Origin of the sequence: Romboutsia lituseburensis DSM 797 (genome assembly GCF_900103615.1) — a bacterium.
Taxonomy (GTDB): domain Bacteria; phylum Bacillota; class Clostridia; order Peptostreptococcales; family Peptostreptococcaceae; genus Romboutsia_F; species Romboutsia_F lituseburensis.
The window spans coordinates 1-57,671 of the sequence record NZ_FNGW01000005.1; the positions used below are offsets into that span (position 1 = coordinate 1).

The following is a 57,671-nucleotide window of genomic DNA, read 5'->3' on the forward strand; positions in this document are numbered from 1 at the left end:
TCTACATCTGCGTCTGCGCTTGCATCTGCGCCAGCATTTGCATCTGCATTTGCATCTGCGTTAGATTTAGAATTTGATCCTAAAATAGCATTAGGGTCTTTAATAATTTCTTCATCTATATCTGTACATGGCTTTTTAATGCATTGATTGCTATCTAGTTCTATACCTGCTTCTTCCCTAGCAGCTAATTCATTATCCTTATCTACATTATCTTTTTTTCTTAATGATCTTTTTAGTTCTAATTCTTTTTCTCTTTGTAATCTCTTTTCTTCTAACTCTTTCTCTCTCCTTGCTTTTCTTTCTTGAATTTCTTTTTTCTTTAATGCTAATTTAGCATCTAAATTATCCTTTATATCTTTCTTTACTCTTCTAACTTCTATTTCAGGTCTGCCATTGTTCATATTTTGCCTCCTATATACAGTTAGATGATTAATTATCATCTAATATATATATATTTTATATTCTTAAATTTGTTACATATAAGTATATAAAAATACTTTTTTCAACAAAAAAAGATCTATGATTATAGATCTTTTTTATAAACTAATATTTAATTTTAATAATTAACTACTTCTTCTTCAATTTCTATGATAATGGCTTCTGAATTACATTCAATAAAATTTATTATTTTTTCTTTAACACTATCACATTGAGGTGAATTTAAGGTTATTCCACAGATTCCTATTGTTATTGTTTGGTGGATATCTTGATTTTCTACTTCTGATACAGATATATTAAATGTGTTTTGTAGCTTTTTTACTATACTTTTTACTATCATTCTTTTTTCCTTAAGAGAATGAACCCAATTCGCTCTAAGTTTAATCTTTAGTATGAATATTTTCAATATAAAATCTCCTTTATATAAATTGTATTTTCCACAATACTTATTATATCTTTTTTATATTTATTTATAATCTTTCTCTACTGCTTGGGCTAGTATCTTATTTATGTTATTCATCATTGTTGTAAATTTTTGTTCACTATTTAGATAATCACATAATTTTTTGTTGCTATATACCTTTTTTTGAATTATATCTATTTTTGACATAGTTCTTTTATCTAGTTGTTGATTTCTCATTGCGAAATTTTGTATTTGAACCTGAGCTTTTCTATAATCTGTTAGTAATTTTTCGCACTCTTTGTCATTTTTTATTTCTGCCATATTTTTTTTAAAGCTCTTATATTCTTTACTATTTTTTATTTCGTTAGCTAACTTTGTAGCAGTATCATTTACTCCCATAAATACCTCCTATTTATAATATTGCAATATGAAATAGTTTATATTTTTGCAATAAAAAAGATTGAATATAATAAATTATATTCAATCTTTTTAAATTATACCTCCATTATTATAGGAAGTATCATAGGATTTCTCTTAGTTCTTTGGTATAAATATTCTTTTAAATTTTCTTTGATGTTATTTTTTAAATATGCCCATTCTTTTATGTTTCTATCTTCACATTCTCTTAAAACATCTTTAATTACATTTTTAGCACCATCCATTAAATCCTCTGACTCTCTAACATATACGAATCCCCTAGATATTATATCTGGACCTGCTAATACTTTTCCATCTTCTTTAGATATAGTTACAACAACTATCATTAATCCATCTTCAGATAAATGTTTTCTATCTCTTAATACAATATTTCCTACATCTCCAACACCTAATCCATCAACTAATACATTCCCTGTAGGTACAGTTCCTACTACCTTAGCTGAATTTCTATCTATTTCTAAAACATCTCCTGTTTTATTTACAAATATATTTTGGCTAGGCATTCCTAATTCTTCAGCTAACTCTGCATGTTTCTTTAACATTCTATATTCACCATGAGCTGGCATAAAGAACTTAGGTCTAACTAATCTATGAAGTAACTTTAACTCTTCTTGCTTTGCATGTCCTGACACGTGTATATCACTATCATCATAAACTACTTCTGCACCTTTTTCAAATAAACAATTTACAACTTTTGATATTAATTTCTCATTCCCTGGTATTGGATGAGCTGATATGATTATTAAATCTCCATTTTTTATTTCCACTTTTTTATGCTCTGAACTTGCCATTCTTGCAAGTGCAGACATAGGTTCACCTTGTGATCCTGTTGTTATTAATACTACTTCGTTGTCTTCATATCTTCCTAAATCATTTAAATCTATCAACATGTTTTCTGGTATATCTAAATATCCTAATTCACTAGCTACATTCACTACATTTATCATTGATCTTCCTGACACAGCTACTTTTCTATTGAATTTTTCCGCTGTATTTATTATTTGTTGTAGTCTGTGTATGTTAGATGCAAATGTAGCAACTATAATTCTATTATTCATAGCTTTTCTAAATAAATCGTCTAATCCTGCTCCTACCGTCTTCTCTGATAACGTTGAACCGGGTCTTTCAGCATTAGTACTATCTGCTAACATAAGTAGTACACCTTTTTTGCTTAGCTCACATATTCTATGCATATCCATAACTTCACCGTCTATCGGAGTTAAATCTATTTTAAAGTCTCCTGTATGGAATATTATACCTTGATCTGTGTGTACCGCTATAGAGCAAGCATCCGGTATACTATGATTATTTTTTATAAACTCTACATCCATGTTCCCCATTTTTATGATTTGTCTTGGGGTAACCACGTTTAGTTTAACATTATTCATCTTATGTTCTTTTAACTTGACTTGTATAAGTCCTATGCTAAGTTTTGTTCCGTATACAGGTACATTTATCTTCTTAAGTATATATGGAAGCGCTCCTATATGATCTTCATGTCCGTGTGTAATAAATATACCTTTTATTTTATCCTTATTCTTTATTAAATAAGTTACATCCGGTATAACTATGTCTACCCCTAACATATCATCATCTGGAAAACTTAGCCCAGCGTCTATTACAATGATTTCATCCTTGTACTCAACAACTGTCATATTTTTACCGACTTCATTCAGTCCACCCAGTGCCATTATCTTTATTTTATTGGCGTTTTTCTTGAACAATTGCATCATCTCCTTCTGTCTATTAAGTTTTTCCTAAAAAATATTAAAATCTAAAACACGTTCTATAGTTTAAATAATATCAAATCACGCACTCTTTACCAGTTATTATCATTGTACCATAATTTCTACTATAATTTAAGTAATATTTATAATACATTTATTGTATTATTTTGACAAAGTAATCTAATTCTGTTATTCTCTGAATATAACAAGCTTATAAGGAGGTTCTATGCGTGGAAAAACACATTGTACCATAGGTGTTTTAAGTGTAATTCAAGCTTCTTTAATATTTAATATACCTATTACAATATTTAATCTTATAATGTCTGCTTTCTTTGCAATACTTCCAGATTTAGATGAATCACATTCTATAATTTCTGATATGTTATTAAAAAAGAATGTTTCTAAATTTTTATTGAAAGCAATTATATATATAATTAATATATTAATATTCTTTGTTTCGCTAAAATTAAACAATAATTTTTATATAAGCTCAATAATTACCTTTATTGCCATAATAATTATTGAATCTAAACTTACTCATACTTTCTTAAGAAAAGTATTTTTATCATTAATATTTATACTTCTGGCTGTTTGCCTCTATTTAGTAAAAGTAAAAATCTATTTTTCTATTTTTTGTTTGATGCTGTCTACATTTCCTTGGCTCAAACATAGAAGCTTTTCACACAGCATCTTCGCTACGGTAATAATTTATTTTTTATTAAAACAAATAGAACTAATAACTAATATATACAATTTAGCCTTTTTGGGAACTATTAGTTATGCAAGTCATATATTTTTAGGTGATTTATTTACTAAATCAGGAATACCTCTTCTTTACCCTATAAGTGAGAAAAAATTTTCACTTGGATTCTTTAAAGTAGGAAGTTTTATGAGTAATATTTTAGAGATTTTATTTATTATTATCTTATTATCTTCTATAATAATATACTTGATAAAATAAAAAAGGAGCATCTCAAAATTATTTTGAGATAACTCCTTTTTTATTTAGAACAATCTTCACATAATCCATAAAATTTAACATCATGATCAAGTATCTTAAATTTATATAATTCTTGGATTTCTTTTTCTATGCTATCTAGTAAATCTTCTTTTACTTCCATTATTTTCGAACAGTTTTTACAAATAAGATGATGATGGTTATGACTATCGTCTTTGTCTAAGCATATTTCATATCTTATACACCCATCATCTAAATTAAGTTTAGATATCACCCCTACTTCATCTAACAATTGCATTGTTCTATAAACAGTTGCAAGTCCTATTTCTGGGCATTCAACTCTAACTAAATCATATATTTCTTCACTACTTAAATGTTCTGTACTATTTTTTAAAAGTATATCTACTATTGCTCTTCTCTGAGGAGTAATTTTAAACCCTGTTTCTTTCAACTTCTCTTTTAATATTTCCATTGTATTCATTCTCATATCACCCTTATTTTTTTCAATTGATAATCTTTATTAATTATTCTAATTGATAATCAACTTTTTGTCAATCATTTAGTAACCTTATTTATTATTTTCCATATATAAATTGGTGTAAAACTTTTAGATTTTCTTCTTCTTTCCATTTTACAACATACATTCCATCTCCATTAATCTGTCCTTCTTCTCGATATTGTTCTAATGGAAATTGCATTTGTTTTATATCATAACTAGCTAATTCATGAGCAGAAAAAGCTAAGTTCATAAGTTTATCTAGAGAAATATTTACTTGCACGTGTCTTAACACATTTTTCATTATCTTTGGATAATTTGTAATAGAAGTATTAGATAACTCTCTTGCTAAACTTATTAAAATCTTTCTTTGTCTTTCATCTCTCTTATATATTGTATCTAATTTTCTAATTCTTGCATAAGCTAAAGCTTGATATCCATTTAGTTTTTGAATTCCTTCAGTGTCTATATATTCTATTTTACCCTTATTTTCACCTTTCAAACCATAGCAACACTTTATAGTTTTATTTAATGATTCTAATTCTTTGTCTTTGACGTCAACTTCTACTCCACCAAGTATATCAATTACGTCAATAAATGAATTAAAATCAACTACAGCATAATCTTTTATATTTAAATTAAAATTATTATTTATTGTTTGTAAAAGTAAGTCTTCTTTTCCATATGCATAAGCATGATTTAATTTTTCATATCCCTTATCTGGAATATTAACTAATGTATCTCTTGCTAACGATGTTAGCTTTAAAGATTTATTTAAATTATCTATTGTCAGTATTACCATAGTATCAGATCTAGATGCACCTTTTGATTGTCCTCCATCTTTACCAATTAAAAGTATATTATCCACTAGTTTTTCTCTTGATGTTTCTACAAACTTCTCATCATCTAAAGCATATATATTAGTTATCATTGTTAATGATATTACTAGAGATAAAAATACACTAGTTACCTTTTTCATTTTATCACAACCTTTGTATTTATTTAGTACATATTTTCCCCTGTATCCTTAATAAATACACATTATATGATATTCCTAATATTTGATAAATTAGATATATTTACAATTTTACTTTTTTGCTTTATTTAATGCATCTTTTACAGCATCCATAATCCCATTTGAAGTGTATGTTGCTCCAGATATAGCATCTACATCCAATGTTTGGTGCTTTATTATAGATTTAGGTATTTCTTTCATAGGTAATCCATAATATGATTCATTTCTTTCATTATGGCTTATTATTTCTATTTCTTTAATTTTATTATCTTTAACGGTTACATTTAAAACTAAGTTAGGACCAAATCCATTTGCTCTTCCTTCATATATTCCATCCTCTAAATTATAATTTTCAATATTATCTTTTAACTCATTTTTGTTTATTTGTGTTATACTCTCATCATCAGATTTTATTTTTTTATTATCTTTGTACAAAATTGAAACTATCTCATTTTTAAATTCTAATATCTCATTTTTTTTAACATCAATAATGTGAAAAATCATAGTCAACAAAAATAATATAGTTAATATTCTATGGTACTTAATCCACATAGATGGTTTATTAAGGTATTTCCTTAACATCCAATTCATACCTAATAATATTGATACTATCCAACATATTGTTCCTATGTTTATACTAAATAAATCTACCGAGGAAAATATGCCATGAATCATTCCAATAATTATAAGTAGTATACCAATTAAAACATGTGACTTTTTCATATATTTGTTAAGTGATATAAGTGATTCTTTGTGTTTTGGATATATTTTTATACTTTTTCTAACTATGTATTTAGAAGAAAGCACAATACCTAGGATAACAGATATCCAAGCCATTCCTTCATTTAAAATTTTGTTTATAAGCTCCATTTTTGCCTCCACAAAGTTGATATCCTATACTAAGTATATAAAAAAACTACCTATAAATAGGTAGTTTTGTTTTTATTGTTCGTCTTCGTCGAAGTTTAATCCTTCTTCTTCCATTAATGTATTGTATACATCAACAACTATTTGATATTCTTCATCATCTTCTAAAGGAACTAATATTTCTCCTTCTTCATCTTGGTCTATTCTAAATATTAAAGCTTCTTCTGCTTCTTCTTCCTCTACTGGAACTAATATAGCATATTCTTTTCCTTCTGCTTCTAGTGTTAATATTATTTCAAATGCGCTTTCCACACCATTTTCGTCTATTAAGTTGATTATATTTTCTTGCATGTGCGTCACCTCTATTTTTTTATTTATATATATTATATATCATAAATTAATAATTTTATAGTTTTTTTAAAAATTTCTTTGTCTATCTAAATAACCTTGTAAAATTATAACTGCTGCAACCATATCTATAACACTTTTTCTATTTTCTCTTCTTACATTACCTTGAATTAAAGTTCTTTCTGCTGCAACTGTTGATAATCTCTCATCCCAATATTCTATTTTTATTCCAGTTTCTTGCTCTAATAATTCACAGAACTTTATTACCTTTTCTCCTTGAGGTCCTAATGTTCCATTCATATTTTTAGGCAATCCTGAAACTATTTTGTTTACTTGTCTTTCTTTTATTATTTCTTTTAGTGCTTCTATATCTTTTTTCTTTCCTACTCTTTTTACAGTTGTTATTCCTTGAGCTGTAAGACCCATTAAGTCACTAACTGCAACTCCTATAGTTTTATCTCCAACATCAAGTCCCATTATTCTTCCATCTAACATAATTCTCTCCTTAATAATGTGTTGTCACATCTTATATATTATAATTAACTAAATTATCTAGTATATTCTTCTAATTAACTTTTTCATTTTATTCCTGTTTTTCGTTAAATATTATCATATTTATACTTATTATTAAAAGTGGTATAAGAATATATATTGAAGTAGTAGCTGCTGCAACTATACCAGAATCATTAACTAGTAACGTAATAAAACACCCTACTATACAAGCTATAAATCCTTTAAATATAAATGGATATTTTTTAGCTATGTTTCTAAAATGCTTTGATGGTTTAAATATGAATATTGCAATTATAGCTATTCCTGCAAGCAATATATTAACCCAAGCGCTACTTTGAGCTAATTTTATATTCATTTGTATTTTTCTGCTAAATGTTTGAATTATAGCATTTGGTCCATCTAGTAATATCTGGTTTACAAAGCCTGATAAATGAGACTCACTACCTGATATTATATCTATTGCTGCAAACGCAAATACTATTGCCACACCTGCTAATCCTATAAGTATTATTTTTTTGAAATCTAGTTTAACATCAAAAACTAGTAATACTAATAATAAAAATGCCATGCACTCTGATATTGCCGCTCCAACATTAGCTCCCATTATAGGAGATGCCGTAGTTATTAATATAACGAAGCACGAAATAGCTGCTAACCACTTAGAAATCTTATTATAGTGAAGTAATACCGCTATTCCAAATATAGAACTGCCTATAACAATACCTTGATATTCATTTCCCATTCCATAATATCTTGCACCTATTATAGCATCATAACTCATTATACTATTTTTCATTAAATATGATCCTAAAATAGAATCTATAACGATAGCTAATACACTAATAACAGCAAAGTATCCCATATGCTTCAAGTCATTTTTAAATAGTTTTCGCCCGATAATATACAATATTAATGTAGTTAATACTATACCTATAACTATAGTTTCTGGAGTTTTAAAATTAAATATAGGTGCTATGAAAAATGATATAGGTAGTATAAAACCTAACTTTATAAACTCTTTTAGTATTTTAAATACTTTCTCTTTATGATGTACTCGGTCTTTAAATAAAAGTATAACCATAGCTATTACCCATGACGCTGATACAACACTTACAAAAGTATTTACTACATTTGGTCTAATCTTAGATACAGATACTATTTTTTCATATTCATCTGATACAAATTTAATATTATCATTTTTACTTATTAAATTGTATTCTTTCCCTACCATAGCTTCATTTTTAAGTCCAAAAGTATTCAGTATGTCAGCACCAACATCTAAGTTTGCAACTACACCTTCTCTTCTTGTTGTTGCTGAGCTTAATACACCTTTGCCCTCTCCATTAAACTTAATTATTGGAGAAAGTCTTCTTTTATTTTTATAGTCTAGGTCACTAGGAAAAGCACTACTTATATAAACTGTATCCTTTTCATCTATCATATCAAATACTTCTTTTAAATATTTATCGATATTCTTACCTATTTTAGACTTCATATTAGAGTAAGTTTCTTCATTAAGATTTAATCTATAATTATCTAATCTATATGTATCTCCTAAGTCTACAAATAAAACATCATTTTTTTCATAATGTTTCTTAGTTTCTTTTATTAACTTATTATAATCTGTTCTTATACCATACGGCATAGTATCATCTTTTATATTTATGTTATCAATATTTCCAGAATCAATTCTACCATATTGATCCATTGCGACTAATCCGATATTTCTATTTTTTATAAGTTCTCCATTTTCTACAATATCACTATTCCCTAAAACAGCTGTCTTAAGTCCATTTTCAGATAAAGTTTGTCCTAAAGAACCTAATGTTGATCCATATTGTCCGTTTGCAATATTTTCATTTATCGACTTGTTTATTGTTAAGTCATTTATTGACTTAGATTTTTGACCTGTTGAAGTTTCAAACAACTTTGAGCTATGATCGTCTACAGATTGAAAGTTTATATTTTGCTCTGTTGAGACATTAGCTCTTCTACCTGCACCCATGCTTGCATAAGATCTTCTATCATCTGTACCTTTATCGCCTCTTATATTCATAAGGCCTATATAACCTCTATTTTGAACTTCTTCATCTAGAGATTTTATATGCAACATACTTGCTAAATTAGTTCTATTCATATTAATAAATATAACCTTACCATTTTGATCAGCAAAGCTATACCTTGGAATCGAAATCAGAACTATCATTAATGCTAATAATGATGATACAATCTTTCTTTTCATAACATTAGCCTACTTTCTTTTTAAATAGTGTATTAATACATCTCTTATATTATAATTAACTAAATTGGTCAGGATATTCTCCTGACCAATTTTTCATTTTTATTTTAATTTTTCTTGATTTATGTCTCCAAATATTATCATATTTATACTTATTATTATTACTGGAATAAGTATATATATAGATGCAGTTGATGCAGCTACTATACCAGAATCATTGACTAATAAAGTTACTATACATCCTACCATAGATGCTACAAATCCTTTAAATAGCGCTGGATATCTTTTTGCTATATCTCTAAAATGCTTAGATGGTCTAAATATAAATACAGCGATTATAGCTATCCCTGCAAGTAATATATTAACCCATACACTAGTTTGCGCTAATTTTATATTCATCTGTATCTTTCTAGTAAATGTTTGAATTATAGCCATAGGTCCATTTAATAGTATTTGTTGAACAAACATTCCTAAATGAGATTCGCTACCTGATACTATATCTAAAAATGCAAATATAGCTACAACAGCTACTGCTGCAAAACCTAATAATATTACCTTTTTAAAATCAAGCTTCACATCATATATAAGTAATATAAATAATAAATATGCTACACATTCAGATATAGCACCTCCAACATTTGCTCCCATAGAAGGGTATGCGCTTGTTACTAATATTACTATAGATAAAACTGCTACTAACCATTTTGGTATCTTCTTATAATTTAGTAAAACTGCCAGAGCAAATACAGCACAAGCTATAGTGACTCCTTCATACTCATTTCCTACACCATAATATCTAGCACCTATTATAGCATCATAACTCATTATGTTATTTTGCATTAAAAATGTTCCAAATGCAGAGTCTATAGTTATAACTACTATAGTTATAAACGCAAAAAATCCCATTTGTTTTATATCATCATTTTTAAATAATGCTCGACCTAATATATAGAGAATTAAAGTTGTAAGTAAAATACCTGCAGTTATAGTAATAGGTTCCTTAAAGTTAAATATAGGAGCTATTAAAAACGATAGTGGCATTATTATACCTAGCTTTATAAATTCTTTTAAAATTATAAATACTTTTTCTTTGTGAGGCAGATAGTTTCTAAGTAATATTAAAATCATAGCTATTACCCAAGATGCTGAAATTACGCCTACAAAACCATTTACCACTGTAGCTCTTATGTTTGATATTGAAACTATTTTTTCAAATTCATCTAATACGTACTTTACATTATCTTCTTTTTCTACAAGGTTATATGTTCTACCTACCATAGTTTCATTTTTTAATCCAAATTCATTTAGTATATCAACTCCAACATCTAAATTGGCAACTATACCTTCTCTTCTTGTTGTTGCTGAGCTTAATATACCTTTGCTATCTCCACTAAATTTAATTATTGGAGAAAGTCTTCTTTTGTTTTTATAGTCTAAATCACTAGGGAATGCACTACTTATATAAACAGTATCATTTTCGCCTACCATATTAAATACTTCTTTTAAGTACTTATCTATATTTTTACCTATTGCATGTTTCATATTAGAATAAGTTTTTTCGTTAAGATTTAATCTATAATTATCTAATCTATATGTATCTCCTAAATCTACAAATAAAACATCATTTTCTGTATAGTATTTTTTAGTTTCATTTATTAATTTATCATAATCAGTTCTTATTCCATATGGCATAGTTGAGTCTTTTATGTTTATATCATCAACATTTCCAGCATCAATTCTACCATTATGGTCCATTGCAACTAATCCTATATTTCTATTTTTTACAATTTCTCCATTTTCTACAATATCACTGTTTCCTAAAACTGCAGTCTTAAATCCATTTTCTGATAAAGTTTGTCCTAGAGATCCTAATATTGAACCATATTGACCATTTTCAATATTTTCATTTATTGATTTATTTACTGTTAGATCATTTATTGCTTTAGCTTTTTTGCCAGTTGCAGATTCAAATATTTTGGCACTATCTTTGTCAGTAGCCTTAAAGTTTATATTTTGCTCAGTTGAGACATTTGCTCTTCCACCTGCACCCATACTAGCATATGATCTTCTATCATCAGTACCTTTATCGCCTCTTATATTCATAAGACCTACATATCCACGTTCTTGAACTTCTTTATCAAGGGATTGTATATGCAACATGCTTACTAAATTAGTTCTATTCATATTAATAAATATAACTTTGCCTTTTTCATCGGCAAAGCTATATTTAGGAACAGAAACTAGGACTACCATTAGTACTAATAATAATGATACAATCTTTTTTTTCATAAGATTGACCTACTTTCTTTTTAAATAATGTGTTATTACTTCTTCTAGTATTTCATCTCTTTCAAATTTCTTTATTACATTTCTAGCGTTTTTGTATCCAGTTATATAACTAGAATCTCCTGAAAGAAGGTATCCAATAATTTGATTTATTGGATTATACCCTTTTTCAAGTAATGCCTCATATACAAAATCAATGCTTTCTGAAACGCTCATTTTATCAGCTAATGCGCCTTCAAATTTCATTGTATAGTCTAAATCTTTATCCATGTTAAAACCCCCTTAAGTAATTAATTATTTTACTTGTGATTTAACAACCTCTTTTGCATGATTTAATGCATCATCAAGTTTTGTTACTTCTGGTGCTCCAGCTTGAGCCATATTAGGTCTTCCTCCGCCTTTTCCACCAGCTATCATTGCAACTTCCTTAACTATGTTACCTGAGTGTATTCCTTTAGCTAAAACATCTTGTGAAGCTGTAACTACAAAGTTTAATTTATCATCAGCTGCATTACCTAAAACTACTACTCCTGAAGCTAATTTATCTCTTAACTTATCTGCTACTTCTTTTAATGTGTTCATATCCATGCCTTCAAATTTAGCACAAACAACATTAACTCCATTTACATCTTCTTTAGAGTCTAAAACAGATTCTATTGATTGTAAACTCATTTGAGTTTTTAATTCATGTAGTTCCTTGCCTAAGTTTTTATTTTCTTCTAATAAAGATACTACTCTTTGAACTAAACTATCTTCTTTTGTTTTTAAACTTGAAGATACATTAGATATTAGGGCTTCTCTTTCATTTAAGTAGTTATATACAGCTTTTCCTGTTATTGCTTCTATTCTTCTTACTCCAGCTGCTACTCCACCTTCAGATAATATTTTAAACATACCTATTTGAGAAGTATTAGTTAAGTGAGTTCCACCACAAAGTTCTATAGAGAAGTCTCCCATAGAAACAACTCTTACTTCATTACCATACTTTTCGCCAAATAGAGCCATAGCTCCTTTTTCTCTAGCATCATTTATATTCATATTTTCAGAGTTTATTTCTAAAGATGCAAGTATTGCGTCATTTACCTTTTCCTCTATAAGCTTTAATTCATCTTTTGTTATAGCTTCAAAGTGTGTAACGTCAAATCTTAATCTTTCTGGAGTAACAAGCGAACCTGCTTGGTTAACATGATCTCCTAATACATCTTTTAATACTCTATGAAGTATATGAGTTGCACTATGATTTCTAGCTGATGCCATTCTTATTTCTTTATTAACTAAAGTATTTAATTTTTCTCCAGTGTTAACTTTTCCACTCTTTATAACACCTACGTGCTTTATAGTATTATTTGCACCTTTTTTAGTATCTATTACTTCTATTTCTATATCTTCTGCTTCATTTGTAAGAAGTCCGCAATCTCCTGCTTGACCTCCTCCTTCTGGATAGAAAGTTGTTTTATCTAAAACTATAACAACTTTTTCTCCTGCCTCTGCAGATTCAACTATTTCATTATCTTTAACAATAGCTTTTACTATCCCTGATGCATTTAACTCTTTATATCCATCAAATTCACTAGCTACTGATTCGTCTAACTTTGATAATGGATCTTCTTTCCAACTTTCACCATCCATATTTCCTCTGGCACTTCTTGCTCTTTCTCTTTGCTTATCCATTTCTTCATTAAAAGATTCTTCATTTAAAGATAAGTTTTCTTCTTCTAAAATTTCCTTAGTTAAATCTATAGGGAATCCATAAGTATCGTATAATTTAAATGCATTTTCTCCGCTTAAAGTAGTTTCTCCATTTGATTTTAACTCTTTTATATATCCTGCAAGTATATCCATACCTTGCTCTATTGTTTCATTAAACTTTTCTTCTTCTATTCTTATAACTTTTTTAATATAGCTTTCTTTTTCAACTAATTCTGGGTAAGCTTCTCCACTTACTTTTATAACTTCATCAACTAATTTATATAAGAAGTTTTCTTTTATTCCTAATAATTTTCCATGTCTTGCAGCTCTTCTTAATAATCTTCTAAGAACGTATCCTCTACCTTCATTTGATGGAAGTACCCCATCTGCTACTAAGAAACTTACAGCTCTTATATGGTCTGTTATTATTCTTATTGATACATCCGTTTTACCACCTTTGCCATATTCAACACCTGCCATTTTTTCAACAGTGCTTAATATGTGTCTTATAGTATCTACATCAAATATAGTATCTACACCTTGCATTATACAAGCTATTCTTTCAAGTCCCATACCAGTATCTATATTCTTATGTTCTAACTGACCATAATTTCCTTCTTCGTCTCTGTTAAACTGAGTAAATACATGGTTCCAGAATTCTAAGTATCTATCACAATCACATCCTGGTTTACAGTCTGGATTATCACATCCATATTCAGGTCCTCTATCAAAATGTATTTCAGAACATGGTCCACAAGGTCCTATACCTATTTCCCAGAAGTTATCATCTTTACCTAGTCTAACTAATCTTTCTTCTGGGAATCCCATTTCTTTTGCCCATAAATCATATGAGTCATCATCTTCTTCATACACTGTTACCCATATTTTATCTTCTGGTATGTTTAAATGTTCTGTAACAAATTCCCATCCCCATCTTATAGATTCTCTTTTAAAGTAATCTCCAAATGAGAAGTTCCCTAACATTTCAAAGAAAGTACCATGTCTAGCTGTCTTTCCTACGTTTTCAATATCACCAGTCCTTATACATTTTTGGCATGTAGTCATTCTTTTACTTGGTGGTACTTCAACACCTGCAAAATAATTTTTAAGTGGTGCCATTCCTGAGTTTATAAGTAATAAACTTTTATCATTGTGTGGTACTAAAGAAGCACTTTCTTTTACGTAATGTTCTTTAGATTCGAAAAATTTTAGAAATTTACTTCTTATTTCGTTTAATCCCATTTGTTGCATTTTTAAATTCCTCCTAAATGTTCAATTCTTTTATTTTTTAATAAAATTATATTAAAAAACCCCGCGCCTATAAAAAACTTATAGGGGCGAGGATTATATTCGCGGTACCACCCTAATTATCATGAAAAACACGATATCTTCGGAAAACCTTAGCTATAACGTAACTACCGTCAATCCATACTATTATTTCAAGATTGATACTCAAAGACTGCTTCAACTATTTTATTCTAAGGGCTTACACCAATTCCCTCTCTCTGTAAGACATCAAATAATTTACTACTTCTCATCATTGTATTTAAAGTTAATTTTATTTTCAGTTAAGTTATATATGTTATATTACTAAATTTTATATAATTAATCAATACCATAATTATATAGATTTTAAACTTTATTTTAAATTTAAAGGTAAAATATAGTTTATTTGTATTTTAAAATTATGATTTTTATTTAATTAGCAGATTATTCCTCCACCTATTACGATGTCTCCATCATACATAACAACAGACTGACCTTTTGTTATAGCTCTTTGAGGTTCTTCAAATACTATCTTTATTTTATTTTCATCAATTTTATATACAGTAGCTGGAGATGGTTTAGCTGAATATCTTATTTTAGCTTGTACTTTTATTGGTCCGTTTATTTCATCAAATGGAATAAAGTTAACGTCTTTAGCTATAACCACTTTATTAAATAAATTTTCATTATCACCTAAAACAACAGTATTTTTCTTAGCATTTATATCAACTACAAACATAGGTTTACCAAATGCTATTCCTAGTCCTTTTCTTTGACCTATTGTGTAATTTACTATTCCTTTATGCTTTCCTAATACATTGCCTTTAGTATCTACAAAATAACCTTCTTCAATTCTTTTTTTAGAGTGTTTTTTTACATATCCAGCATAATCATTATCTTTTACGAAACATATCTCTTGACTATCTGGTTTATTGTGTACATCTATTCCTATTTCTTTAGCAATCTCTCTTACTCTTTCTTTTTCATAGTCTCCTATTGGAAGTAACGTATGCTCTAACTGTTCTTGAGTTAAATTATACAGCGCATAAGTTTGATCTTTTTTGTCTGTAACAGATTTTTTTAATAAATATCTTCCTGTTTCTTCATCTTTTTCAATTTTAGCGTAGTGACCTGTTGCCACATAATCACATCCTATTTGACGTGCCTTATTGAAAAAATCATTAAACTTTATATGCTTATTACAAGCTATACATGGATTAGGAGTTCTTCCATTTAAATATTCATCTATAAAAGGTTCTATTACCTTCTCCTTAAATACTTCACTGAAATTTAATACATAAAAAGGTATACCTATTCTATCAGCAACTTTTCTTGCGTCTTCTACAGCTGCTAATGAACAACATCCACCTTCATTTTCTATTAATTCATCATCATCATCTTGCCAAAGCTTCATAGTAACACCTATTACATCATATCCTTGTTCTTTTAATAAATATGCTGCAACAGAACTATCTACTCCACCACTCATACCGATCATTACTTTTTTTTTCATGTCATCACCTCGTTCTTTATATTCTAATATTATATATATTTTACATTATTTTTAAAAGTATAAACTTAAAATGATTTTAAGTTTGATAATTATTTTTTATATTATTTTCAGCTTTATAATAACAGAATATCCCTTTTGAGTATATACTCAAAAGGGATATTTTAACCGCTTAATTATTTTTAGGCTTCTTCTTCCTCTATATCATGGTGATGATCATGATCATCATCTATCACTACACCATCTAATTCTGGTATGTGAATATTGTTCTTTTTAGCATAATCTATTAATGCTGCTTTTATTGCTTGCTCAGCTAAAACTGAACAGTGCATTTTAACTGGTGGTAAACCATCTAAAGCTTCTGCAACGGCTTTATTAGTTACTTCTAGTGCTTCATGTATAGTTTTTCCTTTAACCATTTCTGTAGCCATTGAAGAACTTGCTATAGCTGATCCACATCCAAATGTTTTAAATTTAACATCTTTTATTATTTCATTTTCTATATCAAGATATATTCTCATTATATCTCCACATTTAGCATTTCCTACTTCTCCAATTCCACTAGCATTATCTATTTCCCCAACATTTCTTGGATTCATGAAATGTTCCATAACTTTATCACTGTATTGCATAACCTAATCCTCCTTAAATATTCTTGATATTTAATCTATCTAAATCGTATATTAATTTCAATTTACTTCTTGATTGATATATACCTAAATTATATATACCTTAATCAATTTTTTTATTTATTTTTCATAGCTTGATCATATAATGGAGACATACTTCTTAGTCTTTCTATAACTGCTGGTAAATGTTCTATTATATAATCTATATCATCCTCAGTTGTAAAATCACCTATTGTAAGTCTAAGTGATCCATGAGCTATCTCATGTGGTAATCCTATTGCCATTAAAACGTGTGATGGATCTAAAGATCCTGATGTACAGGCAGAACCACTAGATGCAGCTATACCTAACATGTCTAGAAGTAATAATATACCTTCTCCTTCTATAAATTCAAATGAGAAGTTAACATTACCTGGTAATCTATCATCTAAGCTACCATTTACTCTTGTATAAGGTATTTTTTCTAATATTTGATTTATTAATTTTGCTCTTAGCTCTGTAAGGTTCTTAACATGATTTTCCATATTAGATTTTGCTATTTCAGCAGCTTTTCCATATCCTACTATTGATGGTATATTTTCAGTTCCTGCTCTTCTTCTTCTTTCTTGAGCTCCACCATGTACAAATGTGTGTAATTTTGTTCCTGTTTTTATATATAAAGCCCCTATCCCTTTAGGTCCATATATTTTATGAGAAGACATACTCATTAAATCTACATCTAATTCTTTAACATCTATAGGAATATTTCCAGCAGCTTGAACTGCATCAGTATGGAATAATACCTTATGCTTTTTAGCGATTTTAGCTATTTCTGCTATAGGCTGTACAGTACCAATTTCATTATTTGCAAACATTATACTTATTAATATTGTATTATCTTTTATAGCAGCTTCTAGTTGTTCTAAACTAACTTTACCCTCACTATCAACATCTAAATAAGTTACTTCAAATCCGTGGTGCTTTTCTAAGTATTCACATGTATGAAGTATACCATGATGTTCTATTTTTGATGTTATTATATGATTTCCTTTTTCTCTATGCGCAAAAGCAACTCCTTCTAACGCCCAGTTATCACTTTCTGTTCCACCTGCTGTGAAATATATTTCACTTGGTTTAGCATTTACAAGATTTGCTACTTGTTCTCTAGCTTTATCTAAAGCATTTTTTGCTTCTCTTCCGAATGTATGAAAACTAGATGCATTTCCAAAATAATCTGTTAAATATGGCATCATTGCATCTAATACTTCTTTTTTAACAGGAGTTGTCGCAGAATAATCCATATATAATCTTCTTTTTTCCATTTCTATCGTCTCCCTATCTACTTTATAATTAAATTTGTTATATCATTTTCTAGTTTGTTTTTATTGTAGTCATTTATCATGTCTTGAAGAGTAATAGAGTGTATTACATCCTCTATTCCCTTTTTCATTCTTTCCCAAACTACTTTCGTTACACATACGTCTGAATTTTCACATATATCTTCATCTAATACACAATCTGATAAAGATACTGGACCTTCTAAAACTACTAGTATATCACCTACAGTAATATCTTTAGGTTCTTTAGCTAATAGATACCCTCCTTGAGCACCTCTTACACTTTTAACTAGTCCAGATTTTTTCAAAGACGAAAATATTTGTTCTAAATATTGGTCAGAGATACTTTGCTTTTTAGCAATATATTTTAAGGGTACAGGACCACTTTCTTGATTTAATGACAATTCAAACATAGCCTTAAGTCCATACCTACCTTTAGTCGATAGTTTCATATTTTATCACCCTTCACTTTGAAATCTAATCCTTACTAAATTAGTAGGAATTATCTTCAATATCATTTTATGATATCCTACTAATTTTGTCAACATTAAATCCATACTATTTTACTAGGTTTTAAATTCATAGATATTTTACTTATTTTTTCACTGACTTATTATACTTAGTTTCATTTAATTTATACCAACTTAATAGGTTCTTAAACATAAAATTACACTTTCTAAATCAGTTTCATAAAAAATAACTCTTTCTATTTATATAAATAGAAAGAGTTATTTTTTAAAGAGCAGATGCTCCTAAAATCCCTGCATCATTTTTAAATTCTGCAATTACTATATCTCCTATATTTCCCTCTTTAAATGGAAGATGTTTTTTAACTTTATCATTTAGCCCATTAAGCATTATATCACTAGCATTTGAAACTCCTCCGCCTATAGATATAACCTGAGGATCTATAAAATTAACTATGTTAGCAAGCCCCATAGCTAAGTATTTTTTAAATCTATCTACAACTTCGATTGCAACGCTATCATCTTCTCTATATGCATCAAATACCATTTTAGCTGTTATATTATTTAAATTACCTTCTGCATATTCAATTATTTTTGTTGTTTTGCCTTCTTCAGCTAATTTTTGAGCATACTTTATTATAGCAGTTGCTGAGCAAAACGTTTCAAAACATCCATTATTCCCACAATTACAATCAAAGTAATTCGTAGATAACATCATATGACCGATTTCAGCACCTATACCATTAGCACCTGTTATAAGCTTACCATTTATAATAATACCTCCGCCTATTCCAGTTCCTAGCGTTATCATAACTCCACTTTCATAACCCCTCATACTTCCATACGAAAATTCAGCAAGTGCTGCTACATTAGCATCATTACCTATCGAAACCTTAGTCCCTTTAAATTTTTCTTCTAAAATTGGAACTATTAAAGAATTTTTTAATCCTAAATTCACACAAGTTACAGCCCCCTCATTTGTAACTACGCCAGGTATACCTATACCTATATTACTTACAGATTTAATATCTATATTATTTTGAGATAGAATATCTTCAACTAAATCAGCTATATCTTGAGATAATCCTTCAACCCCACGTTCACAATTTGTTTCTTTGCTCATTTTGCTAATTATCTGACCATCTTTTACGATTCCAGCTTTTATACTCATTCCACCTACATCTATTCCTATTTTATACATAATCTCCTCCTAAAATTTCCCTAATTATTTATCGATATGTTGTTTAAAAAAAATGTTTTCTACAACATATAAAATTATACCTTATATAGATATTTTTTTCACTAAATTTTAAACAAAAAAATAAAGCACTAAAACATAAGTTTTGTGCTTTATTTTTATTTAAATTTCACAATTATCTATAGCAAATACTCCACTTTCCTAACTCTTTAAATCCTATTTTTTTATATATCTTGCCCGCTTGTTGGTTATCATAAAATAAACAAGGTATTTTATTCTCACCCAAAAGTTCTTTGCATATTTTTATTATACATCTAGTAGCATATCCATTATTCCTATAATCCGGATGAGTTCCTACACCAACAATCATTGCATGAGTATGATTTTCAGACGTACTTTTAGCCATCGCAACTACTTGTCTGTTAATTTCTACACAATATCCTCTTCCTGATTTTAAACCATTTTTGATATTTTCTGCACTAGTTATTTCAAACTCTTCTATAGATTCATATAACCTTACTACTTTATTTATATTTCCAAATCTTATTTTCTTTATTTTAACTTTCATTTCATTTTCGTTTAAATCATTCATATTTTCAAGTTTACAAAAATTAACAATCCTTTTTTTGCTTAAATTAAGTTTTGATTCTAGCGCCTCAATACACCATGTTTTCCCACTTATTTCACTATAATTCAATCTATTTATAATTTTGGCAAATGCACTAACATCAAATATATCATAAGAATAAAATGTTAAAAACTCAAAGTATTTCACTAACACCCCTTCTATGCAACCATTATTTTTTATATTCCCCCATATATTAAAAAAGTAATTATCATAACCATACCTTTCTATGTCACCTATTATAAGTAAATTAAATTCTGGTTCTTTGTTTAAATACTCCATAAGCTCATTGTGATGGCTATTATCTAGCTTTACAATCATAAAACTTCCCCCTGATATAAAATTCAAAATTTAAACTCTACCTCAACTTTTATAATTTAAATTGTGTATTTTAAGTTTTATAATATTTTATTAATAATCTACAGTCATTTATGAATATTTTTATATTATCTTTTTTATTATTTTAATTGCTTTCATTTAAATATTGCAAATATTTTTTTATATTTTGTTCTGTTTTATTATTTTGTGGTTTATAATACTCACTGTTTTTTATGTTATCTGGTAAGTATTGTTGTTTAATATAATTATTTTTAAAATCATGAGGATATTTATATTCTAAACCTCTTCCTAAATCTTTAGCTCCTTTATAATGTGCATCTTTTATGTGATTTGGTATATCCATGATAAATTCATTTTCTAACTCATCTAAAGCATTTGATATGGCTAAATACGCTGAGTTAGACTTTGGTGATGTAGCTAAAAGGAGTGTCGCTTGTGCTAAAGGTATCTTAGCTTCAGGAAATCCAATTTGCATTGCACTATCTACGCATGCTTTTACAATAACTATAGCATTTGGATAAGCTAGCCCTACATCTTCACTTGCTATAACTAAAAGCCTTCTACAGATACTTATCAAGTCTTCCCCTTTTATAAGCCTCGCTAAATAATGTATTGCAGCTTGTGGATCACTACCTCTTATAGATTTTTGAAATGCACTCAATATATCGTAATGACTATCTCCATCTCTATCATAATTTAGTATTTTATTAAATGTATTTTTCTTTACATTTTCAGGTGTAATATCTACAATGTTATTTACGTTAGGTCTTGTTGAATAAACAACCATTTCTAATGTATTTAGAGCCTTTCTCATATCTCCATCACTTACTCTAGCTATATCCATTAATGCATCTTCCGTATAATTTATATCTATATAACTATCTTCTTTTAAAATTTCTACTGCTCGTTTTAATCCTCTTGCGATTTCTATATCACTTATTGGTTTAAATTCAAATATACTAGATCTACTTAAAAGAGCTTTATATACATAATGGTAAGGATTCTCTGTGGTACTTGCTATTAAAGTTATTTTACCATTTTCCATAAACTCTAATATAGATTGTTGTTGTTTTTTATTAAAGCTTTGTATTTCATCTATATACAATAAAATGCCACCTAGGCTGTTTATAGTGTCGAGTTGAGATATAACTTTTTTAACATCATCCAAAGATGAATTTGTTGCATTTATCTTATAAAAATTTTTATTACTCTCCTTAGCTATTATTTCTGCTATAGTTGTTTTACCAACCCCAGGAGGACCAAAAAATATCATATTAGGCAAAAAAGATGATTTAATTATTCTATTTAAAATTTTATCATTCCCGATAATATGGCTTTGTCCCACTACCTCATCTATATTTGTTGGCCTTATTTTATCAGCTAAAGGCATAATATCACTCCTTTAATTTTTCTGAAAAATCATAACAATGAAATAAAAGGTATCTATATTTATATAGATACCTTTTTATAAAAATTTGCATTTATTAATGATTATTCTTTATTTTGTTTAATTCGTCTATAAGTTTATCGTTAAGTATCTTTATATGTGTACCCTTCATTCCTAAAGATCTCGATTCTATAACTCCAGCACTTTCAAATTTTCTTAATGCATTTACTATAACAGATCTAGTTATACCAACTCTATCAGCTATCTTGCTAGCAACAAGTAAGCCTTCTCTTCCATCTAGTTCTTCAAATATATGCTCTACAGCTTCTAATTCAGAATAAGATAAAGTTCCTATAGCCATTTGAACTACAGCTTTTCTTCTCATTTCTTCTTCTAATTCTTCACCTATTGCTCTTAATATTTCAAGACCGACAACGGTTGCACTATACTCAGCTATAACTAAATCATCATCTGTGAAAAGTTCATCATATCTTGATAAAACTAAAGTTCCTAATCTTTGACCACTACCTAATATAGGTACTATAGTAGTGTTTTTATGAGTTCTATCTCTCTCATCTGGGAATAAATTTAATAAATCATCTCCAGTTAAATTTTCTTTAGTTTCAGATATTTTTAACATATTTTTAGTGTATTCTTCTGGAAACTTCTTTTGCTTTGTATTTTCTTCAACAACAACCGAGCTGTCCATTTCATCATGAAGATATAATCCTAATACTTTCCCTTTAGAACTTAAAATATATGTATTAGCATTTAAAACTTCTCCTAATGATCCAGCTAATAAATCAAAAGACACATTACTTCCACCACTTGTTTGTAGTGTTTTATTTATCTTTCTCGTTTTTTGTAATACTTCACTTGCCATTTATAATTCATCTCCTCATGTAAATTAGCCTTCTAAGCTTATATATTCACATCTATCTATTTAAATATTTTCCCTACATTGTACTAATTGTGCAATTGCAATCTTATCACAATTTTACCCCTTTTTCAATACAATATCTGTTATTTTTCTAATTTTCGATATTTTCTTTCACTGATTCATCTTTAGCCTCTAATTCATCATCTTTTCCATGCTGTTTGTGGCATTCTTTATCTGAACAAATTATCTTTGTATCACTCTTTGTTACCTTTTCTATCATATATGATCCACAATGCTTACAAGTATCACCTGTAGGCTTATTCCATGCTACAAAATCACATTCTGGGTAATTAGAACATCCATAAAAGGCCTTGCCCCTTTTAGACTTTCTAAGTATTATATCTCCATCATGACACTTTGGACATTTTACACCTATTTTGTTAACCAATGGTTTAGTAGTTTTACATTCTGGATAATTTTTGCAAGCCATAAATTTTCCAAATCTACCATACTTAATAACCATGTTTTCTCCACAGTTTTCACAAATTTCATCAGTTTCTTCATCCATATTTATTTTTTCTATACTTTCCTTAGCTATCTCTATAGCTTCTTTTAATGGTTCATATGCTTCTGAAACAACTTGCTTCCACTCTATACTTCCTTCTTCAATTTCATCTAATTTATTTTCCATTTGAGCCGTAAAATCAACATCTATAAATTTTTGGAAGTTATTCTCTAATATTTCAGTTACTATTATACCAAGTTCTGTAGGACATAAACTAGTGCCTTGCTTTTCAACATATTCTCTATTTAATATAGTTGCAATTGTTGGAGCGTAAGTACTTGGTCTACCTATACCTAATTCTTCTAATGTTTTAACTAAACTTGCCTCTGTGAATCTTGCAGGTGGCTGAGTAAAATGTTGGTTAGGTAATATATCTTTTACATCTAAAATATCCCCTTCATTTATAGCAGGAAGTATTCTATCTTCTCTATCAGTAAAGTTATATATTTTCGTATATCCATCAAATTTCATCTTTGAACCAGTAGCTTTAAATGTATATTCTCCTATTTTACATTCTAGATTTAAAATATCAAATACAGAGTCTTCCATTTGACTTGCAACAAACCTTCTCCATATTAAATTATACAGTTTATACTGATCTCTAGTTAAATAGCTTTTTATACTATCAGGTGTTTTATCTACATATGTCGGTCTAATAGCCTCATGTGCATCTTGAACTTTTTTAGTCTCTTTTTTTTCTTTTTTTTCATTTGCATTTTTATAGTAGTTTTCTCCTATTTCATCTAGAATATATCCTTTTGCCTTTTCCTTAGCTTCCTCAGATATTCTCTTTGAGTCAGTTCTTATATAAGAGATAAGACCTACAGTTTCTTTATCTATATCAATACCTTCATATAATTCTTGAGCTACACTCATAGTTTTCTTAGTTGTAAAAGATAACTTATTTGCAGCTTCTTGTTGTAGCATACTTGTTGTAAATGGTTTAGGAGCTGATTTTCTTCTTGATTTAGATTCTATGGATACTACATCTAAACTCTTATTCTCTATATCTTTTAAGATTTTATTTACAGTTTCCTCATTTTCTATTTCTACTTTTTCGCTACCTTTACCATAAAACTTTAAACTTATATCTTCATCAGAATTGGTTTTAGCTTCTAGCTCTATTGTCCAATACTCCTTAGGAATAAATGCTTTTATCTCTTTCTCTCTATCACATATTAGCTTTGTAGTTACAGACTGAACTCTACCTGCACTAAGCCCTTTTCTTACCTTTTGCCATAGTATTGGACTTATTTGATATCCTAATAATCTATCTAATACTCTTCTAGCTTGCTGTGCATCTACTAAGCTTATATCTATATTTCTAGGGCTTTTTATCGCCTTTTTAATAGCATCTTTTGTTATTTCATTAAATTCTATCCTACAATCTTCACTTTCATCTAAACTTAATATGTGAGCTAAATGCCATGAAATAGCCTCCCCTTCTCTATCGGGGTCAGTTGCCAGATAAACTTTTTTTGATTTTTTAGCTTCTTTCTTTAACTCTTTTATTACATCGCCTTTTCCTCGTATATTAATATATTGAGGTTCGAAATTATTTTCTATATCTACACCTAACTTACTTTTAGGTAAATCTCTAATATGTCCTACTGAAGCTTTTACAGTATAGTGACTTTTTCCTAAAAATTTTTCTATGGTTTTAGCTTTCGCAGGCGATTCCACGATGACTAATGTTTTGGCCATAAACCACACACCCCCACTACTTATGTTATTTATACATTTAAACTGTACGTTTTATTATTCATTTCTATTAATACATCTTTTAAGACCAATTCGCTTAATATTGCATTTACAGATTTTATTTCCATTCTAGTATTATCACAAATTTCATCTATATGCAAGACACCTTGTTTTTTTATAGTATCTATTATTTGAATACTTTCCTTATTTAAACCAGTATTTTCATAATTTTTTAAATTTTCTTCCTGTTTTATATTAAGTATTTCGTATTCATTCAAAATATCCTCTATATTATTTATAAGTATTGCACCTTCTTTTATAATCTTGTTACATCCTTCACTCATAAAAGAGTTTATATTCCCTGGTATAGCAAATACGTTTTTGCCTTGTTCTAAGGCAAAATCAACAGTAATTAAAGCTCCACTTTTTTTAGCCGCTTCCACTACAATTACTCCGTCACTTATACCACTTATTATACGATTTCTATTAGCATAATTACTTGGAAATATTTTAGAATTTATATTGTAATCAGATAATATAAGTCCTCCATCCTCTAATATTTTATTAGCTAAATAAATATTTTTTTTAGGTAATATATTATTAACAGGTGAACCTAATACTGCTATAGTTTTACCATTACCTCCTATACAACTCATATGAGCATAAGAGTCTATCCCAATAGCTAATCCACTAATTATATTTATTCCTAAATTTGAAAGAGATTTTCCAATTGATTTTGCACAATTTATTCCATAGGTTGTTGCTTTTCTTGAACCTACCATTGCTAAGTTAAAATTTTTATTTACTAAACTTATATCTCCTTTATAAAATAATATACTTGGAGCATTGTGTATATATTTTAAGTTTTCAGGATAACCTTTTTCTTCAATACATATATATTCTACATTTTCTTTTTTAAGATTATTTTTTATTTCATCTAAAAAAGTTAGACTTTTATATTTTACTATATTTTGTTTTATTTTCAAGTTTATATTTTTCAAATCATAGATTTCTTTATCACTTAAATGAATTAAAGCTTCTATATTATTTATATTTTCTTTTATTATTTGTATATTTTTATTCGTAATACCTTCTATTGAGTTCAACCATAAGTATGCATCTCTTTTATTCATTTTTCAACTCCTTATTTAAAGTAAGTATAATAAGCTTTCCTAAAAGAAAAAGCTTCCATAATATGATTAGAACTTATACTCATTTCATTTTCTAAATCTGCTATAGTTCTTGCCACTTTTAATAGTTTTGTGTAACTTCTATTACTAAGTTTATATTTATTTAAAATTATTTTTATAGTATTTAGTGCTTCTTTATTTAAATTACAATAGTCTAAAAGTTTAGATGATTTCATTTCATCATTAGTTTTTATTGATTCATTTCTAAATCTATCATTTTGGATATCTCTAGCATTTTGTACTCTTTTTCTAATTGAGTTTGAACTCTCTGATTTCTTTCTATTATTTAACTCATCATATGAAACAGAATTTACTTCTATAAATATGTCAAATCTATCTAAAAGAGGACCTGAAATTTTATTTCTATATCTATCTATATCATAACTTCTGCAATTACATTCATTTTCAGACATATAATATCCACATGGACATGGATTCATAGCACCTATTAATAGTATATTGCATGGATATTTTATATTTTGTCTTACTCTAGATATATTTATATATTTATCTTCTATTGGTTGCCTTAGAGTTTCTAAAATACGTCTATCAAATTCTGCGATTTCATCTAAAAATAAAACTCCATTATGTGATAAAACCACTTCTCCTGGAGATGCATTTATCCCACCTCCTATTAACGATTGTCTCGTAGATGTATGATGTGGAGATCTGAATGGTCTTTTATATATAATTCCTTCATTTTCACATATAAGGCCTGATGCACTATATATTTTACTAACTTCTATCATTTCTTCTTTATCTAACTGTGGAAGTATTGTTCTAATTCTTTTAGCTATCATAGTTTTGCCTGATCCTGGAGGGCCAATCATAAGTAAATTATGATTTCCTGCTGCAGCAATTTCTGCACCTCTTTTAACAAAATAGTTACCTTTTACATCTTCAAAATCTTCATCGTATATTTTACTTTCTGAATCTAGGCTATGATCATAATCTTTCTTATTGTTTAATATTTCATTTAACTTAACTATTTTCCTTTCATTTAATATATCTATACAATCCTTTAGTGATTTTATAGGTATTAGCTCTATATCATCTACAAAGGAGCTTTCTAATATATTATCTATAGGTAAAAAAATTCGTTTTAAACCATCTTTTTTAGCTGAAATTACTATAGGTAAAATTCCCTTTACCTTCCTAACATTACCATCTAAAGATAATTCTCCTATAAATAGGCTTTCATCTAAATACGTTTGATTCTTTTTTATTAATTTCCTTAAAATCCCTATCGCTATAGGCAAGTCAAAAAAAGAACCTTCTTTTTTCATATCCGCTGGAGATAGGTTTACTACAATTCTAGAATTTGGAAAATTATATTCACTATTTATTATTGCAGATTTAACTCTATCTCTAGATTCTTTAACCTCTGTACTAGCTAAACCTACTATATTAAAGCAAGGAAGTCCATTTGCAATATCTACTTCAACTTTTATTAAATGACTTTCTATACCTATTAAATTACTTGAATTAATAACACTTAACATATCTTCCTCCCTAAAAAGCATTCTCTATGTGATTTATTTTTTTTTCATTTAAGTAAATTTCTATAACGTCAAATCTAATTTTTTTATTATGTAGATTATTTTGTAAAATATAATAATTTGCTGTATTTAGTATTTTTTTTATTTTTTTATAATTAACAGCTTCAGCTGGATATCCATATCTAATATTCGTCCTTGCCTTAACTTCTACAAATATAATTTCATCATCTAAACTACTTATAATATCTATTTCACCGGTCTTTATTCTATAATTTAATTCAATTATATTAATACCTTTATCTTCTAAATACTTACTTGCAATTGCTTCTCCCAAATCACCTTTTTCTTTATTATTCATATATATCACCTATTTTGAACTTTTTTTGAAGTATTGCCCCCTGTATATTGATATATACAATATTTGTTTTTATAATTGATATTTTTATACTTTGATATTAATATTTATATAGAGTGGAAGGGGTGAAAATATATGAGTAGAGTTACAAAACGTAAGAAAAAAAAATCTAAATCTATAGCTAAAGTATTATTTATTCTTTTAATATCATTGCTAGTTATATTACTTTTATTTCTTATATTTTTAATAATAAATATAACTAAAATAGATAGTGAAATTTCTAATTTTAATGAAGGTACTAAAAATGATAAAGTAATAAGCAGTAATTCAATATCTCCAAATTCTATAAATATAAATTTAAGTGTAATGGGAGATATTATGGCTCATAATCCCCAACTAAAAGCACAGTATAACAAAGATACAAACACATATGATTTTAACAATAACTTTAAATATGTTACACCTTACATAAATAATTCTGACTTAGCTATTGCTAATTTAGAAACTACATTGGCAGGCCCATCCATGCCTTATACTTCATATCCTACATTTAATTCGCCGGATACTTTAGTTGATGCTATAAAAAACTCAGGAATTGATATCGTCTCAACCATAAATAATCATACTTTTGATAAGGGGGATTTAGGATTAGAGAGAACTTTAAAAGTTTGCAAAGAGAAAGGATTAGAAACAATAGGGACCGTTGAAAGTGTATATGATAAAAATTATATAAAAAAAGATGTTTCTGGAATAAACCTCGGAATAACAGCTTTTTCTTATGGCAGCGTTAGCAATAATTCAAAGTCTGTTAATGGAATTGAAGTGTCAAATAAATCAAAAGATAAAATGAATGTATTTGATATGGTTGATGTAAATAGTGCATTTAATACTATAAAAATACAATTAGATAATATTAAGGATACTGATTTACAGATAGTAGTTTTGCATTGGGGTAACGAATACCAGAGAATTCCAAGTAAATTCCAAACAACTTTAGCTCAAATGCTTTGCAATTATGGTGTAGATATTATAGTGGGGTCTCACCCTCACGTAGTTCAACCTATTGAGCTAATCAATTCTTATAATAATGATAATAGTACATTAGTTATGTATTCCCTGGGTAATTTTATTTCAAATCAAAGAAAAGAACTTATGGGATCTCCATATACTGAGGATGGCCTTATTGTGAATATTGAAATAACAAAGGATACGAAGGAAAACAAAACATTTGTATCTAAAGCTAATTGCATACCTACATGGGTTAATAAATATCAAAATTCGGGTAAAAATTTCTATGAGATTATACCTATAGAAAATAAAAATCAATTAAGTCATATATCTAACTTGCCAATGAAATTAATTGAACAATCATATACAAACACTAAGTCTCAAATTAAAGAATCAAACATCATAAATTCACCAAATATTTCATTTAAGTAATAAATTAATTTATCTATTAAACAATATAAAAATAAAAGGAGTGATTAAAATCACCCCTTTTATTTTTATATTATATATATACCTTTGCTATCTCCAATATTTTTATATATTACTTTATTATTTATGTCTTTTACTGTTTGGCACCCCGTTAATATCATAGCAGAGCTCAATTCATCCTTTACTTTATTTACATATGTTTCTACTCCGTCAATAGCACCACCAAACGATGCTGTAACAAAAGGTCTACCTATTAAAACTGCATCTGCACCTAACCCTATCATCTTTAAAACATCTACTCCTGTTCTAACTCCCCCATCAGCAAGTATAGTTATTTTACCTTTTACAGCCTTAGATATACTAGGTAAAACTTCAGCAACTCCAGGAGTGCAATCTAATACCCTTCCACCATGATTAGATATTACTATAGCATCTGCACCTGCATCTACTGCCATAAGTGCATCTTGTACCGTCATTATACCCTTTACTATAAATGGCAATTTAGTTGATTTTTTTAATGCTCTAAGCGATTTAATACCTTTAGGAACAACAGTCTTTCCATGCATAGATAGTGTAACTAATCCACACGCATCTATATCTACTCCAACTGCAATTGCCCCAGTTTCTTCTGCTAATCTTATCTTTTTTATTATATCTTCATTTTCCCATGGTTTTATAAACACTATACCCTTACCATTATTTTCTTTTAATACTTTTAAATTTTCAATTAAAAATTCATCTACTGCAGTATCTCCAACCATTGCATATATTCCTGATTTTATACATCCTTTTACTACAGGCTCTATATAGTCCCTCTCTGAGATTTTACCTCCCATATTTAAAGTAGTTCCTGTTATAGGGGCTGCAAATATGGGTGCATCCATTTTTTGACCAAATAGCTCAATTGATGTATCAGGGTTAGATACATTATGTATTACTCTCATATTTATCTTTACTTTTTCTAGGCTTTTATTATTTTCAATAAAAGAAGAACCTGTACCTTTACCACCCATACCTGGAACTTCACCTGCACATGCTACTCCATTACATACTTTGCATACCTTACAACTTCCATTTAGATTATTTCTAGCTTGTTTTTCTAATTCTTTAAAATCCATTTTTATTCCCCCTATTATTTTAAGTTGTATAAGCTTTCAGTTTTATATTTATTACTATACAAAATATTAAAGACTATATATTTTTATAAATTATATAGCCTTTAATATTTAAATTTTTATAGTTTATATATATTAATTATAACACATTTTTTAAGAAGCTTTTTCTATGTATAGGAGTTATTCCTAACTTCTCAATAGCTTCATAATGTTCTTTTGTTCCATAGCCTTTATGAGATTTAAATCCATATCCTGGGTACATCTCTTCATATTGATACATTATACTATCTCTTGTTACTTTAGCTAATATACTAGCTGCTGCTATTGATATAGACTTGGAATCTCCTTTAATAATTGCTTTTTGATCTGTATCAATGCCTGGTATTGTAGCAGCATCTACTAATAAATAGTCCGGTGTTTTTTCTAAACAATTTATAGCCTTTTTCATAGCCATATAAGTTGCATTTAATATATTAAATTCATCTATTTCTTCATTATTAACTATCCCTATTCCATAATCTAAAGCTTGTTCTTTTATTATATCAAAAAGCTCGTCTCTTTTAGACTCACTAAGCTTTTTAGAATCATTTATTCCTTCTATTTTAGTATTAGGCTTAAATACAACAACCGATGCTACTACTGGACCTGCCAAAGGTCCTCTACCAGCTTCATCTATTCCCCCTATATATACATACCCCTTATTATAACCTTCATTTTCAAATGCATTTATAATTTCTAATCTTTCATTTTCTTTCCTAATTGAATCTAATTTTTTAGCCATCTTTACCGCAATACTTTGAACTGATTTTCTTTCATCATTTCTTAATATATCTATGTACTCTAAATATTTATCTACACTTAAACCATCTATAATTTCTTTTATCTCTTTTACACTTTTGTCTTTCATTTTAATCTCCTTATAATAACATCTTTTTTATTTATTAGTTTTTTCAAACTTATGGTATATATATACTCTTTTTTATTTTTAATATGTTTTAGTATACATTATAAAATATTTTTCTTCAATTTTAAGATTATTAGTACATATTAAAATTATTACTATATTTTAAAACCAAATAACTTTTATATTTCAAGAATATTGCGACAAAAAAAATCGCTGATATCCACATCAACGATTTTTTAATATATATTATCCAACTCTATTAATATCAATTTTGCCTTGCTTGCTATGTGATGGTATAAAGCTTCCTACAACCCCACCTATTAATACTGGAACAATCCAGTTGAAACCTAATTGTGCAAATGGTAATTTTGTTATCATTGGTATAGATATTCCTAGATTATTAGCAACTGTTAATACACTTACTAATAGAGCCATATATGCTGCACCTTTAAATGCATTATCATTTTTAATTTTACTTCCAAATAAAGTCATTATAACTAGTACAACTGTTGCTGGATATATCATATCTAATATTGGAGCTGAGAATTTTATTATTGTACTTACTCCAAAGTTTGATACTATCGCACTAAATATGCAAACTGCTGTAACTATAATTTCATATTTTAACTTTCCATTTGTTATCTTAGAGAAAAACTGTGCTGTTGCTGATGTAAGACCTATTGCAGTTGTTAAACATGCTAGTCCTACGATTAATGCTAATATTATTTTTCCTGGATGTCCAAGAAGTGATGCTGTAATTTCAACAATTAACTTTGTTTGAACAACATCTTTACCATATACTTGAGATACAGTTGCACCTAAATATGTTAATCCTCCATAAACTAAGCATAAACCTATTGCTGCAACTATTCCTGCTTTCATTGTTAATTTTACTTTTTGGCTTTCATCATTATACCCTTTGTTAGCAAGTGATGTAATTATTACTGTTGATAAAGCAACAGCTCCTAATGCATCCATTGTTTGATACCCTTGTTTTACACCTTCTGCAAATATATCATTTATCATAGGTGTTGGATTTATATCTCCTAAAGGAGTTACTATCCCTTTTATGATTAATACACCTAAAGCAACTAGTAGTGCTGGTGTTAAGAATTGTCCTATAATATCTACAACCTTAGATGGCTTTATTGTTAATATAAAAGTTATTGCAAAGAATAATACCGAGAATAATATTGGGTTAAATCCACTAGCTAATGGTGATATTCCCATTTCAAAAGTTGTTGCCGCTGTTCTAGGTATTGCTAAAAGTGGACCTAGACATATCATTATTGCAGATCCTAATACAATAGCTAAATTTTTACCTGCTCTTCCAAGAACTTTACTTACCTCTCCATTACATTTTGCTGCAGCCGCTACTGCAAGTAATGCTAAACCTACGTCAGCTAAAAGGAATCCTCCAAATCCCGTCAGCCAACTTTCACCGGATATTACTCCTAAGAAAGGTGGAAATATTAAGTTTCCAGCTCCAAAGAACATAGCAAATAGTGCAAATCCAACTATAACTATATCTTTATTTGTTTTGTTCATATTAACGCCCCCTTAAATTCATTAGAATTTAAATAAATTATTTTTTAAATATCAAATTGAATTTTAATTTAATATTTTGAATTAATTATAAATCGATATTTTCTAAACGTCAACAATATTTAAAATTTATTAAATATTAAGAATATTCTTACTCTAACGTTTTCCTATCATTTTTCTACTTTTTACGATCTTTTTTTCGGTATTTTCAAACTAAAAGTTTATTTTTTAAAATATTTTTGTTTGTTTAATTTAAATTTTAAATTAACTTTTTTCTATATTTTTTTTATTTTAAATTTATTTTTAATTTTAATTTTTTTGAATTCAATGGATTTTTTTGAATTTTCATTTTTAAATTATACCATCAATTTGTAAAAAAGTATCAAAAAAAATAGTATATAATAATTTTTTTTAAAAAATTTTATATACTATTTGATTTCTATTTTATAATTTTATAATTTTTAAGTTAATTACGCTACTTTCTTTTCTAAGATTTCTTCATTTTTAACTTTATAGCTTCTAAGCTCTTTTACTAATACAATAGCAGTTATCACTGTTGCTAAAAAATCTGACACCGGTTGAGATACCCAAACACCATTTAATCCAAAGAATTTAGGTAACATTACTATCATAGGTATTAAAAGTATAACTTGTCTTAATAAACTTAAGAACATAGCTACTTTAGCTTTCCCTACAGATTGTATATAATTTGAACCAGTTATTGATATTCCTATTATTGGTAACATAAGTAAATATATTCTAACTCCATTAACTGATATATCCATTAACTTAGGATCTTTATTGAACATTCCTACTATAATCTCTGGCATAGTTTGTACCATTAACCATCCTGTAGTAAGTATAACTATTGATGCTAATGCAGATATCTTAAATGCTTTATTAGATCTTTCATATTGTTTAGCTCCATAATTAAATCCAATTATCGGCTGAGATCCTTGATTTAATCCAAATATTGGCATTAAAAATATCATTGATATAGATGATATTGTAGCCATAGCACCTATAGCTAAATCTCCTCCATATAATTTTAAAGCATTATTTGATATAGCTTGAACTAAACTTGTTGCCATCTGCATCGCAAAAGGTGCTGAACCTATAGCAAAAATTGCTGATACTAATGATTTATCTAATTTTAAGCTTTCTTTTTTAAATTTCAAGTTTGATTTCCCTTTAATGTAGTACATTAAAGCCCATACTGCAGTAACAATTTGAGATGTTACTGTTGCTATAGCTGCTCCTTTTATACCTAGATTAAATACAAATATTAAAACCGCATCTAAAACTATATTAGTTAAACAACCTACAACCATTATTATAGCTGCAAGTTTAGGATTCCCATCTCCTCTGATTGTGTTATTTAGAGTAAATGCTAACACATTAAATACTGTCCCGGCTAAAATTATATATATATATGATTCCGCATAATAAAGAGTTGCCTCACTTGCACCAAATAATTTTAGTATATTTTCTCCGAATACAATACCAACAACACTTATAATTAAACTGATAACAATTGATAAAGTTATCCCATTTCCTATAAGTTTTTGTGCATCTTCTTTATTTCCTTGACCTAATTTTATTGAAATATTAGTTGTAGCTCCTACACCAACTAGCATAGCGAATGCAAGTATTATAGTCATTATTGGCATTGTAACACCTACACCTGTTATAGCTAATGGTCCTACATCAGGTATTTGTCCTATAAACATTCTATCTACTACATTGTAAAGTGCATTTACCATCATTCCGATTATCGCTGGTACTGAATACTTAAACAGTAATTTTCCTATTGGTTCTGTACCTAGTATTTGTTCGTTTTTCATAAATTCCTCCTTCTCTTAAGTGCATATTTTTTTTAACATCATAACCATATTTTCTGCTTCTTCTTCTGTTAACTTTGAAGTTATGTTATCTTCCCACTGCATCATAACCGATATTACATCAAATTTTAAATCTTTGCTTTTCTGAGTCAAATAAACTTTATACGCTCTTTTATCTGTTTCATCTTTGACTCTAGTTAAAAATTTTTCTTCTTCTAGCTTCTTTATCGCTCTAGCTGTTGTTCCCTTATCTATATTAAGAACATCACAAAGTTCTTCTTGGCTTCTACCATCCTGTCTATAAAGTTCTAATAAAAACATAACTTGACCCGAACCAATTCCTAATTCATTTAATCCTTTAGATATAAAAGAACTACCTTTTCTATATATTTGAGATACGTACTTTCCAATGTATTTGCAATTATCTTGCATTGTTATTTCACCGCCTATATTAAACATAGCTTTTTGTATACACAATTATTCATTATACTTCATTTTAGTTGTTATTGCAACTTTATTATTTTTATTTTATATTTTTGTTAAATTTTATAATTTATTTTATATTTTTTAATTTTTTATTAGAGATTAACTATACATGTGTTAATTTTTTTTTACAATATAATTTTTATGTTAAATTAATTTATTTAACTAAATAATAAAGTTTTTTGTATTCAAAATTCATTATTATTTATATCCAATAAAAAAAGATTAACATTTTAAAAATTTAGTTAATCTTTTTTATAAACTTTTATTTAATATTCGATAATTACTTTTCAATTAAGTCTTTTATTTGTTCTTCTAAGTTAGCTATTTTGTTTTCTAGTTCTTTGTTTTTGTTAATTAAAACATTAATTTCTAACTGTTTTTCATCTATAAGTTCTTGATTTTTTTTATCAATAAAATTTAATTGATCTTTTAAATCTTGTATTATATTTTTTAAATTATTATCATCTTTTTTTAATTGTTCTATTTTATCAGATTTTTCTTTTATTAATTTATTAAGTTCTAATATTTTATTATCCTTATCATATAAAAGTTTATTCAAATTTTCAATTGTTTGTTGTTTAATATTTACTATATTTTTAAGGTCTATTATTATATTATCTTTATTTTTTATTGAATTATTTAAATATATTATATTTTTATCTTTTTCATCTACTTTTATATTTAATTTTAAAATTTTGTCTTCCTGATTTTTTATACTCTTATCTAACTCATTTATTTTCTGTCTTTTTTCACTTATTATAGTATCTAATTGGTTTATATCATTTTCTTTTGATTGTATAAGGGTGTCTAACTGTCTTATTTTACCATTTTTTTCTTTTAGCAATGTATCTTTTATCTTTAGTTCATTTTCCAAATCCTCATTTTTGTACTTTAATTCATCTACTCTATTATTACTATTACTTAACTGTCCGTTTAAACTTTCTATTTCATTATTTGCAGATACATATTTAATCCCCATTATGGTTAAAAGTACTACTAATATAATAGTAACTACTACAAATATATTTGTTACTTTATTCATACTTATCACCCTTTAACTTTTTAATTTATAATATGTTAAAAAATGGATAAGTTTACATTATAATTTAATTAATGCTATATATTATTACATTCTTTTAATCCCAAAATAATAATAGCTTCCTGTTTACTAACTAGTTTTAATTTTGTATCATCAGTTAAATTTTCGCCTACATATTTCTTAGCCACAAAATTTTTACCATTTTTAATTTTTATGAAATATGGTCTATTAATATTTGTTTTTGTTAATGTACTGTATGATATTATGTCTTCATCTTTATCATATCTCCATACTTGAACTGATTTAGATAGAGTTTCCATACTTTCAAACTCAGATGATATATAAACTTCTTCTATCTCACCATTTATTAATTTTTTCATTTCATCTTTGCATTTCCCCATTGTATACCCCCATAAAAGTTTTTCTATTTTATAATAATTATAACATGAGTTAGTATATATTTAAGTTCTAAAGTGATGTATCATAAGCACAAGTTACAATTTGTGTTGTAATATCTGAATATATTTCTAGGTCTTTAGTCTTATATATCTTTATGACATCCGTATTTATATTTGTGTCTCTTATAATTTCTTTAGCTATATTTTTATATGATTTTAATTTTTCTTCATTAAATACTGTATCTTTATTATTGTCAAATAAAGCTACATAAAATATACCGGTTTCAACTAAATCTTGGAAAAAATGACTTCCATAAGAAAGTTCAGGCATTAACCCCTCATTACTATATGCAATTTCACACATTACAGACATATTGCATAGTTCTGTAAAATGAACAGGAACTCCAAGCGCTGGTGTACTAGTTCCCCATCTACCAGGACCCATAAGCATTACATTTTTATCTTTGAACTTTTGATTTATAATACCTATTTGTCTAGCTATATTATATTTACCTTCATGACTTAAATTTATATATTCTTTAGAGTCCACAAAAACTATATACTCTATAGGTAATCTAATATTTCCTCCCATAAAATTTCCTACTGATGAAAATATGCATGAATTTTTATCCAGTAGCTTAGGTACTTTTACAGTTTTCCCTAAACCTCTTGTTTGAAGAGGTCTACACTGTACTATATTCAATGTAAATTGATTTAATTTATTAAAATTAGCTGTAAATTCTATATCTACGGGATATCTATACTCTTTAGATAAAACTTGTAATACTTTTTTCATAACTTCAGGAAATTTACTATATTTTAACAGTTGTTGAAAATTAAGCAAAAATGGAGCTGTTGAAGGATCTTTTCTCATCTCTCTTAATATTTGTTGAGTTTTATAATCTTTTCTTCCAAATATATTTATATCTGCTTTTATATCATTTTTTATTGCTTCATTTATAGGCACAGTTGTTAATTTGTTATTTTTAAAATCCAAAACATCTACGTCATGCTGTGAGAACTTTTGTTCATCTTCAAAATTTATTAAAGGTAATCTCATTGGATCATCAAGCGTAATTATTCTTGCGTAGTCACTGTGAACTCTATCTACGGCTCTGGTACCAAGGCCAAAAACTAACCTAAGCATTCCTGCATTCATATCTATTTTTTTATTCCATACATATAAGTTAGATGAATTACCCACTCCAGCTATGTGTGGGAAAAAGTATTGTCCATAATAATCACCAGAAACTCTTTGAACTAAAATACCCATCTGTTCATCTTTTTTATCTAAACCTCTATTTTTTCTATAATTTAAAGCATCTTGGTTCATAGTACTTGCATATACAGTTCTAACAGCCTTTTCAAAAGCTTCTAATCTTTCTTCAGGGGTTCCTTGATTAACACAAAACACACTTTCATATTTTCCAGCAAATGCATTTCCAAAACTATCTTCCAGGAGTGAACTAGATCTTACTACTATAGGAGACTGACCATAATATTCTAACATGTGCATAAATTGTTCTTTTATCATATCAGAAAATCGTCCAGATTCTAATCTATATTTAAGTTCACTTGAATATTTAAAATACCCCTCTTCAGTTTTTTGCTTTATCCTTAAATCCCACATACCATTTTCAACTATATATGAATAAAATATATCAGCACCTATAAAAAATGAATCATGAGGCTCTAATAATTCATTAAACTCTTCTTTATATTCTTCACTTTTTCTAAGTATGGATGTAGCTAACAACATACCTATACTTTTCCCACCTATAAAACCAGTTCCAATTTCTCTGTATGCTATTTCAATCAAGTCTGATAGATTAAAGTATTTCATACACATTTCATTTATTTTTAAATCTTTTCCTACTAATATATTAATTAATAGTCTCTTCATTTCTTCTTGCTCAGAACTTTCTTTACTTAATGAATTCTTCGCTTTATTTAATGTCCTTCTCCAATAAGCTAACCTTCTACTGTTCCACTTAAACTTTGATACTAGTTCTGTGGTGTCCAGACTAGATGTTATCGGTGTAGCATTGTCTTGTATTATTTTATGTGGAAAAAACATAGTTTGGCTATACCTATTTAATACTTTTCTAGGATATATATATAAGGTATTCTCTACTTCATATATATCTAACAATAACTGAGTGGTCTTCCTTAGCTCTGATATAGTATCATATGTATGCTCATTTCTCTCTATTGCAAAGTATGCAATACATCTAAACTTATTTAAGTGCGGAAATATGACTTTAAAAAAATTCATTGTCATAAGTTCTGAATACCAAGATTTTTGTAATTCTGTTAAATTGCCAAATACATAAAAGGTTTCTATTCCTTCTTCTGATATTATATTGTGAATAGTCGTTGTAAATTTTTCAAATCCAATACTAGGATTTAAATCATAAACCTTTATTTTATTTAATTCATCAATTACTAAATTTTCATTTCCAAAATTAATATATACTATTTTTCTATTATTTAATTTTAATTGGTCTATATAATACTTAACTACCTTTTTATATTCTTGTATATGATTAATTTGCCATACAACATTATCCCCTAGCTTTAGCATGTCAATTGCTTTATCAAATCCTTTCATACCTGTACTTATGTTATCTATCCTATCCATAAAAACCTCCAATCTATTAAAAAATCCACACCTTATTTGGCATGGATATCTTTTAATAACATTATATGATTTTTTTTAGTTTATAGTGCTAATCCTAAAAAAAGATACTCTAGCTTTATATAAAGTAATGAGTATCTTTAATATATTTATATTAGTTTTTTATATCATCTGGAACTTCTAAACTTATTTTTCCTATCTTACCATCTCTAAATTCATTTAACACAGTAGTAGCTATACGAGTATAATCAAGTTCTTTCTTTCCTGTAACAAATCCTCTTTTATAACCTATCATGTCCATAGTTTCTATATCACTTTCACCTAAGTTTTCTAACTTATATCTAGTTTTTAATTTTTCCGGCTCAATTTCCATAAGCTTAGCTATAAGTCTTAATGCTAAAGTGTCAACATCTAAAATTTCATCCTTTATAGCTCTGCAGAATGCAAGATTAAGAGCAATTTCTTGGTCTTCAAACTTAGGCCAAAGTATACCCGGAGTATCTAATAGTTCTAAGTTTCCTTTTAATCTTACCCACTGCTTACCTTTAGTTACACCTGGTCTATCTCCTGTTACCGCACTTTTTCTTCCTGTTAATTTGTTTATTATAGATGACTTACCAACATTAGGAACTCCAACTATCATTATTCTTATTGGTCTTTCTTTTCTTCCTTTTTCTTTTAATGCATCCATTTTATCTTTAGTAACATTTCTACATTCATCTATTAATTTATTTAGTCCCATACCTTTCATTGTGTCTATCGGTATAGCTTTTATTCCTTGATCTTTATAATATTTTATCCATTTATCTAACTTAGCTCTATCTGCTAAATCACTTTTATTTAATATAACAACTCTTGGTTTGTTTCCTGCTAATTTATCTATATCAGGGTTTTTACTACTAAATGGTATTCTTGCATCTAACAATTCTACTACAACATCAACTAGCTTTAAGTTTTCTCTAACTAAATCTCTAGTTTTCTTCATATGACCTGGATACCAGTTTATATGTAAATTATCATCTCTTAGATAATCATCGTAGTCAACCCTCATCTTATCGCCTCTTGCCATAATTATCACTCCTTTATGTAAATCAAATTCGTTCATTTTATTTTTAACTTTTCTATTATACCATAAGATTGTTTTTTTTGCTTGTATAAAAGCAAGTATAAACATACTCATATTATTACTATAATGCCATTATTTTAAACACTTTCTTTTATTTATAAAGATTTCTTATATTTTTATATCATAACTAAGATTTGTTAACTTGATGGCAAATTCATTTATCAAATATACTTTTCTTATATACAAAATCTTATATAAACTAGGGGGACTAATCTTATGGAGCCATTATTTTTAAATCCATTATTTATGGATAGGATTTGGGGAGGTACTGCTTTAAAGGATAAATTCAATTATAACATTCCATCTAAAAATACAGGAGAATGTTGGGCTATTAGCTCTCATGAAAATGGAGACTGTACAATATCAAATGGTGAGTTCACAGGTATGACATTATCTCATTTATGGAACAATGAAAAGCATCTATTCGGTAATGTTAATGGTGATAAATTTCCATTATTAACTAAAATATTAGATGCAAATGATAATTTATCTGTACAAGTTCATCCAGATGATGAATATGCAAATATAAATGAAAGTGGAGAACTTGGAAAAACAGAGTGTTGGTATATAATAGATTGTGACGATGATGCGGAGATGATATTTGGTCATAATGCTAAATCAAAACAAGAATTAGTTCAAATGATAAATGATAATAAATGGGATGATTTGCTAAAAAAAGTAAAAATAAAAAAGGGAGATTTTTTCTATGTTCCTAGCGGAACAATACATGCACTATGTAAAGGTACTTTAGTTTTAGAAACTCAACAAAATTCAGATACAACTTATAGGGTATATGACTATGATAGAAGAGATAATAACGGAAACAAGAGAGAACTTCATGTTAATAAATCAATAGATGTAACTACAACTCCTCATAAGGTTCCTGATAACGTTTACAGTAAAATTTTAGATAAATCTTTTGAATTAACTACTTTTGTTGATAATAATTTTTTTAGTGTACATAAATTAAATACTTTCGGAAAATGTTCATTTGAACACGATAAACCATTTTCTTTATGCAGCGTTTTAGATGGTAAAGGTTCTTTAATATGTAATGCTAAAGAGTATCAACTAAATAAAGGATGTAATTTTATAATACCTGCGACAATTGATAATTTCAATTTGGATGGTAATTTAGAAATGATTATTTCTCACATATAATATATGAATGCAAAAAGGACTGATTATGTAATCAGTCCTTTAATTTATAGTAAAGTTTAATTATCTAGCGTTTCTAGCTTCTTTTATCTTAGCTGCTTTACCAACTCTACCTCTTAAGTAAGTTAATTTAGCTCTTCTTACTTTACCTTTTCTAGTTACTTCTATCTTTTCTATTCTTGGAGAATGAACTGGGAAAGTTCTTTCTACTCCAACATTGTAAGATATTTTTCTAACAGTGAAAGTTTCTTTTATTCCTCCACCTTGTCTCTTTAATACTACACCTTCAAATAACTGTATTCTTTCTCTTTTTCCTTCAACTATTTTAACGTGTACTTTAACTGTGTCCCCAGGTCCAAAGTTAGGAACTTCGTTCTTTAATTGTTCTTGTTCTAATGATCTTAATAATTCGTTCATTTTCGTCCTCCTAGTATCATAGACATTCTTAATTACTGACCAATGTAACAGAGGAATGCCCGTTTATTTTTTCAACAAATAAGATTATACTATATATTACTGTTATTTACAAGCTTTTTTGTACAAATCAGGTCTTCTTTCTTTGGTAATTCTAACCGATTCGTCATGTCTCCACTTTTCTATATTTTTATGGTTACCAGATAACAAAACATCTGGAACTTCTAGATTGTTAAACTCTCTAGGTCTTGTATAATGTGGATATTCTAGTAAGTTATCTTTAAAAGATTCTTCCTCAAAAGACTCATTTTGATTAAGTACACCTGGTATAAGCCTAGATATTGAATCTATCAATATAAGAGCTGGGAGCTCTCCTCCTGTTAATACATAATCCCCTATCGAAATTTCATCTGTTACGATTAAGTCTATAATTCTTTGGTCCACACCTTCATAGTGTCCACAAAGTAGTATTACATCATCGATTTGAGAAAATTCTTGGGCTATAGTTTGATTATGCACTTTACCCTTAGGCGTTAAATATATCACTCTAGGTTCTTTTATATTATGAGTGTCTATTATGTGCTTATATGTATCATATATAGGTTGAGGAGTCATTACCATACCTGCTCCTCCTCCAAATGGATAATCATCCACTTTCTTATGTTTATTAGTAGAAAAATCCCTAATATTATATACATATACCTCTATTATTTCTTTTTCCACAGCTCTTTTCATTATACTCTCACTCATATAAGAGTTAAATATTTCTGGGAAAAGTGTCATTATATGAAATCTCATATCTTCTCCTAGTCTAACATACCTTTTATAGGATCTATTATCATTTTTCTTTCATTCATATCTATTGTAGGTACAAATTTCATTACTGCAGGTATCATAATTTCTTTGTTATCTTTTCCCTTTATAACATAAACATCATTAGCTGCATATTGTAGTACTTCAGTTAAGACACCTACATGCTCTCCAGCTACAGTTTCTACATCCATACCTATCATATCAGCTATGAAATATTCTCCTTCATCTAGATCTCTACTATCTTCTCTAGATACATACATAAACTTATTTCTTAACTTTTCAGCAGCTTCTACAGTATCTATACCTTTAATTTTCATTATTACCATGTTTCCTTTTAATCTAACTCTTTCTACTTCTAATAGGTTTTCACGGTCTTTACCTAAGTAAAAAGTTTCTAGTTCATCAAATCTATCTATATCATCAGTATAGCTATATACTCTTACTTCACCCTTTAATCCTTGAGTATTAACTATTTGTCCTATTTTAAAGTGTGTTAATTTCTCCATGAGCATTCTCCTTATAACTTTAATTACTCTTATTTTATATAATATTTTAAATTTTATAACCTATATTGTTTATATAAATTATCATAACTTAATATATACCGTTAATATATTTATTAAACCGATTTTGTATATTATCAATTGTGATTATATACAAAAAGGATTAGGTATATACCTAATCCTTTTATACTATCTCAAGAGAAACTTTAACATTTTCTCTATTTGCAGCAGATTTTACGACAGTTCTTATAGCCTTAGCTATTCTGCCCTGCTTACCGATAACCTTTCCCATGTCATCTTGAGAAACTGTAAGCTTTAAGATTATTTCATCATTTACCTTACTTTCCTCAACTACTACACTTTCAGGATCATCAACTAGAGCTTTAGCTATGTCTAAGACTAGCTCTCTCATATACTCATCTCCTAATTAAAAAAAATTATTTTTTAGAAGCTTCGAATTTTTCCATTACTCCGTTGTTAACTAATAAAGTTTTTACAGTATCAGTTGGTTGAGCACCAGTTGATAACCACTTTACAGCTTTTTCATCGTTTATTTTAACTTGCTTTGGTTGAGAAACTGGATTGTAGTATCCTATTTCTTCTATGAATTTTCCATCTCTTGGAGATCTTGAATCAGCTACTACTATTCTGTAGAAAGGCTTTTTGTTTGATCCCATTCTCTTTAATCTTATTTTAACTGCCATTACAGTCACCTCCGAAAATTTTTGTCTATTATTTATTTAAAGAAAGGAAGTCCGGCAAAACCGCCCCTTTTCTTCATACTTTTTTGCGAGCCTGTAAACATCTTCATCATTTTCTTCATCTCATTGAATTGTTTTATCAGCCTGTTTACATCCTGGACACTTGTTCCACTTCCTTTTGCTATTCTTTTCTTTCTAGAAGCATTTAAAATACTAGGATTTTTTCTTTCTTCTGCTGTCATTGATTGTACTATGGCTTTTGTTCTTTTCATTTCCTTACCATTTAAATCAACATCTCCAAGTTGGTCTTTAATATTACCCATTCCTGGAATCATTCCTATTATTTTATCAAGTGGTCCCATGTTTTGTATTTGTTCCATTTGCTCTAAGAAATCTTCAAAATCAAGTTCTTGTTTCTTGATTTTTTGTTCTAATTCTTTAGCTTTTTCCAAATCTAAAGTTTCCTGAGCTTTTTCTATTAAACTTAGTATATCACCCATACCTAAAATTCTAGATGCCATTCTATCTGGATGGAAAGGTTCTAAGTCATCTAACTTTTCCCCCATACCTATGAATTTTATAGGTTTTTGAGTTACAGCTCTTATTGAAAGTGCTGCCCCACCTCTAGTATCACCATCTAGTTTAGTTAAAACAACTCCATCAACTCCAAGTGCTTCATTAAAGCTTTCTGCAACATTAACTGCATCTTGACCAGTCATAGAGTCTACAACTAAAAGTATCTCATGAGGTTTAACTTCACTTTTAATATTTTTTAATTCATCCATTAAAGTTTCATCTATATGAAGTCTACCAGCTGTATCTATTATTACTAAATCATTATTATTTTTTAAAGCATGGCTTAAACCTGCTTTAGCTATATTAACTGGACTTTCTTTGTCACCCATGTTGAATACTGGTATATCTAATTTTTCTCCAACTACTTGTAACTGCTTTATAGCCGCTGGTCTATAAACGTCACAGGCAACAAGTAAAGGTCTTTTACCTTGTTTTTTAAAATATCCTCCAAGTTTTCCAGATGTAGTAGTTTTACCAGCCCCTTGAAGACCAACCATCATTATTACTGTTGGTGGTTTTGGCGATATCATTACTTTACTAGATACATCTCCCATTAAACTTGTAAGTTCTTCATTTACTATTTTTATAACATGTTGAGCAGGAGTTAAACTTTCCATAACTTCTTGTCCAACACATCTCTCTTGAACTTTCTTTATAAAATCTTTAACTACCTTAAAGTTAACGTCTGCTTCTAATAAAGCAAGCTTAACTTCTCTCATAGCATCTTTTACATCTTTTTCAGTAAGCTTTCCTTTAGATTTTAACTTACCAAGTGCTCCTTGTAGTTTATCAGATAATCCTTCAAATATCATTTTAACATCTCCCTACATATATCTTCTATATTTTCTAGCCTAGGGATTAAATTAGCACAAACTCTATTTTGCAATAAATTTTGCTTAATGTCAACAATTTTATCTTGTATATTTCTGACGTTTTTTTCCTGTTCTTGAAATTTAGCTACTAGATTAAGCTTTTCTTCATAATCTTTTAGTATTTTTTCTGAACGTTTTAACGTATCATATACACCCTGTCTTGATACATTTAAATTTTCACTAATTTCACCTAAAGAGTAATCTTCTTCATAATATAAAGATACTATTTCTCTTTGTTTATCAGTAAGTAAGTTTTTGTATTGTTCAAATAACAATCCAATCTCAACCATTTTTTCTATATTCATCTCTTGCACTTCCCAGTGTTTTACTGTAAAGGTTATTTACTTTACACATTGTATTTTATATCATACAGGATATATTGTCAATATTTTTTTTAATTCTGTTGTGTACCTATTTTATAAATATTGTTAACATTTTAGAGTAACTACTATTTAATTCCCAAATAAAGCATCAGAGAATGATTTTGCATCAAAATCTTGTAAGTCTTCTACTTTTTCACCTACACCTATAAGCTTAACCGGAACATCAACTTCACTCTTAACGGCAAGTACAACTCCACCTTTAGCAGTTCCATCAAGCTTTGTTAAAACTATACCCGTTATATCTGCAACTTCTTTGAATGTTTTAGCTTGAACTACTGCATTTTGTCCTGTTGTTGCATCTACTACTAATAACACTTCTTTTTTAGCCTCTGGAAACTCTCTATCTACTATTTTAAATACTTTTCCAAGCTCATTCATAAGATTAGCTTTATTATGAAGCCTTCCTGCAGTATCACATATTAGTAAATCAACATTTCTAGCTTTAGCAGCCTTAACAGCATCAAATACTACTGCACCTGGATCTGCACCTTCTTGATGTTTTATTATATCAACATTACTTCTAGATGCCCATACTTCTAATTGTTCTATAGCTGCAGCTCTAAATGTATCTCCAGCAGCTAATAAAACTTTTTTACCTTCTTGTTTATATCTGTTTGCTAATTTACCGATTGTAGTTGTTTTACCAACTCCATTCACACCAACCATAAGTATTATAGTAGGAGAATGTTCAACATCTAATGTAGAGTTATCATTTGTTAATATATTTTCTACTATAGTTTTTAATTCAACCCTTACATCCATAGGGTCTGTTATTTTCTTTTCTTTTATTTTATCTCTTAGTTGCTCTACTATATCCATAGTAGTATTTACTCCAACATCTGCAGTTATTAGTATTTCTTCTAATTCTTCTAATAGTTCCTCATCTACTTTTGTATATGATTTTAAAACATCATCTATTCTATCTGTTATTCCTTGTTTAGCTTTTGTTAAGCCTTGTTTTAATCTATCAAATAAATTAACTTTTTTATCTTTAACGTCTTCAATAGGCTCTTCTTGTTCTTCCTCAATATCTTCTATAGCACCTTCTTGTTCTTCCTTAATATCTTCTATAATTTCTTCTTTAACTTCTATTTCAGTGTCATTAGCATCTATTTTAGATTCATCTATAACTTCACTATCATCTATTATTTTTTCATTATCATTTTCTATCTTATTTACTTCATTTCCTTCAATAATATTTTCTTCTACTATTTTATCTTTTATATCTTCATCGCTAATAACTTTTTCTACATCTTTATTCTCTTCAATAAAACTTTCATCTTGTTTATTTTCAACTTCATCTATTATTTTATTTTCTTTAGCTTCCTTACTTACTTGATCTTGGTCTTTTATATCTTCTATTGATTCATTTGTTTCAACAGATTGATCTTGTACCTCTTGATTTTCCTCTTTTTTCTTACCAAATTTAAACAACTTTTTAAACACTTTATTACCTCCTAATTGTTACTATAAACTCAAACTCTATTTAGTTTATCATAGTCTAAGTTATTACAAAATTAGTGATCAAATAACCTTTATCTTTTCTAATAAATATTTGATCACTAATCAAGTTAAATTACGTCAGTTATTTCCTCTGCTTCATTTAATTTTAAGCTTAATACTTTTGAAATTGCTTTTTCCTGCATTGTTACTCCATAAATGTAGTCAGATGCCTCCATAGTTCCTCTTCTATGAGTTACTGATATAAATTGAGTATCTTTAGATAACTCTTTTAAAAATTCTCCAAATCTAAATATATTCGCATCATCTAAAGGAGCTTCTATTTCATCTAAAATACAAAACGGTGTTGGTTTGGCTATTAATATAGAGAACAGTATACTAATTGCTGTAAGTGCCTTTTCTCCTCCAGACAATAAATTTAAATTTTTCATTTTTTTACCTGGCGGTTGTGCTGTTATTTCTATATCACTTTCTAATATATTTTGTTCATCTAATATAGTAAGCTCTCCATATCCCCCACCAAATAATCTTTTATAAACATATTTAAAGTTCTCATTTATTTCTTTAAATTTCACTTTAAATTCAGATTTCATATTTTTTTCTAGATCTGATATAAGCTTTTCTATGGCCTCTATGGACTGTTCTAAATCTTGCTTTTGTTCACTATAAAAATCATATCTCTCTTTAACTTCTTCATACTCTTTTATAGAGTCTATATTTACATGTCCAAGACTTCTTATTTCTCTTTTTAAACTTTCAAGAAGCTTTTTATCTATCTCAATTAAATCATCTTTTATAATTAAAGCTTCTTCTATTGTCATTTCATAATTTTCAAACAACTTATTTGTATATGTCTCAATAGTTGCTTTTAGCCTATCTAGTTTGCCTTGCACTTTAAACAAACTTTCCTTTAAATCCATATGTTGTCTATTTATTGTTTTTACATCTTTATTAGTATCTTCTAACTTTTGTTTTAAACTTTCTTTAACAACTTTTTTATTTTCTAAATTTCTAATATTATCTCCAAGTTGTTTATTTAAACTTAATTTTTCTGTTTGTTCTATAATAATATTTTCTTCTAATTTAGATGTTTCTATTTGTTGTTGTTTTAATACTTCCTCTGTATTATTAAGCTTTAATTCTAATTCTATATTTTCATTATTAATCCTATTTATTTCTGATAAAATATTTTCATAAACTTGGTTATATTTTGCTAATTCTAAGTTTAAGCTATCATGTTTTACTTTATCATTTTCATAGGTACCACTTGACTCTTTAACTTGTGTTGTCAATTTTAAAATTCTATCTTTATTAGTTTTATGATTATTTTCAAGTGAATCTATCTCTTTTTTTACTGAATTAGTTCTTTCAATAGTAATATTTTGATTTAATTTTAGCCCATCTTTTTCATTTTGTAACTTATTTAAATTCTGTTTAAGTACTTTTATTTCGTCTTCTATCCTATTTATTTTAGAACCTTGAATAATTATGTCTTTATCTATATTTTTAATATCTAATTCTAAATCAATTATATTATTTTTTAATGAAGAATTTTTTTGATTATATTCTTCCTTTTTACTTAAAAGAGTTTTAATTTCATTTTCTTTAATTTTAATTTTTTCGCTATACTCATTTATAAGTCTTTTTCTAGATAAAATATTAGCGTTAGTTCTAAAACTTCCACCTGTTAACGATCCACCTGGATTTAATATTTCACCGTCTAATGTTACAACCTTATACTTGTGACCTGTTTCTTTAGCAAACTTTATACCATTATCTATGGTATCAATCACTATTGTTCTACCTAAAATATTTTCTAATATATTTTTATACTTCTCATCATAAGATAAAAGATCACTAGCAACACCTATACAGTTAGTGTTACTTTTAATATTATTTAAATTAATCTTATTTGATTTTATTATACTTAAAGGTAAAAAAGTCACTCTTCCTAAATTATTTTGTTTCAAATAATTTATAGCCATTTTAGCACTGTTTTCGTCATCAGTTATAATATTTTGCATATATGCACCTAATACAGATTCAATTGCTTTTTCATATTTTTGGCTTACACTTATAACTTGTCCTAAAGCACCATGTATTCCTCTTAATGATTTATTCTTTAAAACTTCTTTTACACCTTTATTGAATCCTTCATTATGATTTTCCATTTCAACATATACAGTAAGCTTAGAATTGTAATTATTTAATTTATACTTATTATCTTGAATATTTTTATCTAAATTTTCACTTAGCTCATTCAACTCTTTAAGTTGTACTATATTTTCTTCATATCTATTTTTTACTTTTTCTAAATTTATATTTTTAGAATCAAAATTTTGATTACATTCTTTTAGATGCTCATTTTTTTGATTTAATTCTTTATTTATTTCATTTATATCTAGATCTATAGTTTCTGTTCTAGAATTTATATTATCCATATTAGCAGTTAAAGTTGATAACTTACTAGAAGCTTCTTGTTTTTTATTTAAAATATTTATAATATCATCTTTTAAATTTTCAAGTTCAGTATTTATAGAGTCAATTTCCTCTTTTTTATTTAAATTAAGTTTATTTAATGATTCTATATCTTTGTTTAAAGAATTAATTTTATCTTCATTATTTATCTTACTATCTTGTAATTCTTTTAAACTATTGTTATTAAATTTAATTTTTTCTTTAATTTCTTCTGCTTCTTTAATGCATCTTTCAATTTCATTTTTATGATTTTTTATTCTCTCATTTATAATATTTATCTGAGAATCTTTTTTAGATATAACTGAATTTATACTATTTATATAGTCTTGAGCTTTACTAATAGATTCATTTATATCGTCTATTTCTTTGTTTGTATCATTAAATCCATTTTCAGCTAATTCTTTTTGTTTTTCTGTTTCTATCAATTGATTTTCTAACAACTGACTATGTTTATTTATTTCATTTAATTCTCTTTCAAGTTCTTCTATTTCTCTTATATAACTATTTACTTCTATTATTTTTAGTTTTTCACTTATTTCTAAGTATTTATTAGCCTTTTCTTGTTGTATAAAAAGAGGTTTTAGTTGATTTTCTATTTCTATATAAATGTCATTTATTCTTTCTAAATTTTCTTTAGTATTTCTTAAGTTTTTTTCAGCCTCTTGCTTTTTATATCTAAATTTAGATATACCACAAGCTTCATCAAACACTTTTCTTCTATTTGCTGGATTATTACTTAGAATTTCATCTACTTTACCCTGTTCGATTATAGAATAACCATCTTTTCCAATCCCAGTATCTAAAAGTATCTCTTTTATATCTTTAAGTCTACAGCTTTTATTATTTAAAAAAAACGAACTTTCTCCGTTTCTATATGCTCTTCTTTTTATTGTTATTTCATTAAAATCTAAATCTAATTTATTATCACTATTATCAATAGTAAGAGCAACTTCACAATAGTTCATCGCCTTTTTAGTATCTGTTCCTGCAAATATTACATCTTCTAATTTTTCTCCCCTAAGACTTTTAATACTTTGCTCTCCTAAGACCCATCTAACAGCATCTGATATATTACTTTTTCCACTTCCATTAGGCCCTACTATTGCAGTAATACCTTCATTAAATAATATATCTGTTTTTGTTGGGAAGGATTTAAATCCTTTAAGTTCTAATCTTTTTAAGTACAATTTGTTCTTCTCCCTTCAATGCCAAAACTAAAGGTTGTAAATTTCATGTAAATTTATATATATTTCTTTAAAATCAACATTAATGGATTTTTGCCCATCTAATATAAATTCTAATTTATTTATATTCAAATCTGCTTCTTGTGTTTTTAAATCAATATTATAGCTATTTTTCATATAAATACTATTACATTTCTTATTTCCTATTATCTTTGATACATTTTTTTTATTTGTTTTTATAACTACGCTGCTTGTAACTTTATTTTCTTTAACAATATAGTTTATATAATCTTTTATCATTTCACCTTCAACTAATTCTCTAAATGCTGGATGATACGGTCCATCTACTACAGCTTTTCCTAATTGAATATCATCAGTTGCTTGTAATCCAACTCTTATTACATTGATATTATTAACATAAAATAAAGCTAAAAGCTTTTTCACTATTTGTATACTTTCTTCTAAAGAAAATGGATTATATTTATTTCTACTTAATAAATCTTCTAATCCAGTTTCTTTAACTACTAATGTTGGATATATTCTCACACAATCAGGATTTAAATCTATAAACTTTTTAGCTGTATTTATACATTTTTCTTCAGTATCTGATGGTAATCCTACCATCATTTGAAGTCCCAATTGTATATTATTTTCTTTTATTAATTTTGAACTATTAAATACCTCTTCGGTATGATGTCCTCTTATGCTATCTCTTAATACATCTTCATCTAAAGATTGTACTCCAAGTTCTATTATACTTACTTTATATTCTTTTAACATTGAAAGTATGTTTTGATCTATGCAATCAGGTCTTGTTGACATTCTAATATCATGCACAAGTCCTTTATCAATATATTCTTTAGCTACAGAAAGTAAACTTCTTTGTATTTCTATGTCTATTGCTGTGAAACTTCCTCCAAAAAATGCAATTTCAACACTTGCATCATTATCTATAGTGGTAAGATATTCTTCTACAATATTTCTAACATCTTCACTCGTTATATCTGTACTTACACCCGTTATCTTCTTTTGATTACAAAAAATACAATCATGAGGGCAACCTCTATGTGGTACAAATATAGGAATTATTCTCTTTTTCATTTAGCATCATCCTTTTGATTTTTCCATTTTATATAAGCTCTTTTAATGCAACTCTTGCAGCTAATTGTTCTGCCTCTTTTTTACTTTTTCCTTCGCCTGTACCTAGAACTGTTTCATTTGTTCCAACTTCCATAACAAACCTCTTATTATGATCAGGACCTTTTTCATCTACAAGTTTATACCATATGTTATTTTCGCCTTTGCCTTGTAAAATTTCTTGAAGGTGTGTTTTATAATCCCTAAATATTTTACCTTTTCTTGAATCAAGAATTATATTTTCCATATATTTAAGTACAAAAGTCCTAGCACTTTCTAATCCACCATCTAAATATATAGCTGCTATTACGGCTTCAAATGCATCTGCTAATATTGATATTCTTTCTCTTCCTCCAGTAGCTTCTTCTCCCTTACCTAAAAGCATATGTTCTCCAAGCTTAATTTCATATGCTGCATCACTTAAAGATTCTTCACACACTATGTTAGCTCTTAATTTAGTTAGTTCTCCTTCTGGAAGACTTGTTTCTTCTTTAAATAAATATTCACTTACTATAATACTTAAGACCGAGTCACCTAAGAACTCTAATCTTTCATTAAACTCATAATCCTTATTTTCATTTGAATATGAACTATGAGTTAAGGCTTCTAATATGTAATCCTTGTTGTCAAATCTGTATTCTATTATATTTTCAAATTGTTCTATAGTATCCGATATTTTTTTGTTTATTTTCATTATACTACCTCCGAGTTTATTATCTCTAGATTATAGTGTACTATTTTTCTGTAAGTATTGCAAAATAAAATTCATATTGTATATTTTATGTAAAATTTATTGTATTTTGTATATTTAAATATGTATATTTACTTTTTTATATAATTATTATTTACCGATTTTTTAATTTTAAGTATATAGAAAAACCTATGAGAAATACTTCCCATAGGCGTCTATAATTCATTTAATTTTCATCATCTAAATCATCGCAACAATCTATGCACATACAATCATCGTCATCTGATGATAATATTATTGCTTGACAGTTAGGGCAAACTACATCTACTTCATCATCATATAAAAGTTCTTCATCTACTTCTACAAAGTCTCCACAGTTTGGGCATTCCATTTCTATAAAGCTAAGCTCATCATCTTCATCTTCTTCGCCATCTTCGTATATGTCATCTTCTACATCAGATAAATCTTCATCTATAGATTCAACATATTCAGATAAATCAGCTTGTTCTTCATCTAACTCTACTATTGCATCTGCAAAACTTTCTAATACGTCTATTATTTTATGTATTATTTTTCCTTCTTTGCTTTGCTGTTCTATTTCTAGTCCTTCAGCTAACCCTTTTAGGTATGCAACTTCTTCATATAAGTATTTCATAGATACCCCTCTCTTTCATTATATATATAAATTAAAAGCCCGTACATCTTTATTATTAAGATATACAAGCTTTTTATACATAATTTATTAAACTCTTGATAAATAGTCACCAGTTCTAGTGTCTATTTTTATCTTATCGCCTTGATTTATAAATAAAGGAACTTGAACAACTGCACCAGTTTCTACTGTAGCTGCTTTAGTTACGTTACTTGCAGTATCTCCTTTTATTCCTGGCTCAGTTTCTACAACTTCTAATTCTGCAAAGTTAGGAGCTTCAACTTGGAATGCTTGTCCTTGGTAGAATCTTATTGTAGCAACTTCATTTTCTTTTAAGAACTTTATAGCGTCTTCAACTTGTTCATAGTTTAAAGGTACTTGATCAAATGTTTCCTCATCCATGAAGTAGTATAACTCTCCATCATTATATAAGTATTGCATTTGTCTTGTATCTATATGAGCTTTTGGGAATTTATCACTTGGGTTGAAAGCTTCTTCTCTTATTGCTCCAGATCTTAAGTTTCTGTATTTTGTTCTTACAAACGCTGCACCTTTTCCTGGTTTAACGTGTTGGAAGTCAACTATTAAACATGGTTGTCCATCTTTTTCAAATGTTACACCTTTTCTAAAATCACTTGCTGATACCATTTTTGTCCCTCCATATAAAAATAATTTTATTATTCTTTGGTGATACTGATACTAAAATCATATATATTACATATTATAATCAAATTTTTAATCTTGACTAAAAAAATATTTGTACTATAATTATGTATTTAACTTATCTATGTATATAATCACCATACCTTTTTCAATTATATATCCTATTGTAATCTTGTCAAGTTATATTAATATAATTTTATGTAAAATGACTTATTTAAAAGCATTATTAGCATTTATTAATGCTGTTATACCAAGTACATAACTATCAAATCCAAATCCAGATATCTGTCCTATACATGCACTAGCTGTTACACTTTTTTGTCTGAACTCTTCTCTTTTATGTATATTGGATATATGAACTTCTACTACATTAATATCTATCGATTTGATAGCGTCATGAATAGCATAGCTATAATGAGTAAAAGCACCAGGGTTTAAAACTATTCCATCATACCTATCCATAGATTCATGAATTTTGTCTATTATACATCCTTCATGATTACTTTGGAAGAATTCTATTATAATTTCATCATTTACTTTTTTAAATTTATTTGATATATAATCTTCTAAATCTTTTAAAGTATTATTTCCATATATGCTTTTTTCTCTTTTTCCTAACATATTTAGGTTTGGACCATTAATCACTATGATTTTCATAAATACCCCCGACTCTCCGATTACAAACTTTTACCACTATTAATAATATCACAAATTATCTAATAGAAACAAGTATTTCACTAACTACTTCTTGTATATTTTTATCATTTATATTGATTTTTATGTCACAAGCACAATTATATTTGTCATATCTTTGATTTAGTAGTTTTTCAATAGTATTAGATATATTTGAACTATTTTTTAATAATGGTCTTTTATCTAATTCTCTTGATACATTTCTTTTTATAGTTTCTACACTTCCATCTAAAAATACAACATTTTTTTCATCTTTTAGTATATTTAAATTTTCCTCAGTCGTTATAATCCCCCCACCTGTAGAAATTATTATATTTTTTTCTATTAATGACTCTTTTAAAACTTTAGTTTCTAATAATCTAAAATACTGTTCTCCCTTTGTTTCAAATATTTTAGTTATGGTCATATTTTCACGCTTTTCAATTTCATTATCTATATCTACAAATTTTATATTTGATTTACTTGAGATCTTTTTTCCTATTACTGTCTTTCCAGTCCCCATAAAACCAATTAATATAATTTTCATGCCTAATCTCCCTCAAAATTTCTTATATTTATATTAGATTCTTTCTCTAGTGTTTCTCCATCTTTGTATAAAACTAATTTTATATTAATAAAATGCTTATCTTTACTACTCTTTGCATATATATTTTCAACATAATCTCCTATTTCATAGCCTCCTGGCTCACTATTACCAGAACTATTGAGCGAATTAATAAATATTTTATTTAAGTTCTTTTTAAAGCTAATTTCTTTATCTTTTTTATTTAAATTAGTATCATTATACCTACATTTTATAGAGTTTGCACTTATAACCTCGTTATCTGTGAAATCTTTTGAGTTTATACTTATAACACCCTTTGAATTTTCTATTACATTTTCTATGTATTTCATTATTTCGTTTGATTGTTGTTGTAACTCAATTTTAGATTCAAGCTTATTTTTCAAATTATACGTAAAAAATAAACTATAATATAATATTAACAATATTATTGATATTATAGCAATTGAAATAACATGTTCTAATAGTAAATATCCATCTCTTTTACGCTTCATATCTACCTTCTTTCAATAAAACTCTTCCACTTACTGGAACTATAGTTATTTCCTTTTTTATTATACCATTATATACTTTAATAGTACTGCCTTTGCTTATAGGAGTTCCATCTTGCTTAAAAGATATTTTACTTAATCCAGCTAGACTAGCTCCTTTTGGTAATTGGACTTCTTTAATATCTTTTGAATTAGACCTTAGTATATAACTTATATAATTTTTTTCTTCTTTATAATATATATACGTTTTAAGATCTCCCATCATATTGCATTTTCTTACATATCTTATATCTGAGCATAACTGTTTTGTAAAAGAGTTTAAAACATAATTTTTATTGTCTCCATTAAAAAAACATAATGTTGAGATTATTATAATTATACTCATGCATATAACTACTTCTATTAATGTCACATTCCTTCTCTTTTCATATGTATATCTCCTCATAATTATAAAACTTTAAAATTTTATTTATATCTATTTGTGTAAAATTTTCTAAATCAGGATTATATGGATTAATAATTTCAACACTTACTTTAAACGTTTTATTATATACTTTTTCTTCTACTTTTATGTTTATATCAAATTTTACACATTTACTGTTTTTATCTATATTTATATTCTTAGGTATACTTACCGATATGCGTTTAGATTCTTGTTCATAAGAATTACATACATTATTTTTAATTGTATTTCCTAAGAAATACTGGTAAAATTCTTCTTCATTAGATGTGTTTTTCAATGCATTTTCAACTTCTTTAAAAATTTTACTATTCAATATTTCTATATATCCATACCCTAATTGTTTTATTTGTTCTTCTTTTAATTCTAATGCGAATATATTTGAGTTAGAATAGTTTAGACCTATACAAGTCATTGTTATAGTAGCTATAATAGAAAAAATTATCAATGTTGTAAGAAGTATCGATCCGTTATTGTTTAAATACATAACTTTCTAATTTAAAATTATTTTTTTCATTGTGTACTAGTACATAAACTTTATAGCATTGATAATTTTCTTTATTTTTTTCTATTATAGTTTCAATTTCAAATTTATTTATTTTATCTTTTTTATTAAAATTATTAATTTGGTCTTTTGAGTTGTTTTTTATAATAAACTTAGTTTCTTCAATTTTACTTTTAGCTATATCTAGCATCTCAAACCTGTCCTTATTAAATAAAGTAAACTCATAACTATTATAAAGAACATTTGATACAATATAAATTCCTAAACAAACTATCGTAACGCTAAATATACACTCAATGGTTGCAAATCCATCTTTCTTTATCTTAAATACACTCTCCTTATTTTTATAACATATACCAAGTATATGTGGAGTTTAAACATAGTGATTTATATTTTATTGT

Annotated in this window: 56 protein-coding genes, 1 pseudogene and 1 other annotated feature (1 of these 58 running past the window's edge); of the genes and pseudogenes, 3 read left to right on the forward strand and 54 right to left on the reverse strand. The window is 27.5% G+C overall.

The genetic code is table 11. The features are described 5' to 3' along the window. From BLP75_RS10570 to BLP75_RS10585, 4 genes and pseudogenes are all read right to left on the reverse strand, one after another. Positions 1 to 401 (reverse strand): annotated as a pseudogene (locus BLP75_RS10570) (hypothetical protein); the annotation flags it as partial. Between the two features lie 155 nt (positions 402 to 556). Further along, positions 557 to 844, reverse strand: coding sequence for a DUF503 domain-containing protein (locus BLP75_RS10575; protein WP_092725932.1), 288 nt, complete (start codon positions 842 to 844; stop codon positions 557 to 559). A gap of 60 nt (positions 845 to 904) precedes the next feature. Further along, a complete protein-coding gene (locus tag BLP75_RS10580; protein ID WP_092725933.1) occupies positions 905 to 1,240 on the reverse strand; it encodes a YlbF family regulator in 336 nt (111 codons plus the stop codon). A gap of 95 nt (positions 1,241 to 1,335) precedes the next feature. Beyond that, on the reverse strand, positions 1,336 to 3,009 hold the full coding sequence (locus BLP75_RS10585) for a ribonuclease J (RefSeq protein WP_092725934.1): 1,674 nt from the start codon (positions 3,007 to 3,009) through the stop codon (positions 1,336 to 1,338). 223 nt (positions 3,010 to 3,232) lie between these two features. Between BLP75_RS10585 and BLP75_RS10590 the strand changes: the two genes are divergently transcribed. Then, on the forward strand, positions 3,233 to 3,967 hold the full coding sequence (locus BLP75_RS10590; RefSeq protein ID WP_092725936.1) for a metal-dependent hydrolase: 735 nt from the start codon (positions 3,233 to 3,235) through the stop codon (positions 3,965 to 3,967). A 40-nt stretch (positions 3,968 to 4,007) separates the two neighbouring features. Here the strand turns inward: BLP75_RS10590 and BLP75_RS10595 are convergent, their stop codons facing one another. From BLP75_RS10595 to BLP75_RS10695, 21 genes are all read right to left on the reverse strand, one after another. After that, positions 4,008 to 4,445: a Fur family transcriptional regulator gene (locus BLP75_RS10595; RefSeq protein WP_092725937.1), complete on the reverse strand. Its 438-nt coding sequence runs from the start codon at positions 4,443 to 4,445 to the stop codon at positions 4,008 to 4,010. Positions 4,446 to 4,539: 94 nt separating this feature from the next. Further along, on the reverse strand, positions 4,540 to 5,439 hold the full coding sequence (locus BLP75_RS10600) for an LCP family protein (RefSeq protein WP_092725939.1): 900 nt from the start codon (positions 5,437 to 5,439) through the stop codon (positions 4,540 to 4,542). A gap of 108 nt (positions 5,440 to 5,547) precedes the next feature. Beyond that, on the reverse strand, positions 5,548 to 6,345 hold the full coding sequence (locus BLP75_RS10605; RefSeq protein ID WP_092725941.1) for an FMN-binding protein: 798 nt from the start codon (positions 6,343 to 6,345) through the stop codon (positions 5,548 to 5,550). 72 nt (positions 6,346 to 6,417) lie between these two features. After that, a complete protein-coding gene (locus BLP75_RS10610) occupies positions 6,418 to 6,693 on the reverse strand; it encodes a DUF1292 domain-containing protein (protein WP_092725943.1) in 276 nt (91 codons plus the stop codon). 66 nt (positions 6,694 to 6,759) lie between these two features. Continuing rightward, entirely contained in the window at positions 6,760 to 7,185 is a 426-nt protein-coding gene (ruvX, locus tag BLP75_RS10615) for a Holliday junction resolvase RuvX (RefSeq protein ID WP_092725944.1), read from the reverse strand. Positions 7,186 to 7,273: 88 nt separating this feature from the next. Then, complete coding sequence (locus BLP75_RS10620) at positions 7,274 to 9,445, reverse strand: hypothetical protein (protein ID WP_092725946.1); 2,172 nt, start codon at positions 9,443 to 9,445, stop codon at positions 7,274 to 7,276. A gap of 99 nt (positions 9,446 to 9,544) precedes the next feature. After that, positions 9,545 to 11,731 carry an MFS transporter gene (locus BLP75_RS10625; protein WP_092725948.1) on the reverse strand — a complete coding sequence of 729 codons (2,187 nt, stop codon included), beginning with the start codon at positions 11,729 to 11,731 and terminating at the stop codon, positions 9,545 to 9,547. A 9-nt stretch (positions 11,732 to 11,740) separates the two neighbouring features. After that, the gene (locus BLP75_RS10630) at positions 11,741 to 11,998 is read right to left on the reverse strand and encodes an IreB family regulatory phosphoprotein (protein ID WP_092725949.1); all 258 of its coding nucleotides are present in this window, start codon (positions 11,996 to 11,998) and stop codon (positions 11,741 to 11,743) included. Between the two features lie 24 nt (positions 11,999 to 12,022). Further along, positions 12,023 to 14,668, reverse strand: coding sequence for an alanine--tRNA ligase (alaS, locus tag BLP75_RS10635; protein WP_092725950.1), 2,646 nt, complete (start codon positions 14,666 to 14,668; stop codon positions 12,023 to 12,025). A gap of 79 nt (positions 14,669 to 14,747) precedes the next feature. Beyond that, positions 14,748 to 14,967 (reverse strand) — a binding site (T-box leader). Positions 14,968 to 15,119: 152 nt separating this feature from the next. Continuing rightward, a complete protein-coding gene (mnmA, locus tag BLP75_RS10640) occupies positions 15,120 to 16,196 on the reverse strand; it encodes a tRNA 2-thiouridine(34) synthase MnmA (RefSeq protein WP_092725952.1) in 1,077 nt (358 codons plus the stop codon). A 179-nt stretch (positions 16,197 to 16,375) separates the two neighbouring features. Continuing rightward, a complete protein-coding gene (nifU, locus tag BLP75_RS10645; protein WP_092725954.1) occupies positions 16,376 to 16,825 on the reverse strand; it encodes a Fe-S cluster assembly scaffold protein NifU in 450 nt (149 codons plus the stop codon). A gap of 113 nt (positions 16,826 to 16,938) precedes the next feature. Then, positions 16,939 to 18,123 carry a cysteine desulfurase NifS gene (nifS, locus tag BLP75_RS10650; protein ID WP_092725956.1) on the reverse strand — a complete coding sequence of 395 codons (1,185 nt, stop codon included), beginning with the start codon at positions 18,121 to 18,123 and terminating at the stop codon, positions 16,939 to 16,941. A gap of 17 nt (positions 18,124 to 18,140) precedes the next feature. Next, positions 18,141 to 18,590, reverse strand: coding sequence for an RrF2 family transcriptional regulator (locus tag BLP75_RS10655; RefSeq protein WP_092725957.1), 450 nt, complete (start codon positions 18,588 to 18,590; stop codon positions 18,141 to 18,143). 283 nt (positions 18,591 to 18,873) lie between these two features. After that, complete coding sequence (locus tag BLP75_RS10660; protein ID WP_092725959.1) at positions 18,874 to 19,806, reverse strand: ROK family protein; 933 nt, start codon at positions 19,804 to 19,806, stop codon at positions 18,874 to 18,876. Positions 19,807 to 19,978: 172 nt separating this feature from the next. Beyond that, on the reverse strand, positions 19,979 to 20,749 hold the full coding sequence (locus BLP75_RS10665; protein ID WP_092725960.1) for a GNAT family N-acetyltransferase: 771 nt from the start codon (positions 20,747 to 20,749) through the stop codon (positions 19,979 to 19,981). Between the two features lie 142 nt (positions 20,750 to 20,891). After that, complete coding sequence (locus BLP75_RS10670; protein WP_092725962.1) at positions 20,892 to 22,157, reverse strand: replication-associated recombination protein A; 1,266 nt, start codon at positions 22,155 to 22,157, stop codon at positions 20,892 to 20,894. Positions 22,158 to 22,251: 94 nt separating this feature from the next. After that, positions 22,252 to 23,037 (reverse strand): GTP-sensing pleiotropic transcriptional regulator CodY, encoded by a 786-nt coding sequence (gene codY, locus BLP75_RS10675; RefSeq protein WP_092725963.1) that lies wholly within the window; start codon positions 23,035 to 23,037, stop codon positions 22,252 to 22,254. A gap of 148 nt (positions 23,038 to 23,185) precedes the next feature. Continuing rightward, positions 23,186 to 25,303 carry a type I DNA topoisomerase gene (gene topA, locus BLP75_RS10680; protein WP_092725965.1) on the reverse strand — a complete coding sequence of 706 codons (2,118 nt, stop codon included), beginning with the start codon at positions 25,301 to 25,303 and terminating at the stop codon, positions 23,186 to 23,188. A 29-nt stretch (positions 25,304 to 25,332) separates the two neighbouring features. Then, on the reverse strand, positions 25,333 to 26,433 hold the full coding sequence (gene dprA / locus BLP75_RS10685; RefSeq protein ID WP_092725966.1) for a DNA-processing protein DprA: 1,101 nt from the start codon (positions 26,431 to 26,433) through the stop codon (positions 25,333 to 25,335). Positions 26,434 to 26,444: 11 nt separating this feature from the next. Beyond that, positions 26,445 to 27,992, reverse strand: a complete 1,548-nt coding sequence (locus BLP75_RS10690; RefSeq protein ID WP_092725968.1) for a YifB family Mg chelatase-like AAA ATPase — start codon at positions 27,990 to 27,992, stop codon at positions 26,445 to 26,447. Between the two features lie 10 nt (positions 27,993 to 28,002). Beyond that, positions 28,003 to 28,347 carry a YraN family protein gene (locus BLP75_RS10695; protein WP_092725969.1) on the reverse strand — a complete coding sequence of 115 codons (345 nt, stop codon included), beginning with the start codon at positions 28,345 to 28,347 and terminating at the stop codon, positions 28,003 to 28,005. A gap of 132 nt (positions 28,348 to 28,479) precedes the next feature. On the opposite strand from BLP75_RS10695, the gene BLP75_RS10700 reads away from it, so the two are divergent. Next, positions 28,480 to 29,784: a CapA family protein gene (locus BLP75_RS10700; protein WP_092725971.1), complete on the forward strand. Its 1,305-nt coding sequence runs from the start codon at positions 28,480 to 28,482 to the stop codon at positions 29,782 to 29,784. A 65-nt stretch (positions 29,785 to 29,849) separates the two neighbouring features. Here the strand turns inward: BLP75_RS10700 and BLP75_RS10705 are convergent, their stop codons facing one another. The 9 genes from BLP75_RS10705 to ylqF form a co-directional block, all read right to left on the reverse strand. After that, positions 29,850 to 30,899 carry an alpha-hydroxy-acid oxidizing protein gene (locus BLP75_RS10705; RefSeq protein WP_092725972.1) on the reverse strand — a complete coding sequence of 350 codons (1,050 nt, stop codon included), beginning with the start codon at positions 30,897 to 30,899 and terminating at the stop codon, positions 29,850 to 29,852. 136 nt (positions 30,900 to 31,035) lie between these two features. Further along, entirely contained in the window at positions 31,036 to 31,803 is a 768-nt protein-coding gene (locus tag BLP75_RS10710) for a ribonuclease HII (protein ID WP_092725974.1), read from the reverse strand. Positions 31,804 to 32,046: 243 nt separating this feature from the next. After that, positions 32,047 to 33,348 (reverse strand): branched-chain amino acid transport system II carrier protein, encoded by a 1,302-nt coding sequence (gene brnQ, locus BLP75_RS10715; protein ID WP_092725975.1) that lies wholly within the window; start codon positions 33,346 to 33,348, stop codon positions 32,047 to 32,049. Between the two features lie 467 nt (positions 33,349 to 33,815). Continuing rightward, a complete protein-coding gene (locus BLP75_RS10720; RefSeq protein WP_092725976.1) occupies positions 33,816 to 35,189 on the reverse strand; it encodes an MATE family efflux transporter in 1,374 nt (457 codons plus the stop codon). Positions 35,190 to 35,204: 15 nt separating this feature from the next. After that, complete coding sequence (locus BLP75_RS10725) at positions 35,205 to 35,618, reverse strand: MarR family winged helix-turn-helix transcriptional regulator (protein ID WP_092725978.1); 414 nt, start codon at positions 35,616 to 35,618, stop codon at positions 35,205 to 35,207. A gap of 334 nt (positions 35,619 to 35,952) precedes the next feature. Then, a complete protein-coding gene (locus tag BLP75_RS10730; RefSeq protein WP_092725979.1) occupies positions 35,953 to 36,714 on the reverse strand; it encodes a hypothetical protein in 762 nt (253 codons plus the stop codon). Positions 36,715 to 36,788: 74 nt separating this feature from the next. Next, positions 36,789 to 37,112 carry a hypothetical protein gene (locus tag BLP75_RS10735; protein WP_092725981.1) on the reverse strand — a complete coding sequence of 108 codons (324 nt, stop codon included), beginning with the start codon at positions 37,110 to 37,112 and terminating at the stop codon, positions 36,789 to 36,791. Between the two features lie 67 nt (positions 37,113 to 37,179). After that, positions 37,180 to 39,750 carry a PEP/pyruvate-binding domain-containing protein gene (locus BLP75_RS10740; RefSeq protein WP_092725982.1) on the reverse strand — a complete coding sequence of 857 codons (2,571 nt, stop codon included), beginning with the start codon at positions 39,748 to 39,750 and terminating at the stop codon, positions 37,180 to 37,182. Positions 39,751 to 39,901: 151 nt separating this feature from the next. Beyond that, the gene (gene ylqF / locus BLP75_RS10745; RefSeq protein WP_330385805.1) at positions 39,902 to 40,816 is read right to left on the reverse strand and encodes a ribosome biogenesis GTPase YlqF; all 915 of its coding nucleotides are present in this window, start codon (positions 40,814 to 40,816) and stop codon (positions 39,902 to 39,904) included. Positions 40,817 to 41,089: 273 nt separating this feature from the next. Here ylqF and manA point away from each other — a divergent pair, with 273 nt between their 5' ends. Beyond that, the gene (gene manA, locus BLP75_RS10750) at positions 41,090 to 42,034 is read left to right on the forward strand and encodes a mannose-6-phosphate isomerase, class I (RefSeq protein WP_092725984.1); all 945 of its coding nucleotides are present in this window, start codon (positions 41,090 to 41,092) and stop codon (positions 42,032 to 42,034) included. A 60-nt stretch (positions 42,035 to 42,094) separates the two neighbouring features. Here manA and rplS read toward each other — a convergent pair whose 3' ends face one another. From rplS to aroE, 20 genes are all read right to left on the reverse strand, one after another. Further along, positions 42,095 to 42,448 carry a 50S ribosomal protein L19 gene (gene rplS, locus BLP75_RS10755; RefSeq protein ID WP_092725986.1) on the reverse strand — a complete coding sequence of 118 codons (354 nt, stop codon included), beginning with the start codon at positions 42,446 to 42,448 and terminating at the stop codon, positions 42,095 to 42,097. 102 nt (positions 42,449 to 42,550) lie between these two features. Next, positions 42,551 to 43,243, reverse strand: a complete 693-nt coding sequence (gene trmD, locus BLP75_RS10760) for a tRNA (guanosine(37)-N1)-methyltransferase TrmD (protein WP_092725987.1) — start codon at positions 43,241 to 43,243, stop codon at positions 42,551 to 42,553. 8 nt (positions 43,244 to 43,251) lie between these two features. Next, positions 43,252 to 43,770 (reverse strand): ribosome maturation factor RimM, encoded by a 519-nt coding sequence (gene rimM, locus BLP75_RS10765; protein ID WP_092725989.1) that lies wholly within the window; start codon positions 43,768 to 43,770, stop codon positions 43,252 to 43,254. Between the two features lie 175 nt (positions 43,771 to 43,945). Further along, entirely contained in the window at positions 43,946 to 44,173 is a 228-nt protein-coding gene (locus BLP75_RS10770) for a KH domain-containing protein (protein ID WP_092725991.1), read from the reverse strand. Positions 44,174 to 44,198: 25 nt separating this feature from the next. Further along, a complete protein-coding gene (rpsP, locus tag BLP75_RS10775) occupies positions 44,199 to 44,465 on the reverse strand; it encodes a 30S ribosomal protein S16 (RefSeq protein ID WP_092725993.1) in 267 nt (88 codons plus the stop codon). A 32-nt stretch (positions 44,466 to 44,497) separates the two neighbouring features. Continuing rightward, positions 44,498 to 45,850 (reverse strand): signal recognition particle protein, encoded by a 1,353-nt coding sequence (ffh, locus tag BLP75_RS10780; protein ID WP_092725995.1) that lies wholly within the window; start codon positions 45,848 to 45,850, stop codon positions 44,498 to 44,500. Beyond that, positions 45,847 to 46,215 (reverse strand): YlxM family DNA-binding protein, encoded by a 369-nt coding sequence (ylxM, locus tag BLP75_RS10785; protein WP_092725997.1) that lies wholly within the window; start codon positions 46,213 to 46,215, stop codon positions 45,847 to 45,849. Before ylxM ends, ffh begins: the two co-directional genes overlap by 4 nt. A gap of 147 nt (positions 46,216 to 46,362) precedes the next feature. Continuing rightward, positions 46,363 to 47,739: a signal recognition particle-docking protein FtsY gene (gene ftsY, locus BLP75_RS10790; protein ID WP_092725999.1), complete on the reverse strand. Its 1,377-nt coding sequence runs from the start codon at positions 47,737 to 47,739 to the stop codon at positions 46,363 to 46,365. A 125-nt stretch (positions 47,740 to 47,864) separates the two neighbouring features. After that, a complete protein-coding gene (smc, locus tag BLP75_RS10795; protein WP_092726000.1) occupies positions 47,865 to 51,419 on the reverse strand; it encodes a chromosome segregation protein SMC in 3,555 nt (1,184 codons plus the stop codon). A 27-nt stretch (positions 51,420 to 51,446) separates the two neighbouring features. After that, on the reverse strand, positions 51,447 to 52,517 hold the full coding sequence (locus BLP75_RS10800; protein WP_092726002.1) for an elongator complex protein 3: 1,071 nt from the start codon (positions 52,515 to 52,517) through the stop codon (positions 51,447 to 51,449). A gap of 28 nt (positions 52,518 to 52,545) precedes the next feature. After that, the gene (gene rnc, locus BLP75_RS10805; protein WP_092726004.1) at positions 52,546 to 53,247 is read right to left on the reverse strand and encodes a ribonuclease III; all 702 of its coding nucleotides are present in this window, start codon (positions 53,245 to 53,247) and stop codon (positions 52,546 to 52,548) included. 223 nt (positions 53,248 to 53,470) lie between these two features. Continuing rightward, positions 53,471 to 53,899 carry a CD1247 N-terminal domain-containing protein gene (locus BLP75_RS10810; RefSeq protein ID WP_092726005.1) on the reverse strand — a complete coding sequence of 143 codons (429 nt, stop codon included), beginning with the start codon at positions 53,897 to 53,899 and terminating at the stop codon, positions 53,471 to 53,473. A gap of 87 nt (positions 53,900 to 53,986) precedes the next feature. Further along, a complete protein-coding gene (efp, locus tag BLP75_RS10815; RefSeq protein WP_092726006.1) occupies positions 53,987 to 54,544 on the reverse strand; it encodes an elongation factor P in 558 nt (185 codons plus the stop codon). A gap of 225 nt (positions 54,545 to 54,769) precedes the next feature. After that, on the reverse strand, positions 54,770 to 55,216 hold the full coding sequence (aroQ, locus tag BLP75_RS10820; protein WP_092726008.1) for a type II 3-dehydroquinate dehydratase: 447 nt from the start codon (positions 55,214 to 55,216) through the stop codon (positions 54,770 to 54,772). 55 nt (positions 55,217 to 55,271) lie between these two features. Further along, entirely contained in the window at positions 55,272 to 55,778 is a 507-nt protein-coding gene (locus BLP75_RS10825; RefSeq protein WP_092726009.1) for a shikimate kinase, read from the reverse strand. 2 nt (positions 55,779 to 55,780) lie between these two features. Beyond that, entirely contained in the window at positions 55,781 to 56,308 is a 528-nt protein-coding gene (locus BLP75_RS10830) for a hypothetical protein (protein WP_092726011.1), read from the reverse strand. After that, positions 56,298 to 56,717: a hypothetical protein gene (locus BLP75_RS10835; protein WP_092726012.1), complete on the reverse strand. Its 420-nt coding sequence runs from the start codon at positions 56,715 to 56,717 to the stop codon at positions 56,298 to 56,300. Before BLP75_RS10835 ends, BLP75_RS10830 begins: the two co-directional genes overlap by 11 nt. Before the next feature lie 13 nt (positions 56,718 to 56,730). Further along, entirely contained in the window at positions 56,731 to 57,252 is a 522-nt protein-coding gene (locus BLP75_RS10840; RefSeq protein ID WP_092726014.1) for a hypothetical protein, read from the reverse strand. Continuing rightward, positions 57,236 to 57,460 (reverse strand): hypothetical protein, encoded by a 225-nt coding sequence (locus BLP75_RS10845; RefSeq protein WP_092726016.1) that lies wholly within the window; start codon positions 57,458 to 57,460, stop codon positions 57,236 to 57,238. Before BLP75_RS10845 ends, BLP75_RS10840 begins: the two co-directional genes overlap by 17 nt. Before the next feature lie 197 nt (positions 57,461 to 57,657). After that, positions 57,658 to 57,671, reverse strand: the final stretch of a protein-coding gene (gene aroE / locus BLP75_RS10850; RefSeq protein WP_092726018.1) for a shikimate dehydrogenase. Its footprint extends 835 nt past the window's final position; 14 of the gene's 849 nt are visible here — the last part of the coding sequence; its start codon lies off the right edge, out of view; its stop codon occupies positions 57,658 to 57,660.

What these genes read in the sequence shown, in the direction of transcription:
- BLP75_RS10620 (WP_092725946.1), bottom strand. Translation starts at nt 9,445, where the DNA reads ATGAAAAGAAAGATTGTATCATCATTATTAGCATTAATGATAGTTCTG.
- BLP75_RS10665 (WP_092725960.1), bottom strand. Translation starts at nt 20,749, where the DNA reads ATGATTGTAAAGCTAGATAATAGCCATCACAATGAGCTTATGGAGTAT.
- ruvX (WP_092725944.1), bottom strand. Translation starts at nt 7,185, where the DNA reads ATGTTAGATGGAAGAATAATGGGACTTGATGTTGGAGATAAAACTATA.
- nifS (WP_092725956.1), bottom strand. Translation starts at nt 18,123, where the DNA reads ATGGAAAAAAGAAGATTATATATGGATTATTCTGCGACAACTCCTGTT.
- BLP75_RS10710 (WP_092725974.1), bottom strand. Translation starts at nt 31,803, where the DNA reads ATGAAAGACAAAAGTGTAAAAGAGATAAAAGAAATTATAGATGGTTTA.
- BLP75_RS10585 (WP_092725934.1), bottom strand. Translation starts at nt 3,009, where the DNA reads ATGCAATTGTTCAAGAAAAACGCCAATAAAATAAAGATAATGGCACTG.
- ylxM (WP_092725997.1), bottom strand. Translation starts at nt 46,215, where the DNA reads ATGAATATAGAAAAAATGGTTGAGATTGGATTGTTATTTGAACAATAC.
- BLP75_RS10670 (WP_092725962.1), bottom strand. Translation starts at nt 22,157, where the DNA reads ATGCCTTTAGCTGATAAAATAAGGCCAACAAATATAGATGAGGTAGTG.
- rplS (WP_092725986.1), bottom strand. Translation starts at nt 42,448, where the DNA reads ATGAACGAATTATTAAGATCATTAGAACAAGAACAATTAAAGAACGAA.
- ylqF (WP_330385805.1), bottom strand. Translation starts at nt 40,816, where the DNA reads ATGGCAAGAGGCGATAAGATGAGGGTTGACTACGATGATTATCTAAGA.
- BLP75_RS10810 (WP_092726005.1), bottom strand. Translation starts at nt 53,899, where the DNA reads ATGAAATACTTATATGAAGAAGTTGCATACCTAAAAGGGTTAGCTGAA.
- BLP75_RS10720 (WP_092725976.1), bottom strand. Translation starts at nt 35,189, where the DNA reads ATGAAAAACGAACAAATACTAGGTACAGAACCAATAGGAAAATTACTG.
- BLP75_RS10655 (WP_092725957.1), bottom strand. Translation starts at nt 18,590, where the DNA reads ATGAAACTATCGACTAAAGGTAGGTATGGACTTAAGGCTATGTTTGAA.
- BLP75_RS10660 (WP_092725959.1), bottom strand. Translation starts at nt 19,806, where the DNA reads ATGTATAAAATAGGAATAGATGTAGGTGGAATGAGTATAAAAGCTGGA.
- BLP75_RS10700 (WP_092725971.1), top strand. Translation starts at nt 28,480, where the DNA reads ATGAGTAGAGTTACAAAACGTAAGAAAAAAAAATCTAAATCTATAGCT.
- codY (WP_092725963.1), bottom strand. Translation starts at nt 23,037, where the DNA reads ATGGCAAGTGAAGTATTACAAAAAACGAGAAAGATAAATAAAACACTA.
- topA (WP_092725965.1), bottom strand. Translation starts at nt 25,303, where the DNA reads ATGGCCAAAACATTAGTCATCGTGGAATCGCCTGCGAAAGCTAAAACC.
- BLP75_RS10800 (WP_092726002.1), bottom strand. Translation starts at nt 52,517, where the DNA reads ATGAAAAAGAGAATAATTCCTATATTTGTACCACATAGAGGTTGCCCT.
- BLP75_RS10595 (WP_092725937.1), bottom strand. Translation starts at nt 4,445, where the DNA reads ATGAATACAATGGAAATATTAAAAGAGAAGTTGAAAGAAACAGGGTTT.
- BLP75_RS10840 (WP_092726014.1), bottom strand. Translation starts at nt 57,252, where the DNA reads ATGTATTTAAACAATAACGGATCGATACTTCTTACAACATTGATAATT.
- nifU (WP_092725954.1), bottom strand. Translation starts at nt 16,825, where the DNA reads ATGCAATACAGTGATAAAGTTATGGAACATTTCATGAATCCAAGAAAT.
- BLP75_RS10580 (WP_092725933.1), bottom strand. Translation starts at nt 1,240, where the DNA reads ATGGGAGTAAATGATACTGCTACAAAGTTAGCTAACGAAATAAAAAAT.
- BLP75_RS10735 (WP_092725981.1), bottom strand. Translation starts at nt 37,112, where the DNA reads ATGGGGAAATGCAAAGATGAAATGAAAAAATTAATAAATGGTGAGATA.
- BLP75_RS10740 (WP_092725982.1), bottom strand. Translation starts at nt 39,750, where the DNA reads ATGGATAGGATAGATAACATAAGTACAGGTATGAAAGGATTTGATAAA.
- BLP75_RS10625 (WP_092725948.1), bottom strand. Translation starts at nt 11,731, where the DNA reads ATGAAAAAAAAGATTGTATCATTATTATTAGTACTAATGGTAGTCCTA.
- BLP75_RS10605 (WP_092725941.1), bottom strand. Translation starts at nt 6,345, where the DNA reads ATGGAGCTTATAAACAAAATTTTAAATGAAGGAATGGCTTGGATATCT.
- BLP75_RS10845 (WP_092726016.1), bottom strand. Translation starts at nt 57,460, where the DNA reads ATGCTAGATATAGCTAAAAGTAAAATTGAAGAAACTAAGTTTATTATA.
- manA (WP_092725984.1), top strand. Translation starts at nt 41,090, where the DNA reads ATGGAGCCATTATTTTTAAATCCATTATTTATGGATAGGATTTGGGGA.
- rnc (WP_092726004.1), bottom strand. Translation starts at nt 53,247, where the DNA reads ATGAAAATAAACAAAAAAATATCGGATACTATAGAACAATTTGAAAAT.
- BLP75_RS10610 (WP_092725943.1), bottom strand. Translation starts at nt 6,693, where the DNA reads ATGCAAGAAAATATAATCAACTTAATAGACGAAAATGGTGTGGAAAGC.
- brnQ (WP_092725975.1), bottom strand. Translation starts at nt 33,348, where the DNA reads ATGAACAAAACAAATAAAGATATAGTTATAGTTGGATTTGCACTATTT.
- dprA (WP_092725966.1), bottom strand. Translation starts at nt 26,433, where the DNA reads ATGAATAAAAGAGATGCATACTTATGGTTGAACTCAATAGAAGGTATT.
- BLP75_RS10695 (WP_092725969.1), bottom strand. Translation starts at nt 28,347, where the DNA reads ATGAATAATAAAGAAAAAGGTGATTTGGGAGAAGCAATTGCAAGTAAG.
- alaS (WP_092725950.1), bottom strand. Translation starts at nt 14,668, where the DNA reads ATGCAACAAATGGGATTAAACGAAATAAGAAGTAAATTTCTAAAATTT.
- rimM (WP_092725989.1), bottom strand. Translation starts at nt 43,770, where the DNA reads ATGCTCATGGAGAAATTAACACACTTTAAAATAGGACAAATAGTTAAT.
- BLP75_RS10590 (WP_092725936.1), top strand. Translation starts at nt 3,233, where the DNA reads ATGCGTGGAAAAACACATTGTACCATAGGTGTTTTAAGTGTAATTCAA.
- ffh (WP_092725995.1), bottom strand. Translation starts at nt 45,850, where the DNA reads ATGATATTTGAAGGATTATCTGATAAACTACAAGGAGCACTTGGTAAG.
- aroQ (WP_092726008.1), bottom strand. Translation starts at nt 55,216, where the DNA reads ATGAAAATCATAGTGATTAATGGTCCAAACCTAAATATGTTAGGAAAA.
- rpsP (WP_092725993.1), bottom strand. Translation starts at nt 44,465, where the DNA reads ATGGCAGTTAAAATAAGATTAAAGAGAATGGGATCAAACAAAAAGCCT.
- BLP75_RS10705 (WP_092725972.1), bottom strand. Translation starts at nt 30,899, where the DNA reads ATGGATTTTAAAGAATTAGAAAAACAAGCTAGAAATAATCTAAATGGA.
- BLP75_RS10600 (WP_092725939.1), bottom strand. Translation starts at nt 5,439, where the DNA reads ATGAAAAAGGTAACTAGTGTATTTTTATCTCTAGTAATATCATTAACA.
- BLP75_RS10825 (WP_092726009.1), bottom strand. Translation starts at nt 55,778, where the DNA reads ATGAAAATTATATTAATTGGTTTTATGGGGACTGGAAAGACAGTAATA.
- BLP75_RS10690 (WP_092725968.1), bottom strand. Translation starts at nt 27,992, where the DNA reads ATGTTAAGTGTTATTAATTCAAGTAATTTAATAGGTATAGAAAGTCAT.
- trmD (WP_092725987.1), bottom strand. Translation starts at nt 43,243, where the DNA reads ATGAGATTTCATATAATGACACTTTTCCCAGAAATATTTAACTCTTAT.
- BLP75_RS10770 (WP_092725991.1), bottom strand. Translation starts at nt 44,173, where the DNA reads ATGAGAGAGCTAGTCTTAGACATAGCTAAAGCTCTAGTTGATGATCCT.
- mnmA (WP_092725952.1), bottom strand. Translation starts at nt 16,196, where the DNA reads ATGAAAAAAAAAGTAATGATCGGTATGAGTGGTGGAGTAGATAGTTCT.
- BLP75_RS10730 (WP_092725979.1), bottom strand. Translation starts at nt 36,714, where the DNA reads ATGAATAAAGTAACAAATATATTTGTAGTAGTTACTATTATATTAGTA.
- BLP75_RS10630 (WP_092725949.1), bottom strand. Translation starts at nt 11,998, where the DNA reads ATGGATAAAGATTTAGACTATACAATGAAATTTGAAGGCGCATTAGCT.
- BLP75_RS10830 (WP_092726011.1), bottom strand. Translation starts at nt 56,308, where the DNA reads ATGAAGCGTAAAAGAGATGGATATTTACTATTAGAACATGTTATTTCA.
- BLP75_RS10725 (WP_092725978.1), bottom strand. Translation starts at nt 35,618, where the DNA reads ATGCAAGATAATTGCAAATACATTGGAAAGTACGTATCTCAAATATAT.
- efp (WP_092726006.1), bottom strand. Translation starts at nt 54,544, where the DNA reads ATGGTATCAGCAAGTGATTTTAGAAAAGGTGTAACATTTGAAAAAGAT.